54 protein-coding genes (1 of these 54 cut by a window edge) are annotated in these 57,671 nt (G+C 46.4%); 5 read left to right on the top strand and 49 right to left on the bottom strand.

Going from position 1 to position 57,671, the window contains the following annotated elements; all coding sequences use genetic code 11:
• Nucleotides 1–4 precede the first annotated feature (4 nt).
• The 19 genes from dxs to spoIIIAA all read right to left on the bottom strand — a co-directional run bounded on the left by dxs (nucleotide 5) and on the right by spoIIIAA (nucleotide 15,724).
• Nucleotides 5–1,912 carry a 1-deoxy-D-xylulose-5-phosphate synthase gene (gene dxs / locus AC1DE7_RS21080; RefSeq protein ID WP_036614362.1) on the bottom strand — a complete coding sequence of 636 codons (1,908 nt, stop codon included), beginning with the start codon at nucleotides 1,910–1,912 and terminating at the stop codon, nucleotides 5–7.
• A gap of 283 nt (nucleotides 1,913–2,195) precedes the next feature.
• Entirely contained in the window at nucleotides 2,196–3,119 is a 924-nt protein-coding gene (locus tag AC1DE7_RS21075) for a polyprenyl synthetase family protein (RefSeq protein ID WP_477535099.1), read from the bottom strand.
• Entirely contained in the window at nucleotides 3,094–3,351 is a 258-nt protein-coding gene (gene xseB, locus AC1DE7_RS21070; RefSeq protein ID WP_017687599.1) for an exodeoxyribonuclease VII small subunit, read from the bottom strand. Before xseB ends, AC1DE7_RS21075 begins: the two co-directional genes overlap by 26 nt.
• The gene (xseA, locus tag AC1DE7_RS21065; protein WP_074095694.1) at nucleotides 3,341–4,705 is read right to left on the bottom strand and encodes an exodeoxyribonuclease VII large subunit; all 1,365 of its coding nucleotides are present in this window, start codon (nucleotides 4,703–4,705) and stop codon (nucleotides 3,341–3,343) included. Before xseA ends, xseB begins: the two co-directional genes overlap by 11 nt.
• 10 nt (nucleotides 4,706–4,715) lie before the next feature.
• Nucleotides 4,716–5,573, bottom strand: a complete 858-nt coding sequence (folD, locus tag AC1DE7_RS21060; RefSeq protein WP_017687597.1) for a bifunctional methylenetetrahydrofolate dehydrogenase/methenyltetrahydrofolate cyclohydrolase FolD — start codon at nucleotides 5,571–5,573, stop codon at nucleotides 4,716–4,718.
• Nucleotides 5,574–5,690: 117 nt separating this feature from the next.
• Nucleotides 5,691–6,143: a transcription antitermination factor NusB gene (gene nusB / locus AC1DE7_RS21055; RefSeq protein ID WP_017687596.1), complete on the bottom strand. Its 453-nt coding sequence runs from the start codon at nucleotides 6,141–6,143 to the stop codon at nucleotides 5,691–5,693.
• Nucleotides 6,144–6,365: 222 nt separating this feature from the next.
• A complete protein-coding gene (locus tag AC1DE7_RS21050) occupies nucleotides 6,366–6,599 on the bottom strand; it encodes a DUF2273 domain-containing protein (protein ID WP_017687595.1) in 234 nt (77 codons plus the stop codon).
• A 14-nt stretch (nucleotides 6,600–6,613) separates the two neighbouring features.
• A complete protein-coding gene (gene amaP / locus AC1DE7_RS21045) occupies nucleotides 6,614–7,153 on the bottom strand; it encodes an alkaline shock response membrane anchor protein AmaP (protein WP_017687594.1) in 540 nt (179 codons plus the stop codon).
• Nucleotides 7,154–7,299: 146 nt separating this feature from the next.
• The gene (locus AC1DE7_RS21040) at nucleotides 7,300–7,710 is read right to left on the bottom strand and encodes an Asp23/Gls24 family envelope stress response protein (RefSeq protein WP_017687593.1); all 411 of its coding nucleotides are present in this window, start codon (nucleotides 7,708–7,710) and stop codon (nucleotides 7,300–7,302) included.
• Nucleotides 7,711–7,927: 217 nt separating this feature from the next.
• The gene (accC, locus tag AC1DE7_RS21035; RefSeq protein ID WP_036614375.1) at nucleotides 7,928–9,271 is read right to left on the bottom strand and encodes an acetyl-CoA carboxylase biotin carboxylase subunit; all 1,344 of its coding nucleotides are present in this window, start codon (nucleotides 9,269–9,271) and stop codon (nucleotides 7,928–7,930) included.
• 55 nt (nucleotides 9,272–9,326) lie between these two features.
• Nucleotides 9,327–9,791 (bottom strand): acetyl-CoA carboxylase biotin carboxyl carrier protein, encoded by a 465-nt coding sequence (gene accB, locus AC1DE7_RS21030; RefSeq protein ID WP_076251231.1) that lies wholly within the window; start codon nucleotides 9,789–9,791, stop codon nucleotides 9,327–9,329.
• Between the two features lie 139 nt (nucleotides 9,792–9,930).
• Nucleotides 9,931–10,761: a SpoIIIAH-like family protein gene (locus AC1DE7_RS21025; protein WP_477535098.1), complete on the bottom strand. Its 831-nt coding sequence runs from the start codon at nucleotides 10,759–10,761 to the stop codon at nucleotides 9,931–9,933.
• Between the two features lie 66 nt (nucleotides 10,762–10,827).
• On the bottom strand, nucleotides 10,828–11,466 hold the full coding sequence (gene spoIIIAG / locus AC1DE7_RS21020) for a stage III sporulation protein AG (protein ID WP_036614381.1): 639 nt from the start codon (nucleotides 11,464–11,466) through the stop codon (nucleotides 10,828–10,830).
• Between the two features lie 15 nt (nucleotides 11,467–11,481).
• Nucleotides 11,482–12,312, bottom strand: a complete 831-nt coding sequence (gene spoIIIAF, locus AC1DE7_RS21015) for a stage III sporulation protein AF (protein WP_036674995.1) — start codon at nucleotides 12,310–12,312, stop codon at nucleotides 11,482–11,484.
• A 31-nt stretch (nucleotides 12,313–12,343) separates the two neighbouring features.
• The gene (spoIIIAE, locus tag AC1DE7_RS21010; protein WP_370511423.1) at nucleotides 12,344–13,486 is read right to left on the bottom strand and encodes a stage III sporulation protein AE; all 1,143 of its coding nucleotides are present in this window, start codon (nucleotides 13,484–13,486) and stop codon (nucleotides 12,344–12,346) included.
• A gap of 68 nt (nucleotides 13,487–13,554) precedes the next feature.
• Entirely contained in the window at nucleotides 13,555–13,944 is a 390-nt protein-coding gene (spoIIIAD, locus tag AC1DE7_RS21005; protein WP_017687586.1) for a stage III sporulation protein AD, read from the bottom strand.
• Nucleotides 13,945–13,975: 31 nt separating this feature from the next.
• Nucleotides 13,976–14,179, bottom strand: coding sequence for a stage III sporulation protein AC (gene spoIIIAC, locus AC1DE7_RS21000; protein WP_017687585.1), 204 nt, complete (start codon nucleotides 14,177–14,179; stop codon nucleotides 13,976–13,978).
• A gap of 29 nt (nucleotides 14,180–14,208) precedes the next feature.
• Entirely contained in the window at nucleotides 14,209–14,727 is a 519-nt protein-coding gene (gene spoIIIAB / locus AC1DE7_RS20995; protein ID WP_036614389.1) for a stage III sporulation protein SpoIIIAB, read from the bottom strand.
• Complete coding sequence (spoIIIAA, locus tag AC1DE7_RS20990; RefSeq protein ID WP_477535097.1) at nucleotides 14,720–15,724, bottom strand: stage III sporulation protein AA; 1,005 nt, start codon at nucleotides 15,722–15,724, stop codon at nucleotides 14,720–14,722. Before spoIIIAA ends, spoIIIAB begins: the two co-directional genes overlap by 8 nt.
• A 264-nt stretch (nucleotides 15,725–15,988) precedes the next feature.
• On the opposite strand from spoIIIAA, the gene AC1DE7_RS20985 reads away from it, so the two are divergent.
• Nucleotides 15,989–16,738 (top strand): 2-phosphosulfolactate phosphatase, encoded by a 750-nt coding sequence (locus AC1DE7_RS20985; protein ID WP_076251020.1) that lies wholly within the window; start codon nucleotides 15,989–15,991, stop codon nucleotides 16,736–16,738.
• Between the two features lie 86 nt (nucleotides 16,739–16,824).
• Here the strand turns inward: AC1DE7_RS20985 and AC1DE7_RS20980 are convergent, their stop codons facing one another.
• The 5 genes from AC1DE7_RS20980 to AC1DE7_RS20960 form a co-directional block, all read right to left on the bottom strand.
• Complete coding sequence (locus AC1DE7_RS20980) at nucleotides 16,825–18,078, bottom strand: aspartate kinase (protein ID WP_047843625.1); 1,254 nt, start codon at nucleotides 18,076–18,078, stop codon at nucleotides 16,825–16,827.
• Nucleotides 18,079–18,268: 190 nt separating this feature from the next.
• Nucleotides 18,269–18,826 (bottom strand): elongation factor P, encoded by a 558-nt coding sequence (efp, locus tag AC1DE7_RS20975; protein WP_036614394.1) that lies wholly within the window; start codon nucleotides 18,824–18,826, stop codon nucleotides 18,269–18,271.
• Between the two features lie 293 nt (nucleotides 18,827–19,119).
• Nucleotides 19,120–20,193, bottom strand: a complete 1,074-nt coding sequence (locus AC1DE7_RS20970) for a M24 family metallopeptidase (protein WP_076327965.1) — start codon at nucleotides 20,191–20,193, stop codon at nucleotides 19,120–19,122.
• 39 nt (nucleotides 20,194–20,232) lie between these two features.
• Nucleotides 20,233–20,676 carry a type II 3-dehydroquinate dehydratase gene (gene aroQ / locus AC1DE7_RS20965; protein WP_036614400.1) on the bottom strand — a complete coding sequence of 148 codons (444 nt, stop codon included), beginning with the start codon at nucleotides 20,674–20,676 and terminating at the stop codon, nucleotides 20,233–20,235.
• A gap of 76 nt (nucleotides 20,677–20,752) precedes the next feature.
• The gene (locus tag AC1DE7_RS20960) at nucleotides 20,753–21,331 is read right to left on the bottom strand and encodes a YqhR family membrane protein (RefSeq protein WP_036674985.1); all 579 of its coding nucleotides are present in this window, start codon (nucleotides 21,329–21,331) and stop codon (nucleotides 20,753–20,755) included.
• Between the two features lie 213 nt (nucleotides 21,332–21,544).
• Between AC1DE7_RS20960 and AC1DE7_RS20955 the strand changes: the two genes are divergently transcribed.
• Nucleotides 21,545–22,537, top strand: a complete 993-nt coding sequence (locus AC1DE7_RS20955; RefSeq protein ID WP_036674982.1) for a DUF1385 domain-containing protein — start codon at nucleotides 21,545–21,547, stop codon at nucleotides 22,535–22,537.
• A 5-nt stretch (nucleotides 22,538–22,542) separates the two neighbouring features.
• Nucleotides 22,543–22,875: a hypothetical protein gene (locus tag AC1DE7_RS20950; RefSeq protein WP_036614407.1), complete on the top strand. Its 333-nt coding sequence runs from the start codon at nucleotides 22,543–22,545 to the stop codon at nucleotides 22,873–22,875.
• 61 nt (nucleotides 22,876–22,936) lie between these two features.
• On the opposite strand, the gene AC1DE7_RS20945 is transcribed toward AC1DE7_RS20950, so the two are convergent.
• The 3 genes from AC1DE7_RS20945 to mntR form a co-directional block, all read right to left on the bottom strand.
• A complete protein-coding gene (locus AC1DE7_RS20945) occupies nucleotides 22,937–23,938 on the bottom strand; it encodes a patatin-like phospholipase family protein (protein ID WP_036614410.1) in 1,002 nt (333 codons plus the stop codon).
• Nucleotides 23,939–24,029: 91 nt separating this feature from the next.
• Nucleotides 24,030–25,640, bottom strand: coding sequence for a family 10 glycosylhydrolase (locus tag AC1DE7_RS20940; protein ID WP_127551281.1), 1,611 nt, complete (start codon nucleotides 25,638–25,640; stop codon nucleotides 24,030–24,032).
• Nucleotides 25,641–25,849: 209 nt separating this feature from the next.
• Nucleotides 25,850–26,278, bottom strand: a complete 429-nt coding sequence (gene mntR, locus AC1DE7_RS20935) for a transcriptional regulator MntR (protein WP_101313616.1) — start codon at nucleotides 26,276–26,278, stop codon at nucleotides 25,850–25,852.
• Nucleotides 26,279–26,470: 192 nt separating this feature from the next.
• Here mntR and splB point away from each other — a divergent pair, with 192 nt between their 5' ends.
• On the top strand, nucleotides 26,471–27,541 hold the full coding sequence (gene splB, locus AC1DE7_RS20930; RefSeq protein WP_047843632.1) for a spore photoproduct lyase: 1,071 nt from the start codon (nucleotides 26,471–26,473) through the stop codon (nucleotides 27,539–27,541).
• A 145-nt stretch (nucleotides 27,542–27,686) separates the two neighbouring features.
• On the opposite strand, the gene AC1DE7_RS20925 is transcribed toward splB, so the two are convergent.
• From AC1DE7_RS20925 to adhE, 17 genes are all read right to left on the bottom strand, one after another.
• A complete protein-coding gene (locus tag AC1DE7_RS20925) occupies nucleotides 27,687–28,400 on the bottom strand; it encodes a cytochrome c biogenesis CcdA family protein (protein WP_036614418.1) in 714 nt (237 codons plus the stop codon).
• A gap of 49 nt (nucleotides 28,401–28,449) precedes the next feature.
• Nucleotides 28,450–29,253 carry a metal ABC transporter permease gene (locus AC1DE7_RS20920; RefSeq protein ID WP_017687569.1) on the bottom strand — a complete coding sequence of 268 codons (804 nt, stop codon included), beginning with the start codon at nucleotides 29,251–29,253 and terminating at the stop codon, nucleotides 28,450–28,452.
• Between the two features lie 52 nt (nucleotides 29,254–29,305).
• On the bottom strand, nucleotides 29,306–30,082 hold the full coding sequence (locus AC1DE7_RS20915) for a metal ABC transporter ATP-binding protein (protein ID WP_235193988.1): 777 nt from the start codon (nucleotides 30,080–30,082) through the stop codon (nucleotides 29,306–29,308).
• Nucleotides 30,083–30,163: 81 nt separating this feature from the next.
• On the bottom strand, nucleotides 30,164–31,222 hold the full coding sequence (locus AC1DE7_RS20910; RefSeq protein WP_477535096.1) for a metal ABC transporter solute-binding protein, Zn/Mn family: 1,059 nt from the start codon (nucleotides 31,220–31,222) through the stop codon (nucleotides 30,164–30,166).
• Between the two features lie 244 nt (nucleotides 31,223–31,466).
• On the bottom strand, nucleotides 31,467–33,491 hold the full coding sequence (metG, locus tag AC1DE7_RS20905; RefSeq protein ID WP_445255444.1) for a methionine--tRNA ligase: 2,025 nt from the start codon (nucleotides 33,489–33,491) through the stop codon (nucleotides 31,467–31,469).
• Nucleotides 33,492–33,993: 502 nt separating this feature from the next.
• Nucleotides 33,994–34,245, bottom strand: a complete 252-nt coding sequence (gene yidD, locus AC1DE7_RS20900) for a membrane protein insertion efficiency factor YidD (RefSeq protein WP_017687565.1) — start codon at nucleotides 34,243–34,245, stop codon at nucleotides 33,994–33,996.
• Between the two features lie 2 nt (nucleotides 34,246–34,247).
• Nucleotides 34,248–34,712 carry a Fur family transcriptional regulator gene (locus tag AC1DE7_RS20895; RefSeq protein WP_017687564.1) on the bottom strand — a complete coding sequence of 155 codons (465 nt, stop codon included), beginning with the start codon at nucleotides 34,710–34,712 and terminating at the stop codon, nucleotides 34,248–34,250.
• Between the two features lie 338 nt (nucleotides 34,713–35,050).
• Nucleotides 35,051–37,306 (bottom strand): stalk domain-containing protein, encoded by a 2,256-nt coding sequence (locus AC1DE7_RS20890; protein ID WP_036614422.1) that lies wholly within the window; start codon nucleotides 37,304–37,306, stop codon nucleotides 35,051–35,053.
• A 275-nt stretch (nucleotides 37,307–37,581) separates the two neighbouring features.
• Nucleotides 37,582–39,210 (bottom strand): beta-N-acetylhexosaminidase, encoded by a 1,629-nt coding sequence (gene nagZ / locus AC1DE7_RS20885; RefSeq protein ID WP_477535095.1) that lies wholly within the window; start codon nucleotides 39,208–39,210, stop codon nucleotides 37,582–37,584.
• Between the two features lie 28 nt (nucleotides 39,211–39,238).
• The gene (locus tag AC1DE7_RS20880; protein WP_253501626.1) at nucleotides 39,239–40,870 is read right to left on the bottom strand and encodes a response regulator transcription factor; all 1,632 of its coding nucleotides are present in this window, start codon (nucleotides 40,868–40,870) and stop codon (nucleotides 39,239–39,241) included.
• Entirely contained in the window at nucleotides 40,867–42,702 is a 1,836-nt protein-coding gene (locus tag AC1DE7_RS20875) for a cache domain-containing sensor histidine kinase (RefSeq protein WP_253501628.1), read from the bottom strand. The genes AC1DE7_RS20880 and AC1DE7_RS20875 overlap by 4 nt, the downstream gene beginning before the upstream one ends.
• 32 nt (nucleotides 42,703–42,734) lie before the next feature.
• Nucleotides 42,735–43,565 carry a carbohydrate ABC transporter permease gene (locus AC1DE7_RS20870; protein ID WP_222215675.1) on the bottom strand — a complete coding sequence of 277 codons (831 nt, stop codon included), beginning with the start codon at nucleotides 43,563–43,565 and terminating at the stop codon, nucleotides 42,735–42,737.
• Nucleotides 43,565–44,449 (bottom strand): carbohydrate ABC transporter permease, encoded by an 885-nt coding sequence (locus AC1DE7_RS20865; RefSeq protein WP_036614432.1) that lies wholly within the window; start codon nucleotides 44,447–44,449, stop codon nucleotides 43,565–43,567. Before AC1DE7_RS20865 ends, AC1DE7_RS20870 begins: the two co-directional genes overlap by 1 nt.
• Nucleotides 44,450–44,500: 51 nt before the next feature.
• The gene (locus tag AC1DE7_RS20860; protein ID WP_477535094.1) at nucleotides 44,501–45,868 is read right to left on the bottom strand and encodes an extracellular solute-binding protein; all 1,368 of its coding nucleotides are present in this window, start codon (nucleotides 45,866–45,868) and stop codon (nucleotides 44,501–44,503) included.
• A gap of 221 nt (nucleotides 45,869–46,089) precedes the next feature.
• Nucleotides 46,090–46,842 carry a pyruvate formate-lyase-activating protein gene (gene pflA / locus AC1DE7_RS20855; RefSeq protein ID WP_076215706.1) on the bottom strand — a complete coding sequence of 251 codons (753 nt, stop codon included), beginning with the start codon at nucleotides 46,840–46,842 and terminating at the stop codon, nucleotides 46,090–46,092.
• A gap of 89 nt (nucleotides 46,843–46,931) precedes the next feature.
• Nucleotides 46,932–49,190: a formate C-acetyltransferase gene (gene pflB / locus AC1DE7_RS20850; RefSeq protein ID WP_076327975.1), complete on the bottom strand. Its 2,259-nt coding sequence runs from the start codon at nucleotides 49,188–49,190 to the stop codon at nucleotides 46,932–46,934.
• Nucleotides 49,191–49,978: 788 nt separating this feature from the next.
• Nucleotides 49,979–52,591, bottom strand: coding sequence for a bifunctional acetaldehyde-CoA/alcohol dehydrogenase (adhE, locus tag AC1DE7_RS20845; protein ID WP_307416850.1), 2,613 nt, complete (start codon nucleotides 52,589–52,591; stop codon nucleotides 49,979–49,981).
• A gap of 430 nt (nucleotides 52,592–53,021) precedes the next feature.
• On the opposite strand from adhE, the gene AC1DE7_RS20840 reads away from it, so the two are divergent.
• Nucleotides 53,022–53,738, top strand: a complete 717-nt coding sequence (locus tag AC1DE7_RS20840; protein WP_036614443.1) for a Crp/Fnr family transcriptional regulator — start codon at nucleotides 53,022–53,024, stop codon at nucleotides 53,736–53,738.
• A gap of 87 nt (nucleotides 53,739–53,825) precedes the next feature.
• Here the strand turns inward: AC1DE7_RS20840 and AC1DE7_RS20835 are convergent, their stop codons facing one another.
• From AC1DE7_RS20835 to AC1DE7_RS20815, 5 genes are all read right to left on the bottom strand, one after another.
• Nucleotides 53,826–54,539: a hypothetical protein gene (locus AC1DE7_RS20835; protein WP_017687552.1), complete on the bottom strand. Its 714-nt coding sequence runs from the start codon at nucleotides 54,537–54,539 to the stop codon at nucleotides 53,826–53,828.
• 197 nt (nucleotides 54,540–54,736) lie between these two features.
• A complete protein-coding gene (locus AC1DE7_RS20830; RefSeq protein WP_315371372.1) occupies nucleotides 54,737–55,468 on the bottom strand; it encodes a hypothetical protein in 732 nt (243 codons plus the stop codon).
• Between the two features lie 194 nt (nucleotides 55,469–55,662).
• Entirely contained in the window at nucleotides 55,663–55,959 is a 297-nt protein-coding gene (locus tag AC1DE7_RS20825; protein WP_074096966.1) for a winged helix-turn-helix transcriptional regulator, read from the bottom strand.
• 331 nt (nucleotides 55,960–56,290) lie between these two features.
• A complete protein-coding gene (locus AC1DE7_RS20820) occupies nucleotides 56,291–57,019 on the bottom strand; it encodes a ThuA domain-containing protein (protein ID WP_017687549.1) in 729 nt (242 codons plus the stop codon).
• Between the two features lie 24 nt (nucleotides 57,020–57,043).
• Nucleotides 57,044–57,671: the 3' portion of a sugar phosphate isomerase/epimerase family protein gene (locus AC1DE7_RS20815; protein WP_017687548.1), read on the bottom strand. The gene runs 341 nt beyond the window's last position; 628 of the gene's 969 nt are visible here — the last part of the coding sequence; the start codon falls outside the window, past its right edge; it ends in the stop codon at nucleotides 57,044–57,046.

Raw genomic sequence — 57,671 nt, 5'->3', positions numbered from 1 at the left:
AAATTTACGAAGGAAAACGTGTTTTTGGTATGCCGTAAGATGATTGAACAGCCATCTTGCGCAGTTCAGCACATACATTTTCAACGGTAAGACCCACTTCCTCACGTTGTTCCTTAATACTGCCATGCTCGATGAAGCGATCCGGAATCCCCATCAATTGTACATGAACATCATGTAGTCCCTGTTCTGCATAAAACTCCAGAACTGCACTACCCATGCTGCCTGCCTGGGATGTTTCTTCAAGTACAATCAATTTGGTGCCTCGAACAGCTAAATCACGCAACATTTGCTCGTCAAGAGGTTTCAGGAAGCGAGCGTTGATTACGCCTGCTGTGATCCCTTCCCGCTTCACCATCTCTGCTGCTTCTTCTGCAAGCTGCACCATCGAACCTGAAGCGATGACAGCATATCCCTCGGATGGACGCAGTTGCTCCCATGATCCGATTGGAATCGGAACAAGTACATCATCCAAAGGTACACCGACCACATTGTTTCGTGGATAACGGTAAGCAATTGGACCTTCATTATAATCAAGCGCCGTTTTCATCATATGACGCAATTCATTTTCGTCTTTTGGCATCATCAGAACGATATTTGGAATATGGCGCATAAATGCCACATCGTATACCCCTTGATGTGTTTCCCCATCCGGACCAACAAACCCGGCACGGTCAATGGCAAACATCACGTTGGCGTTATGACGGCAAATATCATGTACAATCTGATCATAAGCACGTTGCATAAACGTAGAATACACGGCAAAGACCGGTTTCAAACCTTCCATAGCCAGTGCAGCACACATGGTCGCCGCGTGCTGTTCTGCAATACCTACGTCAATCATGCGATCGGGAAATTCCTTACTGAACGGAATAAGACCTGATCCTGTAGGCATTGCTGGCGTTACAGCTACGACCCGCTTATCCTGCTTCGCAAGATCAATTAACGTTTGACCAAACACTTCCGTGTACATCGGTTTTCCGACTGCCTTCAGCACTTGACCGGATTCAATTTTGTACGGAGAAATCCCGTGCCACTTGTGCGAATCGGCTTCTGCTGGCTGATAACCTTTGCCTTTGGTCGTGAGCACGTGAACGAGCACAGGGCCATCAACGTTATCTGCCTGTTTGAAGGTTTCGATCAATTTGGGAATATCATGCCCATCAATCGGTCCCAAATACGTGAAGCCCAGTTCTTCAAAAAGAACACCTGGTACCATCATATATTTGACACTATCTTTGATCCAGCTTGCCGATTTGGCCAAACGGTCTCCAATAGCAGGAATTTTTTTAAGCATCCCCTCAACATCATCTTTTGCTTTCAGATAATGACGATCCGAACGAATCTTGCTCAAATATTTATGCATGGCTCCAACGTTTGGAGCAATGGACATTTCATTATCATTCAAAATAACCATCAGTTTTCTCTGCTCATGACCGATATGATTGAGGGCTTCAAAAGCCATACCACCTGTAAGCGCTCCATCACCAATCATCGCGATAACTTGGTTGTCCTCACCCTTCAGATCACGTGCAAGGGCCATCCCCATCGCAGCGGACAATGAAGTACTGCTGTGTCCAGCTTCCCATACGTCATGTTCACTTTCGTTGCGTTTGACAAACCCGCACAGACCGTTATGTTGACGCAATGTATCAAAGCGATCCATACGCCCTGTCAGGACTTTATGCACATAAGCCTGATGCCCTACATCAAAAATCATTTTGTCTGCTGGACTGTTATAACAGTAATGCAGGGCTACCGTGAGCTCAACCACGCCTAAGTTGGGTGCGAGATGCCCACCTGTAACAGACAGTTTCTCAATCAGAAACTGCCGGATCTCTGCCGACAAAAGGGCAAGATCATCCTGAGACATCGACTTTAGATCACTGGGTTGTTTAATTTGTGGAAGCAGCACGAGAATCTCCCCGCTTTCCTAGATTGTTTAGTTATTGTTGTAAATCGATATATACATTATGAATCAAATGACATTAAATCATTATAACATAAAAGAACAAGAATCATAATTTACTGCACTATACTCCCGATAACGAGCATTCTCGCCAGCAAGTTATTTAAAATTCTTCTCCATATGTATTCACGCATCCACTCGGGACAGACTTTTTCCATCCACTCGGAAAAAGAACATTACATTCATTACACGGTTACATAGATTTTGAAACAGACCGCTCCGTCAGAATCTAATGGTCACGACTCATCAGGTAATCTGCAATTTCCAACAATCTGGATGCATCAGGTAACTCGGCTCTTTCAAGTGCGTCTTTTGCAGATTGGGTAAGGGATTTCACTTCATCTACAGAAGCCTCCATGCCAATAAAATAAGGATATGTTACCTTCTGTTGATTCACATCGCTCTGTGTTTTCTTGCCCATCTTCTGCTCGTCACCCGTCAGGTCGAGAATATCATCCTGAATCTGGAACGCCAGCCCCAGATCACGCCCAAACACACGTAAGGCTTCCAATTGTCCTTCCGTTGCTCCACCAATTCGTGCTCCAGCAATGAGTGAGAAAACAATCAGGTCACCTGTTTTGTGCAAATGGATATATTGGAGCTGTGAAAGATCGGTCATGCCTTGCTCGCCTTCCATATCCGCAACTTGGCCGCCGACCATACCTCTTGCTCCAGCAAGTTCGGACATGTCCTCTAAGATGGACAGCAACGCATCTGCCGCTACACCGCTACGGCGTCCAGCTTGAACAATGCTATAAAAAGCATGGGTTAACAGCGCATCACCTGCCAATATGGCTGTTGCCTCACCATATACCTTATGATTCGTTAATTTTCCCCTGCGGTAATCATCATTATCCATAGCAGGCAGGTCGTCGTGGATCAGTGAATACGTATGAACCATCTCCACGGCGCAGGCTACCGGCATTGCAGCTGTACGCTGTGCACCGAAGGCTTCCGCCGCAGCAACGACCAGAAGAGGACGAAGGCGTTTGCCTCCGGCCATGAGTGAGTACTGCATCGCATCCGTCAACGATTGGGGTACATCCCAGTGATCGGGAAGCGTGTGTTTCAACGCTTCTGTCACCGCAGCTGTGACCTCTTCGAGGTACACTTGAAACGAAGGACGATTACTCATGGACTTCACCGCTCTCATCGTCAGCAGTTCCGAAAGGCTTCTTGCGAAGCTCTCCATCTTCTTCTACGATCATCTCGATCTTGCGTTCCACTTGTTCCAGCTTAAGACCGCAAAGTTGCGAAAGTTTCATCCCGCGTTGAAACAGATCGATGGCCTGTTCCAACGGAACATCACCATGTTCCAGCTGACCTACAATGTCTTCCAATGCCGCCATTGCCTCTTCAAAATTCAATTCCGGTTCATTCGCCATGGGTATTGTCGTCCTCCTTCATTCCCCAAACCTGACAGTCCAGCTGTCCGTCTGTTAATTTAATCTTAATTGAATCTCCAGGCTGTACATCTTTCGTTGACTTGATCAATCGCTGTTCCTGCTCGTCATAGACAAGGCTGTATCCCCGTGACATGACTTTGAGCGGGCTAAGCGCATCCAGATGCCGCACAGATGATTTCCACTGTTGCTGCTTCGATCTGGCTATAGACCTGATCGCAAGTTCCAGTTGTCTGCGTGCTGCCGCATTCTCACGGCGTGCTACATTGACCTGCTCACGAGGATTGAATCGTTGCAGTGCTGCCCGCAGACGCTCCTGCTTCTCTCCTGTCCATTTCATACGTGTATCGACTGTTCTCAAAAGACGTTGGTGCATCATATCCAGTCGTTCCGTGTGCTGCATCAAGGTACGTCTTGGATGCACCAGCACTGGCGAACGCTGTAATCTTGCGAGCCGTTCACGATTATGTACAGCACGCTGACGTAAGCTGTGCTGTAACTGGCGCTGACGTTGTCCGATCTGATCAAGCAACTCAGCTCGATTAGGTACAGCTAATTCAGCAGCTGCTGTAGGTGTAGCCGCACGCAAATCGGCTGCAAAATCAGCAATAGTGAAGTCCGTTTCGTGCCCAACCGCAGAAATGACAGGAATATCCGAAGCAACTATTGCTCTTGCCACAATCTCCTCATTAAAGGCCCACAACTCCTCCAGTGAACCGCCTCCGCGTCCAACGATAAGTACATCGGCTTCTCCCATCCGGTTCAGGTTGCCAATCGCTTTGACAATGGAAGGTGCTGCACCCTTCCCTTGAACCAGAACAGGATATAAAACAACTTTGGCAGAAGGGTATCTGCGCTGGAGTGTGATCATAATGTCTCGCACCGCCGCTCCCGTCGGTGAAGTTACAACCCCGATGGTCTGTGGATAACGAGGGATCTGTCTTTTTCGAGAAGGTGAAAATAACCCTTCATCCTCAAGCTTTTTCTTCAGCTGTTCGTAAGCCAGATACAGACTTCCAATTCCGTCCGGTTGCATATGGGTAGCATAGAATTGATACTGCCCATCCCGTTCATACACCGAGACATTACCACGGGCAATAACCCTTGCACCCTCCTTCGGTACAAAGGGTAATCGCTGGTTATGGGACGCAAACATAATTGACTTGATCCGGCTGTCCTTGTCCTTCAATGTAAAATACATATGGCCGCTGGAGTGATGTGTGAAATTCGAAATCTCCCCGCGCAGCCAGACGTCCGACAGGACCTGATCCGATTCCAGTTTCATCCGGATGTATCGGTTCAGGTCTTTGATGGAGTAGATCTTTTGATCTGCCACAGACAAAACCCTAGGCCAATCCGTGAGCGCGCTTGGCAGCGATCAATGTATTTTGCATCAGCATTGTGATTGTCATCGGACCAACACCGCCAGGAACGGGTGTAATTGGACCAGAAACTTCTTTCACACTCTCGAAATCAACGTCTCCTGCCAGTTTGCCATTCTCCAAACGGTTCATGCCGACATCAATAACAACAGCACCTGGTTTCACAAAATCAGCATCCACAAAATTAGCACGGCCGATGGCTACAACTAAAATGTCCGCCTGACGTGTAATTTCTTTCATGTTGGCTGTACGGGAATGACACATGGTTACCGTCGCATTCTCACGTTGGAGCAACAGCGATACCGGTTTGCCAACGATGTTGCTTCTTCCGATAACCACTGCATGTTTACCGGACATTTCCAGTCCAGTACGTTTGATCAGTTCAATTACACCCGCTGGGGTACATGGAAGCAGACTATCGTCTCCAATTACGAGATTACCAACATTGACTGGATGGAATCCGTCTACGTCTTTATCCACGGCAATCGCATCAATAACCGCTTTCTCTTCGATGTGTTTAGGTAGTGGAAGTTGAACCAAAATTCCGTTAATGGATTGTTGATTGTTCAGCTTGTCCACCAGCGCAAGCAGATCTTCTTGGGACGTATCTGCATCCAAGCGATGCACTTCGGAGTAGAAACCGAGGTCGTGACATGCTTTTTCTTTATTACGCACATATACTTGGGATGCCGGATCTTCCCCGACGAGCACAACAGCCAGACCAGGTACTACCCCCTGTTCGCTAAGCTGTTTTACTTCTGTTGTCATGCTTGCGCGGATCTCTTGGGATACTTCTTTACCGTTAATAATAGATGCTGTCATTGTACTCTCTCTCCCTTATGTGAATATAAATTTAGAGGTTGTTCAAAAAGCCCGCTTTTGATTACGAAGGATACTGAAAACCGGTCTTTTTGAACACACACTATAATTAATCATAACTTAAGATAATTTTGCTTTAATCGCGTCAACTTCCTGAATCATGCGTCCAAGTACACCATTGACGAACTTGCCGGATTCTTCTGTACCAAAATATTTGGACAGTTCAATCGCTTCATTGACCGATACCTTTGCCGGAATGTCATCACGAAACACCATTTCATACGTTGACAGTCGTAGAATCTGGCGATCTACACGTGATAGACGGCTGATCTGCCAACCTTTCAAATAATCCACAAGCAGCCCGTCAATGGCTTCCTTATTGTTCCAGGCTCCTTGTACAATCTCAGTAACATAAGTACGCATTACATCTGCATCGCGAATAACTACTTCGGTTTCATTATCTTCAGCAGCTTCATTGATTAACATGTTCACAGCTTCTGCTGCACCTACCTCATTCATTTCCATCTGATACAGACTTTGTACTGCAATTTCCCTTGCCAAACGTCTTTTCATGTCCTGCCTCCTGCAGCGCTCCGTCTGGAGCGTCATCATGCTTATTTTATAATCCATGCAACCATCTCATCAAATCCTGTATTGGATTGATCGATGACTTCCACGGTATTGTTATTGTTATCCCTTTTCACAAAAAAACCTGCAATACGTATCCTCCAAAAAACGGGCAACCTAAACTACAGCTCTATTTTCGGAAGAAACATATTGCAGGGTTCAGGTAGGTCACTTAAACGGACGCCAGCGATCGCCCAGCCATTGCCCCCACTCCCTCCAGGGAATGGACGAACCCAGCTTCGAATCGCTTCGTCTGCCTAACGTATAACCGATGAACACCAAGAGTGCAAAGAACAACATATCCCAAAAACCGATCCATACATAAAGAAATCCAAAAAAGATGCCGCCGATAATTCCGGTAATTCGGCCTCTGTGACTATCCCAAATCTCTTTCCACAGCATCAGTGAAACTCACCTCATTCCACTCGACTCTTGTAGTTAGGCGACTGGGTTACATTAGCGATATACACCGTGACAAAAGAAACCGGGATGCCCGTAATCTCTTGTACATGATCATGTATCGCCTTTTGCAGATCAGAAGTCAGCGCAGGAATAGGTGTCTCACCATCCACTACTGCACGGATCATAATCTCCAGTCCTGACTCAACCACACGTATGCGTGCCTTGACATCACGTACTCCCCGGAAACGGGAAGTTGCCTTCAAACAGAGATTCTCAATCGTCTCCATCGAAATCTGTACATCACCAAACTCAGTACGTTGATCTACAGACGGCAACGATGCACGCTCACGCCGAACCGAGATGTAGAAAAATCGCAAACTCAGGATAAACAAAATCGCTGCTGCAATAACCGACGCAACAATAACGTTTTGTTCCTGCTGGTAATTCAATTCGTAAGGCAGCACACCGCTAATCAGAAGAATGACGGCTGCCGATATTGCTCCAACGCTTATGCTGTATATAAACAACAGAAGCCGATCCAGTATTTTAGCCACGAACTGCACAGCCTCCCTTGCTCACTAACATGACTTAACCTGTTCACTAGCAAAAAATCAGATCCTCATCTAGCTTTCGCTATAATGAAGACCTGTCCAAGACGGGATAACCCCCGGCAGATGATGCCGGGGGAATCTGTCTTCTTTTATTTTACGCGCTGACTGTTCAGGTCGATCTCTTCCACTTTCTCGGTGCTCTTGAACTGAACGTCATGAATGTGCACATTCACTTCATTCACATTCAATCCTGTCATGTTCTCGATGGAACGTTTCACGTTCTGTTGAATCTCCGTAGCTACTTGTGGCAGACGGTATCCGTACTCGATAATTACGGAAACATCAACTGCAGCTTCACGTTGGCCCACTTCAACTTTAACGCCTTTGGAAAGGTTTTTTCGACCAAGCAATTCAGCAAATCCGCCAGCGAATCCGCCACTCATGCCTGCAACACCTTTCACTTCAAGGGTCGCCAATCCAGCAATCACTTCAATAACTTCAGGTGCGATCTGGATTTCACCGATATCCGTTCGTTCAAATTCAGTCGGTAGTGTACTCATAACTGTTCAACACACCTTTCGCGAGATAAGTTTGCGGCCATCCGTCAGGGCGCTGGACTCAGGTTAATCAACCTTCAGAACCCTTCCGGTCCGGCTTTACCGGAACTCCTGCAAACATCCGCAAGGTGCGGGCTTATCCTTTGCAGGAGACATGCGCTCTTATTATTCATACTATATCATTTGGGCTACATTATGACAAACAAGCCCAATATACCTTTTAAATCTCGTTTTCCTCAAGAAATTTGATATCAAAGTCACCGCGAATGAACGTTGGGTGCTCCAGCAATTTCTGATGGAAAGGAATAGTTGTAGATATGCCTTCAATCGCAAATTCCCCAAGCGCACGTTTCATCTTGGCAATCGCCTCTTCACGATTCGCTCCCCACACGATCAATTTTGCGATCATGGAGTCATAGAAAGGTGAAATGGTATAACCCGGATAAGCAGCACTATCTACACGAACGCCAGGTCCTCCCGGTGCAAGGTAGAATCCGATTTTGCCTGGTGATGGCATAAAGTTACGGTCCGGATCTTCTGCATTGATACGACATTCAATGGACCAGCCATTGATAACCACGTCTTCCTGACGGAATGAGAGTGGGTTGCCTTCAGCTACCGAGATCATCTCACGGATCAGATCCACGCCAGTAACCATCTCAGTCACCGGGTGCTCTACCTGAATACGCGTATTCATCTCCATGAAATAGAACTCGCCATTCGGGCTGAGCAGGAACTCCAATGTACCCGCTCCCGAGTAATCCACAGCAAGGGCAGCCCGTACCGCAGCTTCACCCATCAGTGTGCGCACATCTTCGGAGAGAATCGGACACGGAGCTTCTTCTACCAATTTCTGGCGACGACGCTGAACCGAGCAATCACGCTCTCCCAAATGTGCTGCATTTCCGTGTTTATCAGCAATGATCTGAATTTCCACGTGTTTCATACCTGTCAGGAATTTCTCCAGATATACACCTGCATTGCCAAATGCCTTCTGTGCTTCCTGCTGAGCAGCGGTAATCTGCTTAATCAGCGTTTCTTCATCTTCGGCAATACGAATTCCCTTACCTCCGCCACCAGCAGTAGCTTTGATAATGATAGGATATCCGATATCTCTAGCAATCATGATGGCTTCATCCATATTTTCAACAAGGCCGTCTGATCCAGGAATAACAGGTACTCCTGCATCTTTCATCGTCTGTTTGGCAACAGCCTTGTCTCCCATTTTGGTAATGGCTTCGGGTGAAGGCCCGATGAATGTAATATTGCAAGACTCACAAATTTCCGCAAAATCAGCATTCTCCGCCAAAAAACCGTATCCAGGGTGGATTGCATCACATTCCGTCAGCGTAGCTACACTCATCAGGTTTGTGAAGTTGAGGTAACTGTCCTTAGACAGTGTCGGTCCGATACAATAAGCCTCATCTGCAAGACGAACATGCAGAGAATCCTTGTCCGCTTCCGAGTAGACGGCTACCGTTGAGATACCGATTTCACGGCAGGCACGAATAATACGTACCGCAATCTCTCCACGGTTCGCAATCAGTATTTTTTGAAATTTCATTTCGTTTTGTCCTCCTTCGAAGCTCATGCGGTTAGCTGTTAACCAGCTATAACGGTTATTCCGGTTTCACCAGGAAAAGGGGCTGCCCATACTCGACCAGCTGTCCGTTCTCAACCAGCACTTCAACGATTTCTCCCTTGATGTCCGCATCAAGCTCGTTCATCAGCTTCATAGCTTCGATGATACATACCGTTGTTTTCTCAACAACTTTATCACCAGCGCTCACAAAAGGACCCGCTTCCGGCGAGGAAGCTCTGTAAAAAGTACCTACCATCGGAGATACAATTTTATGTAAATGACTTGTAGTATCGACCTGCGGTGCAGCTTCACTTACCACTGCTGCCGGCTGTACTTGCGGAGCAGCAATCATTTGCGGTTGCACAGCAGTTGCTTGAACATACTCCGTTTTGCCCGGTTTGCGGATTGATAACCGTGATCCTTCATTTTCAATTTCCAACTCTTGAACGGAACTTTCATCTACCAGTTTAATCAGTTCTTTGATTTCACTCAATTTAAACATTTCCATTATTCACTCCTTCGGCATCATGCCAGTCTCACTAGGACGGTCATATGGCTTTATGTATTATATCATAATCATTAAAAATGGAAAGAGCCCGAGAGTGCAACCAGCTCCCGGGACTGCATTTCCATGATTTGGATTACTGTTCTGTGACGTATTGCACGCTGATTTTGTTCTGTGAAACCGCCAATTCTTTCATGACCAGATCCACAATGGATACCGCCTGTTTTACATCTAGTTTGTCACTGAGGACCACAACTTTATATTTGTCGGCATCTTCTTCAACGATCGCATTAGCGAACTGTTGAGAGAGCGTCTCCTCAATACCAGTGATTTTAGCTTCTTTTTCTTCCAGTGTACGGAGTTGCTCCGTTGCTTTGGCATTCTCCTCTGGTGTTTTGCTCAGATCACCTGCCACGGTCATCAGTTCCTCATACTTACGATTGTTGCTTTCCTCACGTTGCCACTGGTAGTTCTGGAACTGGCTGCTCGCAGATGCTGTCGTATTCTGCTCTTCCATTTCCTTGAGGACTTCCTCATCTGTCTTGGTTGCAGTGCCGCCTGCCTGACCGTCTGTCTCCGGTGTAGTTGTTGCGCCTTTGTCGGTCTCTTTGTTGGTTTCTTTACCTGTCTCACCCTTATTTTCGCCTTTTTCGACAGCAGGTGTTTTCTCTGTATTTCCAGCTTCTTTACCTTCCGTAGCCGATGGTTCCTCCACAGCGCCAGCCGCACTTGGATCACTTTCAACTTCGCCGCTATTCACCACTTCATTTACAACCAAACCTTCTGTAGGATCAAGAATGCCTGCCGTCTCCTTTGCTTCCCCCTGCTTGATTCCATCCACTTGCTGACTGTCAGCCACCGGCGCGTTGACTGGACCGGAATCCTCAGTGAACAGATAATACGCGGACAAAATGACCATCAGACTCAGCATGGAAACGAGCCATACCGTTTGACGTTTGTTATTCATTAGAACTTCCTCCTCAAATTGGCTTCAATCTTATGAGAATTGAATCTTGTGATTCAACACATCAGATTAGTCTTGTTTGCGCGGTACAACTGAGATCCGGTAGGCTGCCACATTCAGTCCTTTTTCCACAGCATCGGTTATCAGGTCCTTCACAACCTTGTTCTCTGCACCCCTCGCAACCACAAGCACCCCACGGATCTGCGGTTTGAGCTTTTTGGTCACTATAGGTGTCTGATCCCCTGCTATTTCGTAAGTAATAATCTCGCCATCACGGGTATATTGCGTCATATGCCGTTTGCCCCCGCTAGCATCGGTTTCTTCGGTAAGTTGCTGAGAATCCTTCACGTTCCGCTGAACGACCAATTCTTCTGTGGAATCCACGGTAACCATCACATCAACCGTTCCCACACCAACAATGTTTTCCAGCACACCTTTGATTTTGTCTTCAAATGCAATTTCGATCGCCTGAAAAGGATTCTGTTCCGACGGATCACTCTGTATGGATGCCATGGATGTTGCCGGGTCCGGTGGTTCCCGACCGATATTTTCGGAATCAATTTTTTTGACATTGACGAAGGAATTGAACAGCATGATTCCCACCCCGATCAAACCCAGGATAATCAGCCAGCGGAAGGTTTGACTTCGCCTTGCCCCACCCTCTCCGCCACCCATCCAGGTTTCCATCTTTTTGAACCATTGTTTCATCGGACACCCTCCTTCTCAGAGCACTTCAGCACTTTTTGGTTCTGTCACTTGAACGTTGTTTGCATCAACATCCCACTTTTCAGTCAACAATGTAATAATCTGCACCGCATGTTCGGACCTTGTGGATGTCTCACCTTGCTGCTTCGTCTCATCTGCTTGATCACGTATAACAGGCTCCGAAGACGCTTCATTTCCATCACGTTGCCCTCTACTCACATCAATCTGAACATCAGGCACTTCAATCTGACCGATCTGGATGGGCTGCTGTATTTGATGTGATTTATCCTTCTCGACTTCTGTGTCTGTTCCAAATATGGGTTGTGTGTTAGCAGCGACTTCTTGCTGCCCTGCCTTCACTTCTCCTTCTACACCCTCTCCGGCCATCTCGACCAATACACGCTGGATCACAGGCAGTTCGACTGATGAGGCAGCTTCCATCTCCGTTTCATATTTACTCATGGTCAGCTGTACCTCTACGGACCGCACCTTGGCTCCTGTTGTTTCTTCAATCTGACCTTTCATGACATTAGCCAGTTCTTTGGCTGTCCATTGTAAGGATTGTTCCTGTTCATTGGATTGTAGCCGTTTGCCCTGAGCTAATATCTGTTCGAGTGTCGCATTCCCATTCGATGGAGCATCCATTGCAGACATTGCCCGTTTCAGTTCGCCAACCGGATCACTTTTGAGCAGCTTGGTTATGGGTGATAAAAGGGTCAGCAGGATGAGAAGGCTCAGCACAAGCTTGACATAACGTTCCATGGATCGATTGGGCAACAACATATCCACAAAAGTCGCCAGCAGAACGATCATAATCAATTCCTGGAGCCAGTTGCTCAGCCACCCCATCCTTTCCACCCCCTTTCTTGCCAACATACATTCAGCGCATCATGACAGTCAGATTGCCCGCGGTCAGCAAGATGGTAATGGCCAGGAAAAACATCAGCCCGACGGCTGCCAGCGCCGCAAATACGTAGATCATGCTCTTGCCGATGGCCTGGAGGCATCCTACAATCGGGGTGTCTCCTAGCGGTTGCATAATGGCACCAGTTACGTTGTATATCAAGGCAAGAGCCAGAATCTTGAGTGCCGGAAAGGCACATAGAAACAAAATGATGATCACTCCGGTGAGTCCAATTGCATTTTTGACAAGTAAAGAAGCTGTAATTACAGTATCCGTCGCATCCGCAAATGTTCTGCCCACGACAGGGACAAAGTTGCCTGCGATGTATTTGGCGGCCTTCAGGCTAACTCCATCCGCTACGGAGCCCGATGCTCCCTGAACCGAGATTACACCCAAAAACATCGTCAGCAGGATACCCAGCAGTGCCACACTAATATTGCGCAGGAGGTCTGCCAGCTGTGTCAGCTTGTACTTGTCAGACAATGAACTGACGAGATGCAGAACAGCTGAGAAGAAGAGTAACGGGAATACCAGCAAGTGAATCAACGTACTCACCAGATGAATCATGAAAATGATGAGTGGATGTGTCACCGAGACGGTGATGACATTACCCATGGACGCAAGCAGTGTGAATAACAAGGGAACCATGGCCATCATGAAGTTGATCATGCCGGTTATGGCATCCTTAGCATATCCAATCGCCACACTGAAGCTGTTAATCGCAATAATGATGATGACCATATAACAGATGGAATAGGCGATTTTGCTAATATTATTTTTCTCAAATGCGGTCTGAAGTGTCTCCAGAATCATGCTGAGTACACTTAACATCACAATCGTGACCAGAAGTTTGCCATTATATAAAATTTCATGCAGCATGAAGGTTCCTATCGCTACAAACACCGATTTCAGGCTGAACCCTTCATTGCCGGGGATTAACATATCCATGAAGGAAGGGGTCTTCCCATCCGGGAAGAAACCACCGTATTGTTGCATCAGTTGATCCCAGTATTTCTCCACCTGATCCTTGGGAAGGTGATCGGCCTGCTGCTCCATCCACTCACCGGAAGGCGAGGTTGCAGTAACCTGTCCCAGGATACCAAACAGAAAACAGAGCATCAGCACAACCGTAAGGCGCCACTGCGGCTTAAGATGCATTGATTTCATATGAAGTCCGCACGCCCTTTCTACACCGGCATCAGCTTCATGACGGTTTCGATAATAATGCTGATGATCGGTATAGCAAGTACAAGGATCAGTACCTTACCAGCCAATTCGATCTTGGACGCAATGCTTTCTTGACCTGCATCCCTGACAATCTGTGCGCCAAATTCAGCGATGTACGCTATTCCAATAATTTTCAGCACCGTTTTCAGATAAATACTTTCCATGCCTGAATTCTCGGCAAGCCGCTTCAACACTTCGATGACTGCTCCGATTTTGCCAATCAACAACATGAAGATGACAATGCCGGTTGCGGCAGCAATCAGAAAGGCAAACATCGGTTTCTGTTCCTTAATGACCAGAATAAGCACTGTTGCGATGAGCGCCAAACCTACAACTTGGATAATTTCCACAGGTCACCACCATCCGGCTTCATGACCGATTTCATTGAAAAAGAAATATCGATTTGATCTCTTGTAGCAGGCTGTCCAGCATACGGACCACCATGAACAATACAACGACAAATCCGATTACGGTCACCCAGTGAGCCATATCTTCCTTTCCCATTTGTTTCAGTACCGTGTGAATCATGGCGATGATGATTCCGATACCCGCAATTTGAAAGATTGCGTTCACTTCTAGATTCATGACCTTGGCACCTCACTATCCCGGCTATTTCAGAAGATCAGAATGACGATTAACGCTCCGACAAGCATCCCGAGGCTTCGGCTCATTCGTTCATATTTCATTTGATCGGCCTGGGCGCGGGATTCCTCATGCATTAGTTGTTGAATGGCTAACGATATATGTTTGGTCTGATCCTGACGGTCACTTGTGCCAAGGCTGAAGCTTAATTGCAGCATCACTTCCTTCTCGTCAGCCTTCATGGCCGATCTTCCCCACGCCAGATCCACGCCTGACTGCAGACTTTCCCGGGCAGTGAGTCCATGAGGAGGTTCCATCTGTGTAGCTGCATGAAGAAACAACGTCTTTACAGGTTCTTTGGTCTGTGCTCCCATCTTGCCCATGGCATCGGGAAGTGGAGTGAGCCCATAGTTAATCTCCGTCATTAGTCGCTGGAGGGCTGCAATGAGTTCTCGCAACTGTCTCGGTCTTAATGCATACTGTCTGGCCTTGTAAAATCCGGCGAGGGTGCTGGCTAACAGAATAATTACCGCACCAAACATGTTAACCAAAGGCTTCACCTCCTGCCCCGGTCTGCTGCAACCCACGCATTTTGCCATCAGCCAGCCGAAAGGTCATGCCCCGGCTCGTCCGTTGCAGCTGGACATAACGTTGAAACATCTGCTCCGTAATTAAGGTTCTGAGGGCGGGTCTGGCCGACAGCTCCGATAGGTCACGGCCATGCGCAGTCGCAATCACTGAGACTCCTGCATGCAGGGCTTCCATCACAGCCTCGGCATCCTCCGGACGACCGATCTCGTCCACAATCAGGACATCGGGCGACATGGAGCGAAGCATCATCATCATGCCCTCAGCCTTCGGACAACCGTCCATCACATCTGTTCGGGGACCTACGTTGAAGCCAGGTACTCCTTTGTAGCTACCAGCGATTTCGGACCTTTCATCCACAATGCCCACTTTCAGACGTGGACGTATTCCCTGAACCAGTTCAGTTCCCCCTGTAAGCTTTGTACCACTACTAATTTGTCTCGCCAGATCTCGCAGCAACGTCGTTTTCCCTTGTTGTGGTGGTGATAGGATCAACGTGTGCAGGACCTGTCCGCTCTTCATATCGAGAAGATAAGGAAGGATACGATCAGCCACTCCATGTACCTCACGGGCTACGCGAACGTTAAACCCGTTGATGTCACGCAAGTATTCGACACGCCCACCGCTTAGTACCGTTCGTCCAGCAAGCCCGATTCGATGTCCCCCAGGTATGGTGATGAACCCTTTACGCAGTTCCTCTTCCAATGTATAAAGTGAATGGTTACTGATCAGGTCCAGCAACCTGTGCGTCACTTCTTTCTGAGGAACATACGCTTCTTCAGGATTCCCGGTCGGACAACCTTGAGGTGTCAGGAAGTGGTATGTGTTGCCTGCATTAATCTCCAGGGGTCTGCCTTCACGAATACGTACTTCCTCCACTTGTTCCAATAGAGCGGGTGGCATTCTTCCAAGAATGGTTCGGATCGGTTCCGGAAAAAGTTCCCTCCAGTTCACCTTCATGAGTAGGCTCCTCCAACCTTGAGATCATTTGGTTCACACTTCTGGCGCTTGTTCATATCTCAAGTTTATGCCTGTACATTTAATTTATGACGCTGAAATCTATCAATTCTTCAGAATACGGTTGAGAGTTGAAACCATAGATGCACCTTCTGTTCTAGGCACCCGTCTAGATGTGCATGCATATAGTAATTGCAGATAGGTAAGTTCCATTCCGGTTCAAAACAGAACTACCGATCCCCAGATACCAGAAAGGAGTTGTGGGGAGTGCGAGTTGATGTCGTTGGCAATGTGAATGAAGTACGTACCATTGATATTGCAGGGCGAAGTGCAGTTGTCATTGATGTATTGTGTACGACCAGTACGATTGTTACGGCTCTGGCGTATGACGCTTCGGCTGTGATTGCCGTAGAGACCGTTCCACAAGCCAAACAAATGGAAGTGAAAGATTGCATTCGAGGCGGGGAGCGTTTTGACAAAAAAATCACCGGATTCGAAGTGGGGAATTCCCCCTATGAATATATGACTGCAGGCATTGCAGATAAAACAATCATTCTAACCACAACCGATGGAACACGAGCTTTGATCAAGGCTTCCAAGGGGAAACATGTATTCGCTGGTTCATTTCTCAATGTGCAGGCTGTTGCAGCAGCTCTATGTGAACTTCAACGAGATGTATTGCTGTTATGTGCGGGGAACCAGGATGAATTTGCTCTGGAGGACGGCTTGTGTGCTGGATGTATCATCGATGAACTGCACCGTCAATCCTGTTCTCCCCTCCAACTTAACGATCTCGGCATAGTGCTTCATCAGGCGGTATCCCAACGTAGTGAGAGCATCCCGGAGTTGGTCCAGGGGTCTGTTAGCGGGCGGAGGCTTGAAAAGTTAGGCAGAGTTCATGATATTTCGTATTGTTCTCAATTAAACCTGCTGGATTGTGTTCCCGAGATGGGGGAGGGGAACCGCATGCAGCCTTATAGAGGCATACGCGGGGGAAAGATGTTCAAGTTGATGTGAGAATTGCCATGAGAAAAACAAAAAAAGGTGTACTGCTGCCCGTTGGCAACAGTACACCTTTGCTAATTTACATACATTGAAGATACTTATCTGCGATCTTGAGGTCCACCGATAACGGCTTGCTCGGCAGTGTCGAGATCATATGCTGTATGCAATGCCTTAATGACGTCATGCAGCTTATCTCCGTCAATAACACAAGATACTTTGATCTCGGAAGTGCTCACCATCTTGATACTCACGCCTTCAGCCGAAATGACTTTGAACATCTTCGCAGCTACACCAGGATGACTGACCATGCCTGCGCCAACAATGGAGATTTTAACGAGGTTCTCCTCAGATGTAACTTCACGGTAAGGCAAGCGGCTGTGAAGGCCTTCAATGACACGTAATGCGTTCTCACGATCAGACAGCGCCACAGAGAACGAGAAGTCCGCTTTGCCATCCATCACTCCGCTCTGAACGATAATGTCCACATCCAGCTGATTGGATGCAAGCGCACCAAATACTTCGGCCAGAACTCCTGGTACATCCGGCACACCCAGAATACTGATGCGAGCCACGTTTTTGTCATAGGCAATACCACTAACCACTACGCCTTGTTCCATTGCTGCTTCCTCCTTCACAACCGTTCCTTCATTATGGTTAAAGCTGGATCTTACGATTAAAGGTACACCGGAATGCTTCGCGTACTCTACTGCACGCGGATGCAACACCGCTGCTCCCAAATTAGCGAGCTCCAGCATTTCGTCATACGATATTTCCTTCAGCTTGCGCGCAACCTTAACGATCCGCGGGTCCGTAGAATATATTCCGTCTACATCCGTATAGATCTCACACGCATCAGCCTTAATTGCTGCCGCCAGCGCTACAGCTGTTGTATCCGAACCACCACGACCCAGCGTTGTGATCTCGCCGTCTTCCGTCATGCCCTGGAAACCTGCAACAATAACAATGTTGCCCTCGGCAAGTGCTGCATTCACACGGTCAGGTTGAATATCATGAATACGTGCTTTTCCGTGGACCGGCTCTGTGCGGAATCCCGCTTGCCAGCCCGTAAACGATACTGCCTTACGTCCAAGCGCTTGAATAGCCATCGATAACAAAGAGATCGAAATCTGTTCTCCTGTCGTTAAGAGCATATCCATCTCACGAGCAGGCAGATCACTATTCAGTTGTTTTGCCTGATCAATCAAATCATCTGTTGTATCCCCCATGGCCGAAACCACAACTACACACCGATGTCCTTCATCAGCTTTTTCTACAACACGTCCGGCCACACGCTTCATGCGTTCTGTATCTCCGACCGAGCTGCCCCCAAATTTCATGACGTACAATGACAACGCAAATCCACTCCCTACCTTGTGCAGTATGCATAATTAATGTCCATCGTCATTATTCTCTACGAGAAATGACTTTAACCCAGTATATTACGAAAGCGCCTGATAGGCTAATCTTTTTTCGAAAAAACCCTCTGCCAAAGGAATGGCAAAGGGTTGTTAATAACCTTTTTTAGCTTACAAGCCGTGAAAGTTACGCACGGGAAGAGTATTTACCTTCACGTGTGTCAATCAGGAGAACGTCACCTTCGTTAATGAACAAAGGAACCTGTACGTTCAAGCCTGTTTCCACTTTTGCATTTTTGGTAGCGCCTTGTGCAGTGTTACCTTTAACACTTGGCTCAGTCTCGATGACTTTCAACTCAACGCTTGTTGGCAAGTCAATTCCGAGAATTTCACCTTGGTAGCTAACAATCTTAACGACCATGTTTTCTTTCAGGAAGTTCAATTCCCATTCCAGTTGTTCACTAGTCAATGTGAACTGATCATATGTTTCGTTATCCATGAACGTGTGCTCTGTACCGCTTGCATACAGGTAGGATACGCCACGGTTTTCGATGATGGCACGACCAATCGTTTCGCCTGCACGAAATGTTTTTTCAACGGTGTTACCGTTACGCAGGTTTTTCAATTTGGAACGTACAAAGGCAGCGCCTTTACCTGGTTTAACGTGTTGGAAATCAAGCACGGTATAGATATCGTTATCTACTTGCACGGTCAAGCCTGTTTTAAAATCGTTTACTGAAATCACAAAAAATCCCTCCTGATATGGTTAAAAAGTAGGTGATATAAGACGATGGGTTAATGTTATATGTAAAATGAGCCCAAGAATGGCCACCTCGTTCACTTCGATTGCAGTACCATCCTCCGATCGCTGTTATCCCCAGATTTTTTTGATCCCATTATCAATGGGAAAATCCGGTGATAAAGGCGAACGCTTCGCTTCTTCAGATTGGTTCTGCACTCTTCGCTATGGTGAAATTTCTTATTTTCAATTTAAATAATAACACATTAAAAATCGTCTTATATCCCTGTGGCTGTAATTTAGCCGATTACGGTGAACTTCTTGTCCGACTTCGTGAGAATATGAATACCCGTCTCGGTAATCACTACGTCATCCTCGATACGCACGCCGCCAAGCCCGTCAATATATATACCCGGTTCAACGGTAACGACCATACCCGGTTTCAATACATCGTCGCTAAGCTTGGACAAGCGAGGAGCTTCGTGAACTTCCATACCCAGACCGTGGCCTGTGCTGTGTCCGAATTGATCTCCATATCCGTGACCTGCAATGATATCACGAGCCAATGCATCTGCTTCCCGTCCGGTCATGCCCGGTTTCAGGTTCTCCAGCGTATGTAACTGAGCTTCCAGTACAATGTCATAAATTTTGCGCAGTTCAGGCACAGGTGTACCCGTTGCAATGGTACGTGTCAGATCTGAACAGTATCCGTCCAAAAGTGCACCAAAGTCAAATGTAATTAACTCATTTTGTCCGATGACCTTGTTGCTCGCTACACCGTGAGGCATAGCAGAACGTTCACCCGATGCTACAATGGTGTCAAACGAAGAGGACGTTGCTCCATGCTTGCGCATGAAAAACTCCATCTCCAGATCCACTTCACGCTCCGTCATACCTGGTTTTGCAAACTGCAAAACGTGGCTGAACGTGGCATCCGCCAGATCTGCTGCTCTCTGCATAACCGCGATCTCATCTTCATCCTTGAACATACGAAGTTGTTCCACGATCCCGGATACAGCTTTCAGTTCGATAGATTGAAGTGCTTCAGCATAAGCGGAATGCGTGCCAAATGTGACACTATCCTGCTCGAAGCCCACTTCTTTGATATTTGCGGATGCCAGTAGTTCACGCACTGTATCCATCGGCTTGGCTCCATGCTCCACAACGGTGAATCCTTTGGCTTGTTGAGGAGCTTGTGACATATAACGGAAATCAGTCAGCAGATATGCATCCTGTTCCGTAATCAGCACATATCCCGCCGAGCCTGTAAAACCCGTCATATAACGACGGTTAATCGGGTTTGTAATCAGCATTGCAGTGAGTTCATGCTCACGCATGGCTTCACGCAACTTATTTACTCGTTTGTTTTCCATCGGTAACCCTTCTTTCTCTCACATTCCCGGGTTCCCGGCTCAGGTTTGTTTGTCCAGATGACGCACAAGAGCCAGCAATCCCAGTTCATAGCTTACTTCGCCAAATCCGGCAATCTGCCCGATTGTTTCCGCTGCAATCACTGAATGATGTCTGAACGCTTCGCGTGCATGAATGTTGGATAGATGTACTTCCACTGTAGGGACTTTTACAGCATTGATTGCATCACGTATAGCATAGCTATAATGGGTAAATGCTCCGGCATTCAGTATTATTCCGTCTGCCTCACCCATCGCTGCATGAATGCGGTCAATGATGTCCCCTTCATGGTTCGATTGATAAAAAGCGATGGAGACGCCAATTTCATCAGCCTGTCTGCGAATTTTGTCCTCAATATCCTTCAGACTAAGCGTTCCATAGATGCCCGGTTCGCGTACACCAAGCATGTTCAGGTTCGGACCATTGATCACAATAATTCGTTTCATCGCTGCTCCACCCTCTCTGCAAATAACCATCTGCTATTTTAACACAGGCATTGCCGGATTGAGAAGCTTTTTTGCGCTATGCCCCCGCTTGCTCCGGCTCGCGTTTGCGTTCGTCCGTGTACTCCATGGCTACCGTGTAACCAATGAACAGCCCCCACAGCAAAAAGAAACAGAGTTCCGTGATGATTGAATCCCACGTTAAACCGTTCAAAGGTTTCATCATCCCCAGTTTTGGTCCGACCAGTATAAAGAGAATCAGCCACCAGACGATTCCATATACCATGCCGGGTAACGGTCCTTTTAGTTTTCTAATCGTGAACGTGTAGAGTAAGGATGCCAAGATGGAAAAGACGATAAAAAACAGCCAGCCTGTCAAATGTCCTGCTGCGGTATATATATATTCATGTTTGAAAAAAGGCTCGGCCAGAAATCCGACAGGTACAATCGTAAAATGCAACAGATAGAATAGCCAATGTAGCCCACCCCAGATAAAACCGGCAAAGAAGCCAAGCTCTAATGCAAAGGAAAATGGCTTCGTATAGTAGTGTGCTTGACCTTGCCTCTGGGTAGGGCGCCTGCCCTTGTCTTTTGGCTGCCGTTCTTTCGGACGTTGACCTTCATCTTGTGATGTATCTTCATGCTTACGTTCTGTCATCGATATTCTCCTTCATTCAGTTGATAATCCCGCATTATGCCTCGAATTTCCGCTCCGATTCTACGAGGTAGTATGTTCAAAACAGGACAATCTTAACAACATCCTTCAAGGTTTGACTCACAAACTAGAAATTGGTCTCAAAATTCGATACAATAGGGTTATTAAACTGCCTTTGATCGCGAAGGCCTAGAACAGAATAGGAAGGTGAATAATTTGCCTCAACAATCCAAGCCTGTCAGCTATGGGGGGCAAGCTGTCATTGAAGGCGTAATGTTCGGTGGGAAACATGTCAACGTTACAGCTGTTCGTAGAAAAGACGGCGAAATTACGTATCTGGAAGTTCCCAAGCAAGACAAGTCCTGGGTCATGAAATTGCGGCGGATTCCTTTATTACGCGGAATTGTCAGCATTATAGATTCAAGTGTCAAAGGTAGCAGACATCTCAATTATTCTGCTGACGCCTATGCTGATGATGAACTGGAACCGGAAGAGAAAGCCAAGCAAAAAGAGAAAGAAAGTTCGGGCTGGAGCCTTAGCATGATCATTGGTGTGACCGCCGTTGCCATCCTTTCATTCCTTTTTGGTAAAGTTGTGCTCACATTGCTTCCTGTTGTTATCGAGAATTTTCTATTCAAAAATGCATTCGACAATCAGTTTTTGCATAATTTACTGGAAGGCGGCATTAAGCTGATCCTGTTACTCGCTTATCTGTGGTTAATCTCACAGACGCCGATGATTAAACGTCTCTTCCAGTATCATGGAGCGGAACACAAAGTAATCAGCGCACATGAAGCTGGTGAAGAACTGACACCGGAGAACGTGCAAAAGTACAGCCGACTGCACTACCGCTGCGGAAGCAGTTTCATTATGTTGACTGTCATTATTGGAGTGTTTCTATACTCCCTCTTCACGTACGATAACCTCTGGGAACGGATGGGTCAGCGTCTGTTGTTATTGCCAGTTGTGCTAGGCATTTCTTTTGAACTGTTAAAGCTCACGAATTCAGTACGTGATATTCCTGTACTGCGTTATCTCGGATACCCGGGATTGTGGCTGCAATTGCTGACAACAAAAGAGCCGACCAACGAACAGGTAGAAGTATCCATTGCTTCGTTTAACCGCATGCGTGAGTTGGATGCCAAGCTTGCCAATGTCTCTGCTACGTCAGAAGTACCTGTTGCAACACTCGATCCTGTGAAAGGGTGAATGATATGAACAAGCAGGCAATCTTATTTTGGACGTTCATCGCACTAGCTGCTGTTGGAGTCTTGACTTGGCTGGGAAACGCTAGTCCATCCAGGATCATTATTCCTCTGGTCGTGTTCGGAGCCGTATTCCTGCTGTACAAATATCCGCCTCGTCGCTGGGCAAGCAAAACCAAATCACCTAAGATTAAGCCATCGGCACGAACCATGGCAAAAGTCAATGCACAGTCCAGTGCCAGAAAGAGCAGCGGCTCTTCAAAGAAACGCAAGGATTATCCTTTCCAAGTGATTCAGGGACAAAAAGGGAAAAGCGATGAAGATATACCGAAATTTCACTAAAAGGTACTGAACAACCAAAAAAGCAATTCTTCCAACATGCGGAGAATTGCTTTTTTCACGTTTATACAGGAATCAGAGGTGGAGCTTCTGCCTGTTTCTTGCGCAATTCTTTTCTTTGTTTGTCCAGCTGTTCATCATACATTTTCATATTCCATCCGTTGAAAAACTCGTTCCCTGCGGTTGCGCCTGATCGATATAAGGCTGTGCTATCCTGTAACGATAAATGAAATTGCGTCGGTTTAATGCCAAGCGTTGGTATCTTCACTGTACGAAACCGGTTAATCTGTTCGATGTAGCGTTCATCATGTGCTGTGAGCATCGTCTCTACAAGGGCCTGAAGCATGCTTAGCGGTCCTTTAATCCGGGCAGGTTCCACTTCCGTCTTCCCCACCATTTTGAATCCGACAACGGGAATGACGTCTCCTCCTCGTTCGGAACGATCACCATCGAAGAGCCACAACGGAAAATTGCTAAGCAATCCACCATCCACGACATACACAAACTGATCTTGAAAAGGAAGTCCTTTGGAGAATACTGGTGATTTGCGTATGACTACCGGATCGAAAAAATACGGGATACTGCAACTCATACGAACCGCCTTTGCAACATCCAGCTTCGCAGGGTCAATGCCGAACCGCCGAATATCGTCTGGCAGCACCAGAATGGTCCCATTGGATATATCGGATGCGGTAATAAGCAACTTACCTTGTGGCAAGTCAGCGAATGTGCGAATCCCTTTCTGCTCCAGCATCTTGCGAATCCATGATTCCAGCGCTTCTCCCGAATACAGTCCTTTCTTCAAGAACAGCCTTGCTGCCGGTCCGATCCATCGGGTATTAAATATGGGGGAACGACGCAGCAATGAAACAAAGGGGGTATTCTCAATAATGACTTTCATCTCCTCGGCCCTGTAACCAGCCGCTAGCAGAGCAGCTACAATGGAACCGGATGATGTGCCTGCCACTCGATTAAACTGAATGCCGCAGTCTTGAGCACCCTGCACAGCACCTGCAAGCGAGATCCCTTTGACGCCTCCACCTTCAAACACCGCGTTAATTAACATAACAAAAAACCCCCGTTCTCCAGGCAGCCACGTTTCTACTGCCACTCTATGAGAACAAGGGTTTGTCTTATCACTATATTGTTAAAATGTTTTATAGACCATAGTAGGCTTTTAATTTGGCAATCAAGCCGAGAGGGTTCTTCGTCAAGTACTGTGAACTAAAGAAAATATCCCCCTTGACCGAACCATACTTCTTGTTGTAATTCAGCTGATCGATGATCTCCTGTGAAGTCTGCCAGCCAATCTCTGGCGTACCTAACTTATAAGGAGAGTGACCGATATACAATTTTACATTTGTGTTAGCCACTTCATTCGCCCACCAGTCCACGACTTTGTCATATCGGGCTACACTCAGTGTCATACTCCAATACACCTGCGGAGCGACATAGTCGATCCACTCTTGGTTAATCCATGTCCGCACATCTGCATTCATGCTGTCATACGCGGTTACTCCTGCTTTGGTATCAGAACCTGTCAGATCAACAGATTTGTTACGCCATACACCAAATGGACTAATTCCATATTCAACGTTAGCTTTCACGCTATGAATGCTCTGCCCGAGCTGCTTAACGAACTGATTGATATTGTCCCGACGCCATTCAGCACGGTCTTTAGTATTTAATGTGTTATAGGTTTTGAAGGCTGCATCATCATTAAAAGTCACATTGGACGGATAGAAATAATCATCCAGATGTACACCATCAATATCATACTGATTGACCACTTCCATGATCGTATCGATAATATGCTGTCTGGCTTCCGGGATACCCGGGTTAATGTACATTTTGCCCGATGCATTCACAATCCAGTCGGGATGAAGCTTCGAGATATGGTTTGCAGCCAAGTTTGATGTACTTGCTGAGTTCGTTGCTCTAAACGGATTAAACCAGGCGTGGAACTCCAGACCCCGTTTGTGTGCTTCCTCAACCATAAACGCGAGGGGATCATAACCTGGATCTTTACCTTGTGTTCCTGTCAATACGCTGTTCCAAGGTACCAGACCTGAAGGATAGATGGCATCCCCATTGGCTCTCACTTGGACAAATACGGCATTAATGCCCATACCTTGCAACGTATCTAGCTGTTTCGTATACTCCTGTTTTTGCTTCTCTACATTTCCCTTGGCACCGGATGTAGGCCAGTCTCCATTCACAGTGGAAATCCAGGCTCCCCGCATCTCTTCAGAAGCTGGTACAGTGCCCGTGCCTCCAGGCTCCGCTGGGGTTACCGGGGTTGGTTCAGGAGTTGGGACTGATTCGTCTCCTGTGTAAAGATCAATGGTCTGGGCAGCCTGATTCCAGTTCACTCGAATGCCCAGGTTCTCACTGACGAATCGAATGGGTACCATGACTCGACCTTGTTTCAATTCGACCGATGCATCCAGACCAACTACAGCGTTATCCACCGTCGCCTGCTGGCGTCCGCTCGTCATAGAGATGACCGAATCGGATTTCTGAATGGTCACGGTACGAGTAGCTTGAGACCATAGAACAGACGCACCCAGTCCTTCGCTAATAACACGCAGAGGCACCATCGTTACATTTACTTTGGGCAAGATGTAGGGTGATACATCCGATTCCAAACGGTTGCCGTCTAGAAAAATAGCGATTTCCTTCTGCCCGGCCGCTTGTGCCGTCATGCCTGCTGTCTGTAATCCAAGTACAAAAATGAGCAGCAACATCAATCCTTTACGAACGTTCATTAGTGCAGTCCTCCAAAATCATTATAAATTTGCGGTAAATTCTACTAGTTTAATAGACGCTCTTACCGTTCGTTTAGTTGCGAAAATCACCAAATTTTGGTGTGATTGCAGACAAAAAAATGCTTCCTGCCATTGAAACGGCAAGAAGCATCCTTTGATCACGGGATACGATTCATTGTATAGCACCATGTGTATTCCACTGCTGAAACTTAAGACTCCGTATTACTCATGATGTCCTGAAGGTTTTTGAGGTCACGCAAACGGCTCTCATCCTGACGGAAGTATTCAACCAAGGACTCGATGCATGTAATGGAGTCCCAGCTCAGATGATGTTCAATGCCTTCAACATCATTGTAGATATTTTGTTCCTGAACACCAATCGTTGTCAAAAATTGTTCAAGCAGATGATGGCGCTCCATCAAACGTTTGCCCATCTTTTTGCCTTTTGGCGTAAGCACCAGTCCGCGGTACTTTTCATAGATCAGGTACTCGTCTTTGTCCAGCTTTTGGATCATCTTCGTCACCGATGAAGGATGTACTTCCAGTCCTTCAGCTATATCAGACACACGAGCATAGCCCTTTTCATCAATTAATTTGTATATACGCTCCAAATAATCTTCCATACTGGGCGTTGGCATCTGCTTCCCTCTTTTCTCTCTGACCGGCCCCTATTCGTGCCTGGTCCCTATCTTATAATGATACATGTTATCAATACGCATTGGCAAGTCCTGTACAGTTCGGAGCGCGCTGTTACACAAGTAATTGGCAGGCGTGACTTCTCCCCAAACGAGGCAAACTAAACAAAGTTCCGCATCGAAAGGAGTGATTTCGTGAGTACAAGTGTAGCCTCACCGCCAGTTCGTAAAGCAAAAGGTACTAAACCCTTTATTCCCGATTTGGTGTATTTTGAACCCGGTGCGTTGGAATATGATAAAGGCAAAAGGATTATGGAATGGGTGACATCCAAAAACATACCTTATCAGATGACCACATCCCATAACCGAATCACAAACTTGCCGGGTGAAACCGAACAAGAAAAATATCGGATGGCAAAGCGTACTCTGGTCGTTGGTGTGCGCAAAACACTCAAGTTTGACCAGTCGAAACCTTCAGCGGAATATGCCATTCCCATCTCTACAGGCTGTATGGGGCACTGCCATTATTGTTATCTTCAAACTACACTTGGTGCGAAACCTTATGTCCGTGTCTATGTCAATACCGAGGAGATCATTCAGGCTGCCAAAGGATACATTGAAGAACGCGCGCCTGAAATTACACGATTTGAAGCTGCCTGTACATCTGATCCCGTAGGACTCGAGCATATCACGGAGAATTTAAGTGACCTGATTCGTTTTATGGCGGAAGAAGAATATGGACGCCTGCGATTTGTAACCAAATATCATCACGTTGATCCGTTGCTGAACATTAAGCATAACGGCCACACCCGTATCCGGTTTAGTGTCAATTCGGATTATGTTATCAAAAACTTTGAACCGGCTACCTCCAGATTTGAGGAACGCATTGAAGCTGCTGGCAAAATTGCACATGCCGGTTATCCCCTGGGATTCATTATCGCTCCGATCATGTGGTATGAAGGCTGGGAAGAAGGATACTCGGATCTGTTGCAGAAGCTGGCAGATACGCTTCCAGAGGAAGCAACCAAGGATCTTACCTTTGAGATGATCCAGCACCGTTTTACCAAAACGGCCAAAGCAACCATTGAGAAACGTTATCCTAAAACCAAGTTGGAGATGGATATCGAGAAACGTAAAATGAAATGGGGCCGCTGGGGTCAGTACAAGTATGTGTATAAGGATGACCAGCAAGATGCGCTGCGCGAATTCATTACGGAACGGATCTTCGAACATTTCCCACTAGCCAGTATTGATTACTTCACCTAAACGAACAACAGGATTCCCCAAAATCATATACAGTTAAAAGCATTCCTAACAAACGATTAAAAAGCAGGTTACATGACCCAGATTGACTCTGGTAACATGTAGCCTGCTTTGTCATGCATTTTAAATTCAAATTCAGTTCATCCGTTTAAATGATCATCCAGTCTGGTGTAATCTGTTGCAACCAGATCGTAATCTTCGTCATCTGATCTGTAAAAAGCAATACCCCAAGGAACAACATTAATGCTCCCCCGACTTTCATCATGACATTGGAATACCGTAAGATCCAGCGTGTTGAACCGATGAAAAAGGCCAAAATGAAAAACGGGATTGCAAACCCTGCCGTATAACCTGTAATCAGCGCCAGCCAGGTTGTGGGCTCACTTGCAGCCATAGCAATGATTGCTGTTAGAATAGGGCCAATACACGGCGACCAGCCTGCTGAGAAACCGATACCAAATATAAAAGAGCCCAGATAGCCTGCAGGTTTCCATTTCATATCCAGCTTGCGTTCCTTCATCAGAAACTGTGGCTTGAACACACCAAGTAAAAACAACCCCATAAGCATAATCAAAATAGCAGACAATTGCCGAATCAGTTCTCGGTTATCATTGAAAAATTGGCCAAACAGTCCAGCACCCAGGCCAAGCGAATAAAATACAGCCGAGAAGCCTAAAATAAACGCCAGCGTATGCGTCATTGTCTTAAAGCGGACTTCGCGCTGATTGCGGTCATCCTTCAATTGTTGCACCGTCATACCTGTAATGTAGGAGAGGTATGATGGATACAACGGAAGACAACATGGTGATATAAATGAGACCAAACCTGCTACAAAAGCCATCCATACATTAACATCAGGCATGAAGCGGATGTCTCCCTTCCCCGGGCTCTCGTGCTTGTTCGTTTAGCCGTCAGGCTCGGAACCCTTTTTTTCCAATCATCGTCAGAATCAGCATCATGATCAGCAATAATACAATCGTTGCTCCAGGTGCGAGGTTCCAGATACCTGCTACAACCAGTCCAAGGACTACGGCAATTTCGCCAATCACCACGGACAAAATAATGGCGGATTTGAAACTTCGGGCCATCAACAGGCTGACCGCTACCGGGATGGTCAATAGCGCTGACACCAGGAGCGCACCGACAATCTTGATCGCCGTGCTTATGACAAGTGCTGTCATCACAGTGATTAACATGTTCAGAATTCTCACAGGCAACCCTGTAACCGCTGCCGCATCTTCCTCAAAGCTAAGCAGGAAAAATTCCTTATGTAACAATGCCACTACAATCACCACGATCAGCGTAACCACACCTACGAGCTTCAGATCCGTAGCGTCTAATGTATATATACTGCCGAACAAATAACTCATGACATCTGCATTATATCCTTTGCCCAGCGTAAAGAACAAGGAAGCAAGAGCCACGCCACCGGACATGATAATGGCAATCGATAATTCGGCGTAACTCTTGTACGCTTTGCGCAATTTCTCTATCGCAAATGAAGCAAGCACGGCAAATATCAAGCCCACCGCAATGGGATACACTTCAATCAGGAATCCAAGTGCAACACCGGCAATGGTCACATGAGACAAGGTGTCTCCGATCATGGATAACCGCCGCAAGACCAGGAACAGTCCGATTAACGGAGCGGTAATGCCAATTAACAATCCACCCGCCAGGGCACGCTGAAAAAAATCACTCATTAATATTTCCAAAACAAACACGACTCCTTCGGCCTTACTCTAATCTAATGGACCATAAATACGGCTAGCGTACCTGTGCAGTGGTATGTTGCAGATTGGTCTCAGCACAATCCTGTACCTCATGCGAATGACGGACATGAAAATTAATTTTGCCATTCGTTACCACAGCTTCAGAACCCAGATAACTCTCCATCCGATCCATATCATGAGACACCATTAGAAAAGTCATTCGGTGATGTTCATGCATATGCGTAATCAGTTCAAAGAAACTGGCCTGTGATTCAGCATCAATACCTACGGTAGGTTCATCCAGAATCAACAGATCAGGGTGATTGATAAGCGCTCGTGCCAAAAATACACGCTGCTGCTGTCCGCCGGACAATTGACCAATACGTTTGTTCGCCAGATCCTCGATCCGCATGACCTGCATCGCATCCGTGCACTGTTGCTGACATTTGCGAGACATACGACGGAACATGTTTTTGTTATTATACAAGCCTGACATGACCACTTCACGAACGGTCGCAGGAAACAACGGGTTAAATGCATTCTTTTGAGGCACATACCCGATTCGGTCCCAGTCCTTGAACCTGCGGATCGACTGTCCGAATAGTTTGATATCTCCCTGCGCAGGAGGAAGAAGTCCTACCAGCATGCGCAGCAATGTCGTTTTACCCGCCCCATTGGAACCGATAATCCCGACAAAGTCCCGTTCCTGGGCCATAAAATCGAGATTCTCAATCACTCGCTGGTCCCCGTAGGAAAATGATAGTTTCTCGATCTCTATAATTGGATCATGACATAGTGGCATGATTTGCTGCATGGCAAAGCCGCCCTTCATTATATATAAGAATCCCATAGCGTCCTAAGAGCCTTCACCGTGAACGGTAAAGACTCTTCGATCTGAATTCTTCATTATATCTTATTTTAATGCGATCAGGAGATTTTGCAAATTTTTCTCCATGAGGGTGAAATAATCATCCCCGTTTGTTGCCTGCTCCTTGGTCAATCCCTCAACCGGATTAAGGACCATGGTCTCCACTCCTGCTTCACTTGCCAGTGTTTTCGCCAATTTGTCAGATACCAGCTCTTCGAAGAAAATGTATTTAATGCCTTCATCTTTAACGAGTTTCGCAAGCTTCACAATATCCTGTCCTGTCGGTTCAGCATCCGGGGAAAGTCCCATAATGGCATGCTGGGTTAATCCATAATCACGTGCAAGGTAGCCAAACGCTTGGTGCGAGACAACAATCTCGTTGTTTGGTACGTTAGCCAATTCATCTGTAAAACGCTGATCCAGCGTCTCAAGCTTCGTACGAAGCTCTTCATAACGTTGTTCGTAACCTGCTTTGTGATCAGGGTCTGCCTCGACCAGACTATTTTTGATGTTTTCAGCCATGATCATGGCTGATTTCGGACTAACCCACGTATGTGGATCAATATGATGATCAGCGACATCTTCACTGGTAGCCTCATCTGTATGTTCATCTGCATGCTCGTCTTCGTGCTCTTCACCGTGACCGTGCCCATCATCACCCTCAGCAGTTAACAGTTTAACCCCTTCGCTAACGGCAACAGACTTCACCTGTGTATCGCTATTCAGCGACTTCAGGAAATTTGGCACCCATCCTTCCAGTCCAGCTCCATTATAGAGAAACAGCTGTGCCTTGGACGTATTAACAATATCCTGACTCTTCGGAGTCCAGTCATGTGGCTCTACTCCCGTTGGCAGCAGGTTAATAACATTGGCATCCTCACCACCGATTGCAGTCGTAAAAGCATACACAGGATAAAATGTCGTCACAACGTTTACCTTGCCTTCCACAATCTTCGCACTATTGGAACTATCCTGCCCACAAGCTGACAATACCAGCAAAGTGAGAATAAGCAAACCCGTCCACAGCAACTTCATGTTGCCTCTTTTGCTCGTATTCCCTATCCGGTTATCCTGAGCTTGATGTTGCACTTTATAAAATGTCATTATGATTCACTCCGCATCTCTTAATCGTAAACATTACTGAAAGAATTATAGGTAACCTGAACCTACTTGTCAAGCTATCCCGTCCTATTTATTCTTTCCTGAAGTACGGAGTTCATAACAGTATATGCTTGTTCTCTTCCCGTCAGATACGAATTATATCAACAAAAAAAAGGGACCCGAATTATATCGGGCCACCTTGAGTCATTTTTATGACAGACTTTGAATCAATTTCATAACTCAATTCTTATTTCACTTGTGCGCCATTAGGCATATTGTCCGGCACTGTTGCCAGTGTAAGTTGGTCGCCATGGGATGCTGCAAGGATCATACCCTGAGACAGTTCACCACGAAGTTTCACCGGTTTGAGGTTCGTGACACAGATGACTTTGCGTCCAACCATCTCTTCTGGCGAATAGAACTTCGCAATTCCAGATACGACCTGACGCTGCTCATAACCCAGATCGAGCTGCAATTTCAGCAACTTATCCGCTTTTTTGACCGGTTCGCAGGCAATGACTTGCGCGACACGCAGTTCAACTTTGGCAAAATCGTCAATACCGATCTCTTCCGTACCTTCAGGTGCGGTTACCGGTTCAACAGGTGCTGAAGCTCCAGCATCTGCTTGACTTGCTTCAGGCTGTGCTGCTTTTTGGCCACCAGTCATTGCTTCGGAGATATAAGCAATTTCCTGTTCGGAATCCAAACGCGGGAAGATTGGATCACCTTTTTGCAATGCGTTTCCAGTTGGAACCAGACCCCATTGCTTGGCTGTATCCCAAGCCGTAAGTTCACCTTCCTGAATGCCGAGCTGTGCCCAGATTTTATGAGGAGCACGTGTCAGGAACGGTTGCAACAGAATCGAAGCAATTCGCAAGCTTTCGATCAGATGAGCCATAACGGATGCCAATTCATCACGTTTTGCTTCATCACGAGCCAGCGCCCATGGCTGCGTCTCATCAATATATTTGTTGGTGCGGCTGACAAACTGGCTGATCGCTGTCAGTGCTACGGAAAACTGCAGGTTTTCCATCGCCTGTTCCACTTTTTCCACTGTAGCATGGCCTGCTTCTTCCAGCGAAGCATCAAATTCCGTTACATTTGAAGCAAACGCAGGGGCTTTGCCTTCAAAATATTTGTCTACCATGGCAACGGTACGGTTCAACAGGTTACCCAGATCGTTTGCGAGGTCGGAGTTAACACGCTCTACGAAGCTCTCCGGTGTAAACGTACCATCGGAACCAAACGGTACTTCACGTAGCAGGTAATAACGCAGTGCATCGAGACCGTAACGGTCAATCAGAGTCACTGGATCAACGACATTACCTTTGGATTTGGACATTTTGCCGTCCTTCATCAACAACCAGCCGTGTGCAAACACTTTCTTCGGCAAAGGCAAGTCCAGCGCCATCAACATAATTGGCCAGTAGATCGTATGGAAACGAACAATTTCTTTACCTACCAAATGTACATCCGCAGGCCAGAACTTGTTATACAGGGATGCATCGGATGAACCGTAGCCCAGTGCTGTAATATAGTTGGACAACGCATCAATCCACACATAAACCACGTGTTTTGGATCGCCTTTAACTTTGACGCCCCATTCAAATGTAGTCCGCGATACGGCCAAATCTTCAAGACCTGGCTTGATGAAGTTGTTGATCATCTCGTTCTTACGGGATTCCGGCTGAATAAAGCCCGGGTTCTCTTCATAATATTTCAACAAACGATCTGCATATTTGCTCATACGGAAGAAGTAAGATTCTTCTTTGACCAATTCAACCGGGTGTCCGCTATCCGGGCTCTTGGCCGAGATAATCTCACCCTTCTCATTTTTCTCTACATCCACCAGTTGAGTCTCTGTGTAATACGTCTCATCCGGAATGCTGTACCAGCCTTCGTACTCCCCTTTGTAGATATCTCCCTGTTTCAGCAAACGGTCAAAGATATCCTGAACAATGGTTTTGTGACGTTCTTCGGTTGTACGGATAAAGTCGTCATTGGAAATGTCCAACTTGTTCCACAGTTCCTTGATCCCCACAACGATATCGTCGATAAAAGCTTGCGGTGTCTGTCCTTTCTCTTGTGCCTTGCGCTCAATCTTCTGGCCATGTTCATCGGTTCCTGTCAGATAATGAGCATCGTAACCGCGTAGACGCTTGTAACGAACCATCGCATCTCCCGCCACAGTTGTATACGCATGCCCAATATGCAATTTGTCACTCGGATAATAGATCGGGGTTGTCAGATAAAATGTTTTTTGGTCAGCCATGAATGACTTCTCCTCCTTCAAATGTTCCTGCTTCATGTGATCCCTTCGTCCAAAACAACTAAAAAAGAACACAAAAAACTCCCGCCCCTATGGGACGAGAGTTGCTCTCACGTGTTACCACCCAAATTCCCCATGTTTTTCGCAAAACACAGGCTCTGTCGGTCCTTCGACCGCCCATTAACGCTGGATCACGCCTCAGCCTTACGACAACAGCTCTGAAATCACTGTCTGCACGCTCGAAAGAGGTTCCTCCGGGACCATATTCCATCCTCCTCCCAGACCGGTTCTCAGCTCATCCGGCTCTCTGCACTGGGGGTGTGTCTGTACTTATCCCTTCACTGGAAATCATATAGAAGTTGTTCAAAAAGTTAAAACTAGACTTATTGAACTCGCATATATAGGAAAAATATACTGAAATGCGGACCCCTTTGTCAAGTGGACAGCATACTCAAGTTCAATCCTGGCCTGCTTCCATACCACCCGAATACTTCAGGCAACATCGTTACTCTGATACCATCATAGACTTTTCCGCCTTTGGTGGCACCAGATCTACACCGCCTGGATGAAACGGGTGACATTTGGCAATACGTTTCGCTGTTAACAACGAACCTTTGAGCGCACCGTGCACTTCAATCGCCTCCATGGCGTAAGCCGAACAGCTCGGATAGAACCGACATGTTGGCGGTGTTAATGGAGAGATATAGTTGCGGTACACCCGAATGGGTGCCTGAGCAATTCTGCGCGATAACTTCATGGTCAGTGCTTCCCATGAGCGTGCGTGTGTCCCGATGCCGCTTTGGCCGGAGCATGCTCTGCACAGTCCTTACAATATCCAAATACCTCGAACTTGTGGTCTACAACCTGAAATTGCTCAGGCGCATCCGCAAGCTGCATCGGGCAAAAAATTATAGGATATGTCTTCTGACACTTCAGACAGATCATATGATGGTGATGATGATCTTCACTACAGTGCGCTTTGAATTTAACGCCATCTTCGAAGATGACCTGTTCCAGTACACCCAGTTCCTGCATCACCCGCAAATTACGATATACTGTGTCAAAACTCAGTCCGCTGTAAGTCTTACCCATATATTCATAGACGTCCTTGGGTGTAAGATACCCCGGAGACTCGGCAAATAACCGGGCCAGTGTTTTCCGCTGATCGGTAATGCGAAGCCCCTGTGAGGACATGGTCGAAATAATCTGTTCTGTCGACAGCATGATCTAAAGCACCTCCTGTCATACGAGCATTTTGCATCATTCATAGAGCGACAGTTTATTCGGCAAAAGCGAAACCTTTTGCTTTCTTGTATACCTCTAATAATGCATCAAATTACGATTAGAGTCAACGAAGACACCGGGTTAGGTCATTTTAACATCACATAAAAAGGACTCCATGCACATGCATTGCCATTAGTCTAGCTTGAGCTAATGACATTGCATTTTGATGGAGTCCCTTCCTGACGGTTCAGATGATCAATCGTTCGGGCGACTTTTGGGGTGAACGGGTATATATGATATAAGCTTTCACTCCAAACCGTCCGTGCAGGTTCATATTATTACTTTTCAGCCGGAAGCGGCGTGAACAGCAGGTTAACAGGCAAGTTACTTCCTGGTGCCGCCGAGAAGAGAATGGTTACACTCTCGCCGTACGAACCTGTGCGATACATAACGCTTTGCTCATTAGGTGCAGTTACAGATTTACCTGTGGAAATCTGAACGACCTGTCCATTCACGAGTGCCACACCTGAATATCTGCCTCCACGAGGGTTGAATGAAATTAAAGTGCGCGGAGCAACATTATTCAATGTGATTTTGTACAATACACCGAAGTTACCTGCGTTGGACGCTTCAGTGAAAGCCATAGGGTCCGTTCCCACAAGGTTTGGATCACTTGCATTGTCTCCAAGTGGAAGACGTGCAGGTTTCGACCCTACTTCTTGGTCATACGTAATGATCCGTGTTGCATTTGGATAGGTACCACGGTTGTGAACTCCATCACGATCCAGAACCGGCAGGCTCGATAACACTTCCATCGGGTCCTTGTTTTCTTCGATCATGATAATGTTGTAATCCAGTTCATAGTCACTGAATACATCCGAATACAAGGAAATGACTTGTCCCTGTTTCATCGGAAGAACGCTCAGATCATTAAGAATCAGCTTGCTTTCTCCTGGCTGGATGTACACTTTCTTTTGTCCGGTACCATTCTGCATCGACTGGAACCAACGGTCAATGGACAGCTTTCCAGCTACCGTTGCAAAAGGAGACGGTCCTGCAAAACCCATGTTTTGCTGGTCAATGGATGCCGTGTATGCATTGTTGTTTGTCGCTACAACATACATTTTTACGCTTTTGCCCGTGTTGTTCACATGGTGAATCATGAAGCGTGTCTGTCCAAAGGAAGATTCCTTGTACACAATGCCTTCCGTATTCACGGTTTCAGGGCTGTTACTGCGGATCAGCAGACTTGGTTCATCATAATAAGTGAAAGGTACTTTCTCCAATGCCGGTACTCCACCACCGTCAAAAGTGAACTTCTCACCGACTGGTGTGAACAATTGATTAAAGTCAGTCACACTATAAAGTGTTTCTCCCGTAATATTGATCATCTTGGTATAGCTATCGCTAGCACCATGTTTATCGGTAACTGTAATCGTTACGGTCTTCGGTCCTGGAACAAAGAATGCAAGTGCATTGTTATCCCATTCGGTCTTAACAATTGCATTCTCATCATCTGTGCTTTGATCAATATAAGTGATTTTCTCACCCATTTTGTATTCTTCTTTATCTGTCGTAAACATTGCGACAGGTGGCAGATTCGGTCTTTCAACCTTAATCGTAACCGAATACGGATCGCTCCATTGACCACTTGAATCCTGGACCGCATAGGTTACTGTGTATACACCTGGTTGGTCGAATGAATCCTGACGGCCTGTCCAACGCTCATCTACAATGCTGAGTCCCTTGGGAGAGCTGGATCTGGTTGTGTAGGTTACCTGGTCTCCGGCAAAAACCTCTTTTTGTACCGTGAAGCTTGCCACCGGTTTGGTACTCAGATTCAATACAACCGTTTTGGCAGATTGATTTACTTTATACGTAATGTCCAGAGCCTGTGTAATTGAAGTCAACGGCACCATGAACGTATTTTTTTGTTGATAAGCCGCGCCCTTCATCGTTCTGGACACACCATTAACGGTATAGATCTTGCTGTTTGTTTTGAAACGCAGCTCATCTTCACCACTAATAATGATCGTTTCTTTAGTTGTGTTATCATATTTGACATCATAGCCAACCCGATCAACGAGAGCACGGATCGCTACATAGGATACACCATTTTTTACAGCCATCGGCTGTCCAGCAAGATATGTTTTGCCATCTTGCATCATTTTATTACTGTTCATATAAAGAGTGAGGTCTCCACCCCGGCCTCCAGCAACAGATGAACCGCCTGTAGATGGTTGCTCCACTTCTACTGGTGCAGGTGCTGGTGTTTCCTCAGCTGTACCTTCTTCGTCCATAGGTTCAATTACCGGCTCAACAGGAGTCGCGTCTGTTCCTGTAGGAACATCTGTCTCAGGAGGGTTCACTTCTTCAGTTGTTTCATTATTTGATGTTGGAGTGTTTGTTCCGGATTTCACTTCGGATTCCGCGATGGTCTGTTCTTTCTTCACAACCTCCACGGATTTAACTTTGGCTGTATTCACTGATGTAGTATCGCTCTGATCTGCTGATTGTGCATTGGCAGGAATCACTGCAAACGCCTGAAACACAGCAAAAGCGGTAAGTATGGACAATTTCTTCTTCAAATTCATTCTTTGTCTTTGGCTCCTTCTGCTCCCATTTTATAAATATCCCCCTCAAAAAGTCATATTATTAGACGCTTGGAACCGGGAAAAGTTGCTAAAAAGTTAAGAGGAGAATTGTAAACTTTTAATAGAAGGAAAATACTATGAAAATAGTTATCTATCAATTATCTTTTTGGCATTCATATCCCAAAATTAACCAATAGAAAATTCCAACAAAAAAATCTCTCCAGGAGATGGTCAATTAGCACCATATCGCAGAGAGATGTAAGGATTAAATAGGTCTAGCGCAAACGGACAGGTAGACTTCCTGTTGGCTGCAGTCCACCGGTTAACACATGGGACAGTACCCGAACAACTGCAGGTGTATTCTCATACGTACACACATAACTTCCCGGCCTCGAAATCTCCAGCAGATCATATGGATTGCGCAGAGCAATTACAATCAGCGAATGATTCTTACTAAGCTTTTCAACCAAATACTGTTGCCCTTTCGGAAGATGACCTGCCGATGTGTACGTACATACGATAACTTGTTCACTATCTGACACATCAGCCAATATCCGATCTGCTTCATCATAAGTGGGCTGCGTTGTAATTTTATGCTCACGAACTCTGCCTCGCAGCTGCGATAACGCAATACCCAGCGATTCAGTATGGGACCATGGTTCATCCACCTCTGTCCGCTGCACAACCTCAGGCCAGATGACATATACGCCCTTCTCTGGGTCCAACGGCAACAGCCCATCATTATGAACGATGGTAATACTGCTTGAAGCAATCTTGAACAACGTCAATTCGTTGGGCTCAGTGGGTTTAGTGCAATCAACAGGTTCGACATCGGTTGCTTCGACCGTTTCACTCGCTTTCGGCGAAACCAGATGATCATTCTGCTGCCCACAGCGCTTTTTTTTCCATGTCATAATGCGTTCAACCGCCTGATGAATAACCTCTTCCGAGATCCGGCCCGTTCGAACTGCTTCCACAATGGCTTCCAGCGCAGCAACCTGATCTTGCAAGGTATGACTCACCAGAATCAGATCTGCTCCTGCTTCCACAGCACGAACGGCAGCTTCAGCTACCCCATATGGCTTGGATATCGCATGCATTTCAAGACAGTCTGTAATAATAATGCCTTCAAAACCCATTTCCTCACGTAGCAGACCCGTTAACACCTTATATGACAACGTAGCCGGAATGGGCTCGGGTTCAATCGAAGGGAACATCACATGAGCTGTCATGATAGCATCAACTCCGGCCTCAATCGCCTTGCGGAACGGTAACAACTCCATCTGTTCCAGCCTGTTTCGATCATGAGGTACCGTAACCATACCAAGATGAGAATCTACAGCGGTATCTCCATGTCCAGGAAAATGTTTGGCAGTAGTAGCTATGCCCTGTGATTGATATCCGGTGATGGCTGCTACGCCATGAGCGGCCACACTTTCAGCATGTTCACCATACGAACGCACACCGATAACCGGGTTAAGCGGGTTGTTATTCACGTCGACCACTGGCGCAAGGTTCATATCAATACCGATGTTTTTTAACTCACAACCCAGAATTCGAGCACACTCCAGTGTATATTCCGGATTGCCTGTCGCACCAAGTGCCATATTACCCGGCACTTGGGTCATTCCCTCTTGGTCAATCCGTGCAACCATGCCACCTTCCTGGTCCACCGAAATCATGAGTGGTAGGGCCCCCGCTTCAGCAGCCATATCTTGCAGTTCGGCGGACAGCCGTGTCAATTGATCTACACTTTCGACATTACGCCGGAAATAAATGACGCCGCCGACGTGATAGTCACGGATTAAGCGAGTAACCTGTTCATCTGCGTGCTGACCGTGAAATCCACACATCAACAATTGTCCTACCTTTTGCTCCAATGTCAGATCATTCAAGGGTTTCATTCGACCTCTCCTCCCGTTTCCCTTGCTACTACAAACCCAATTGGTTACTCTGCCTGTACTCGGAGGGTTTCATGTGGAAGTGTTTATGAAACACCTTGGAGAAGTACCGGCGCTCCTTGAAACCTGTGGCTTCCCCAATCGCTGTAATGCTCCATTCGGTTGTACTCAACAATAAAGCGGCACTTTCCATCCGTTTCTGCGTCATATATTCCACAAAAGTAACACCCATTTGGGTTTTAAATAGCTGGCAAAAGTATCCCGGGCTGATTCCAAGCCAATCTGAGACTTCATCTATTCCCAAGTCCTGTTGCAGCCGTGCGTCCATATACTCACATGCAGAGAGGATCAGTTCCGATACAGAAGGACGTGGTTGCGTTTGTTTGCCCTGACAGGCATGGGTAACGACCTCTGCAAGTTCAAGGAGTTCCCTCATGGATACAGCTCCTTGCAGTGCATTCCAAAAGTTCACTTCGTGCTCTTCAGCGAGGGCCTGTATTTCACGCAGTTCCCGAAGCATGTGTACAAGCATAAACCGAAGATTGGTTTCATCTATCCTGTTGAAGGATTGTCCTGAATTCCCCATTTGCTGTTTAAGCCGCTCCAATACATCACGTAACCCCTGCTTGTTCCCTTGACGAATCCACCGAGTAACAAGCTCCAGATCTTCTCTTGTAATCCATGAGTTAGCCCCTTTGGAGGCCGTATGATCATACGATAAGGTGGTTTCGGGACAACTCGCCTTCAGCACCTTGTCTTCACTCTCCGAATGGGACATCAGTATTTTTTGACAATGCCGGTATCGCTCCAGAATTTGACTTTCCAGGTTCACGGGCACAGCATCCTGAACAATCCTAACCTTCACATTTGAATCCAGAGACAATATCACATTTAATTCGAAACACAGTTGATGGGCCAGTTCCTCTGAGCGACGTTTCCACTCACCTGATGCCTCCAGCAAGATGCACCACTCCCCTTTGCGGGTCGAAAGAATCTGACAGTCCCCCTCAATTCTCTCTGCTACTTCCCTAAGTCTGGAACTTAAGGTCTCATGCCATCGTTGATGCTGAAGCTCGGACCAGCCGATAGAATGGCGAAAATAACCGACCGCATCCACCAGCAGCAACGTATACGGTGCAGCAGTTGTTATGAATTCAGGAACAGAGGCAGGATAGGCAACCTTCAACGGTGCTTCTCCTCGCAACAGGTCAATCAACTGTTTGTGTCTGATCCAGCTTTCCATCTCTTGGCTGCGATAACGTTCCGATTCGTTTGCCAGACGTCTCTTCTGGATCTGCCCGGCAAGTTCACGCAGTTTATGTTCCAGATTCAAATAATCAATCGGCTTACATATGTATTCATGTACATTATACTTGATAGCGGTTCGAGCATATTCAAACTGCTGATACCCGGTCAGCAAAATAATTTCACACGTTTCACCCTGCTCTCGCAGCAAACGAATAAGTTCCAATCCATCCATAGACGGCATCCGAATATCGCACAAGAGAATGTCCGGATGACTTTCTGTTACTTTCCCAAGCGCTTCTAAACCACTTCTCGCTGTACCTGTGATTTCAATCCCCATCTCTTCCCAGGGTAAAATGTAGTTCAGATTTTCCAGAATCGGCAGCTCATCGTCAACCAGCATTGCAGTCAGACTCATCCGGCTTCCTCCTGCTCATATAATGGAATGATGCATCGAATAACTGTGCCATACCCCGGTGCTGAACATATAAATATGCCATACCCGGCCCCGTATTGAATACGAATTCGATCTGCCACACTTCGTAATCCCAATCCCCTGCGTTCCGTTATGGACGATAATGATTCCGCCCCTTCCGCGAGCATATCTTCCGGTGGATCTTCTGCCATATACTCAAATCGTGCGAGCATTTCCTGGGGAATACCGATCCCATTATCCTCAACACATAACACCAGATGACCCCGTTCTGCATATGCGCTTATCCGCAGTACACCTGGATAGGTGATCCCCTCAAACCCATGTTGAATGCTATTTTCCACCAGAGGCTGAAGGGTAAGCTTAAGCAGAATTGAGCTGTATAGATGGGGTGGAATGTCAATCTCATAGGTGAACAAATCACTGAATCTGTACTGTTGAATCTCCAGATAACTCTGCAAATGTCTTATTTCCTCACCCAGCGGAATCTCCTCCTGATCCTGAATGCTGATACGAAGCATATTGCCAAGTCTGGTCACCATCTCGCTTACTTTGCGGCCCTCCCCACGCAGCGCTAATCCATTAATGGATTCCAATGTGTTAAACAGAAAATGAGGTTTGATCTGGGCCTGTAGTACACGCAGTTCCGCTTGGGCCTTCTGCTCTTGCTCTGCCCGAACACGACGGAATAATCCCCCGATCCGATCCAATAGTTCATTGAACCCTTGCGCAAGCAGCTGCATTTCATCGAATCCTTTTCCTTCCACCCTCGCATTAAAATCACCATCATCCACACGACGCATAAACCGTACAAGTACAGCAATGTTACCCGTGATGCGATTCATGAAAAAAAGATTAAAGATCATCGCTGCAAGCAGGCATAACAGAATAATAATGACAGACCAACCGGCAAAGGCATTGGTTTCCGCAGATAAGGCTTCCCATGAAGTCACACTTACGAGACTCCAGTTATAGTTCTTCAGATGATATTGCGAAATGATGCTCTCCTTGCCGTCAAAGACCGTTCTGACACTGCTAAAACCGGGACCGTACCTGCCCGATTCAGCACCAAAGTTTTGCATGTTCTCACCGTTATATATACCTGCAGGATCATAGACGATCAGTCCTTCTTCATTAATTAACAGGAACGACGTATCCTGTGCTGAATCGCTGATTTGCAGGTGACGGAAGATCCGGTCGATCTCTCCTTTTTTGATCTGAACAACAAGCACGCCAATATTTTGAAAATAACTGAGTTCTTTGACCAGTCTGATCTGGGTGAAGACAGGTTCTATCCCGGTTAATTCGGGATATTCCAGAGGTGCGAGCCATTTAGGCACACCATTAAGTTGCTGAATTTCGTTAAATAAGGGATGCACTTTGAATTGCTGAAAAGGAAGGGCTTGAAAGTTCTCTTTGGTGAAAATGGAGACAATCTGGTTATTCTCGGACGAACGCAAATCATATAAAAAGGCATAACTAATGAACGGATAATTATATAGAAGGGAACGGAAATTGCGCTGGCTGGCATTCAGGGATAACTGATTACCGGTTCCCAGATCCTGCTTGGTCGGATCTTTGGCGTTCAACGCCATTTGAAAAACCGATGTCGCTATCCCGTTGTCGGTCACATTGTTAATCTGCTGAAATACATTCTCGATATTGTAGCTGATGGCCTGAAGCGCATACTCGGCCTGTTGATTGTATTTTTTCTCAATCGTATGTGATGTGACCAGAAACATGCCAATGCCTAGCGCACACATCGGTACAATAATCAGCAGCAGAAATGCCAAGGCCAGCTTCATTCGCAAGTTCATATCCCGTTCTCCCTATTAACTGGTTCATGGTATTAACCTTTGACACCACCTGCAGTTACTCCTTCTATAATTTTCTCTTGGAGTATAGCGTAGATCACAAGTACAGGTACAACGCTGTATACAATACCTGCCGACATCTGGGCATAGTTCATCTGATATTGATCCCGAAACTGGACCATGCCCACTGGCAGCGTACGCAATTTATCGGTGGATAAGAAATAGTTGGCGAGTAAAAATTCGTTCCAGTTGCCGAGGAAATTAACGATAAAAACGGTAACAATAGCCGGAACCGTAAGAGGTATCACTATTTTAGCAAAGATACCCGGGGCCCTCAAGCCGTCCATGACCGCCGCTTCCTCAATCTCCCCAGGCAGAGAACGCATAAAAGCCGCCAGGATAATAATTGTAAAGGGGATCGCATTGGCCACATAGGGCACAATCAATGCCAGATGTGTATCCAATATGCCCATTTTGCGAACAAGCAGATAAATCGGCAGCATAAGTGCATTGTTGGGAATAAGCATACCCGCCAGAATCAGACTGTACAGAAACAGACTCCATTTCCGGTGTCTCATCCGGGTTACGGCAAAAGCAAACATGGCACCGAGCACAATCGTACACGCCGACGATAAAACCGAAATGTACAGGCTGTTCCAGAAATACGTGCCAATCTTGGCATTCACCCAAGCCTCCACGTAATTGTTAAACTCCCATGTTGTAGGTAAACCGAATGGATTCAGGGCGATTTCATTGTTATCCTGCTTAAATGAAGAAAAAATTACAAATAAAAAAGGAAACAAAATCGCTATCAAGTACAACATTAACAACACATGAGGTATACTACTTTTTATGCTTTTCGGCATCAATATTCCACCTTCTCGCTCCGCCTCGCCACCAGCAGTTGATACACCGCAGTGAGCACAAGCGTCAGAGCAAAGATCAGCACTGCAATGGTATTGCCATAGCCATATTTGAAGTTGGTAATCGCGTATTTGATCATGTATGTGGCCAGAACCTCGGTGGACCCGGCGGGCCCACCTTTGGTCATGACAATCACGATGTCTGCTGCTTTCATGGCACCTGCAATGGACAACATGATCACCACCGAAATGATCGGCCGGATCAGCGGCAACGTAATTCGCATTGCACGTTGTACCGCCGTTGCCCCATCAATTGCAGCCGCTTCATCCAGATCACGGGGAATCGCCAGTATGGCCGCCAGCACCATGACAATGTAAAATCCCGTCCACTGCCAGGCATTGGTCACCAAGATGGACAACATGGCAAATCGGTTATCCGATAACCAGTAGATTGGATCGATACCAAGCACATGAAGTATTTTGTTTAATAGTCCGATATTGGGTTCATAGATAAACCCCCATAAGATACCGATAACGGCAGTCGACATAATGGATGGTAAAAAAACAGCGGTTTTATACAGACCTTTCAGTCTTTTCACATTGGCAATAAGAAGCGAAAACAGGACGATCAGGGGTACCTGAATCAGTACCGAAAATCCGATGAAAAAGCCGTTATTCCGTGTGGAAATCCAAAACCGTTCATCGGTCAGTGCTTTCACATAATTGGATAAACCCACAAAACGTGGCTCAGCCGATACCCCATTCCAACTCGTCAGACTGTAATACAGGGAGCTACCAATAGGGTATAAGAAGAACATTACAAACAGAATTAGGGCTGGCATTACAAACAACGTATAGATTAACGGGCTACGGAGTGAAGTATTCATGGTCAGCCTCCTTCAGTCACTTCAACGATCGCAGTTTCAACTTGGATTGATTTATTCCACGGAAGCGTTTGCTTCCTCCTGCACCTTTTGCAGCTCTTCTGCCATTTTCTCTGGCGTGGTCTGTCCACCAATCAACTTCTGGATTTGCAGATTGCTGATCTCTGTCGTCACATCGGCCTGAACGAGTGCATCAAATGCCGGGAACGACGTCTTGGACGCATTAAGCACAGCCACAATTTCTTTCATCAGATCATCGGTAATGCTATCGGTCAGCACTTTCTCGTCCAGCTTCATGGCCGGCAACACACCGTCTTCCACAAGGCCGCGAATCTGCATATCTTCATTGTAGAAATTTTTGATAAAAGCTTTCACTGCGTCCAGCTTCTGCGGGTCATCCGCCACTGCTGCCGAGAATCCGTATCCATTGTTCACATCACGCATCAAAGACGTCTGATCTCCTGCTCCGTTCTCTACCGGAGGCATATTGAAGAATCCAACCTTGCCAATGAGCGATTCACCGCTCTGACCTTCTTTGAATACAGATGATTTCCATGTTCCGTCATACATTAATACCGCTTCGCCACTTGTAAATTGCGTGGTATATTCGGCATACTCGAAGCCTAGCTCACCTTTTTTGAAATAACCCTTATCAACCCATTCCTTATGTTTGGCAAAACCTTGCACAACACCCGGATCGGTCCACTTCGCTTCACCTGTTGCAAACTTTGCGGTAATCTCCGGCCCGGCATACCGGGACCACAGATGGTTGGTTAACATAAGCGGCACCCATCCCGCCTTGGATGCGGAAGCAAGCGGCACTTTGCCATCAGCCTTGATCTCAGCCAGTATATTGTCCAGTTCAGCCATGGTCGTTGGGGCTTTCCATCCTTTTTGTTCAAAGTACTCTTTATTATAGAAAAAACCTTCGCCCGAACCGCCAATCGGCAGTCCATATACTTTGCCTTCATACGTAAACGGTTCAAGGGATGTAAACTGGTCCTGAATGCCCAGCTCTTGCAGGATTGAGGTCAGATCCAGCAGCATACCTTCCTTGGCATAAACTTTGGAATCCGGGCTACCGAACAGTTCAAATATATCCGGCGGGTTACCTGCCGCCATCTCTCCGCGAAGCTTTTCCTTACAATTCACATCGGATTCGACACCATCCAGCGTGAAGGTCAGATTGGGTATCTCACCCTCAACTTTGTCCACAACATCCTGCAGAATGGCCAGTCTTTTCTGTTTGTCGGCTCCCACCTGTGTGTGGCGGAGAAGCATTTCAACCGGTTCCTTACTTGTCTCCTCCACAGGTGTATTGCCTGCGCCTTGCTGTGGCTCGTTACTTGAGCTTGCACATCCCGCCAAAGTCCATGAAGTGATAAGCAATAATGAAAGCAGTAATGTCATTCTTTTTTTCATCTGGTTGACCCTCCTCAAGATATTGAGCATTTGGCTTTACACTCTGATTATAAAAAGCCGGAGCTTACATCGTAAGGATGACAATTCATCAATGGAGGGATAAAATCCTTCACTGGACCCATAATCTTGCATTTACAATGGATAACAGCAAAAAAACAGCCCCTGCGAAACATGTTCGCAAGGACTGCTTGGTTGATTGTTTTTATTATATAAAGGTCAGATTACTTACCTGAACAAGCCACGCCAGCCGTTTCCTGGCGACCTTGTTCGATCAGGCGATACGCCCGCTCCACTTCTTCTTCACTTGGTGAAGGAACTCCATCCAGTGGATATACTTTACCGAGCGCCTCCCATTTGTAGATCCCCATCTGATGGTATGGAAGAATTTCGAACTTCTCGACGCCATTTAATGTTCCAATAAACCGTCCGAGGTTAAGCAGATCCTCTTCCTCGTTATGAATACCAGGCACATACACGTGGCGTATCCACATTTTCCGACCTTGCTCCGATAACCACTTGGCTGTTTTCAACGTTCTCTCGTTGGATTTGCCTGTCAACTTGATATGTTTCTCATCATCAATATGTTTGAGGTCCAGCAGAACCAGGTCTGTGTGATCCAACAGATCGTGAATCCGTTCCGGTTCGTTAAATCCGTTGCTGTCCAGTGTCGTATGCAATCCCCAGCGCCGCTTCACTTCCTTGAAGATTTCGGCTACAAAGTGAGCCTGTAACGTTGGTTCTCCACCAGATATCGTGAGCCCGCCTCCGGAGCTGCGGTAGTAAGACAGGTAAGGCTCAATTTCAGCCAGTACCTCCTCAAGCGTCATTTCTTTTCCACCATCCAGCGCCCAAGTATCAGGGTTGTGGCAATATTGACATTTGAGTAGACATCCTTGCATAAAAAGCACAAAGCGGATGCCTGGGCCGTCAACCGTCCCGAAAGTTTCGAGTGAATGAATATGTCCGTTAACCATGCTGCCTCTTCCTTTCTGTATCCGCATCCGCTGTGCGTTTAATATGATTTGGAATACCTTGCTCTAGCGGTCTTCTACTAGCAAATTACTTACATCGAGCCATGGAACGTACGGTTGATGACATCCAACTGTTGTTCACGAGTCAGTTTAATGAAGTTAACGGCATATCCGGATACCCGTATAGTCAGTTGTGGATAGCTTTCCGGGTGATCCATCGCATCAATCAATTGCTGACGATCAAATACGTTAACGTTCAGGTGATGAGCGTTTTGACCGAAGTAACCATCCATCATCGCAGTCAGGTTGGATTTACGTGTAGTCTCCTCTTTACCCAATGCTTTTGGCACGATGGAGAAGGTATTGGAAATCCCGTCAAGACTGTGTTCATAAGGCAATTTGGCTACCGAGCCAAGGGATGCCAGTGCACCTTTTTTGTCACGACCATGCATTGGGTTTGCACCTGGAGCAAATGGTTCACCTGCTTTACGACCATCCGGTGTAGTCCCTGTTTTCTTACCATATACCACGTTGGAAGTGATCGTCAGAACGGATTGTGTTGGAACTGCGTTACGGTAAGCTTTGTGCTTGCGAATCATGCCCATAAAGTTCTCGACCAGTTCAACAGCAATGCTGTCTACGCTGTCTTCATTGTTACCGTAACAAGGGAAGTCTCCTTCGATTTCGAAATCAACAGCGATGCCTTGTTCGTTACGAATTGGTTTTACTTTGGCATATTTGATCGCACTCAGTGAATCTGCTGTAACCGACAGACCAGCGATACCGCAAGCCATCGTACGTACAATGTCACGGTCATGTAATGCCATTTCGATACGCTCATAACTGTATTTATCGTGCATGTAGTGAATGACGTTGAGGGTATTCATATACAGCTTAGCCAGCCACTCCATCATTGGTTTGAAGCGTTTCATAACCTCATTGTAATCCAGTACTTCGCTAGTGATGGCAGGATACTCAGGTCCAACTTGTGCTCCGGATTTCTCGTCACGACCACCGTTGATCGCATACAGGAGAGCTTTTGCCAGGTTGGCACGAGCGCCGAAGAATTGCATTTGTTTCCCGATCTTCATCGCCGACACACAGCAAGCAATACCGTAATCGTCACCGTAGATCGGACGCATCAGATCATCATTTTCATACTGGATTGAGCTGGTTTCGATGGATACTTTACTGCAATAATCTTTGAAAGCTTCTGGAAGTTTCGTTGACCAGAGAACAGTCAAGTTTGGTTCTGGTGCAGGACCCAGGTTGTGCAGTGTATGCAGGAAACGGAAGCTGTTTTTGGTTACGCGTGTTTCACCATTCACGGACATACCACCGATGGACTCAGTCACCCATGTTGGATCTCCACTGAACAGTTCGTTGTAATCCGGTGTACGCAGGAATTTGACAATCCGCAGTTTCATTACAAAATGGTCAACCAATTCCTGAGCCTGTTCTTCGGACAAAATCCCTTCTTGCAGGTCACGTTCAATGTAGATATCCAGGAAAGAAGATACACGTCCGAGTGACATCGCAGCACCGTTCTGTTCTTTGATCGCAGCCAGATAACCGAAGTACAACCATTGGAATGCTTCTTTTGCTGTTGTCGCTGGCAAGGAAATATCGAACCCGTGCATATCGCCCAATTGTTTCAATTCTTGCAATGCACGAATCTGTTCAGACAATTCTTCCCGCAGACGAATGACATCTTCATCAATAACATCAACTTCGAGTGCATTCAGTTCGCCTTTTTTGTTACGAATCAGGAAGTCTACCCCGTACAAAGCTACACGACGATAGTCACCGATGATCCGGCCACGGCCGTAAGCATCTGGCAGACCTGTAATAATTCCTGCTTTACGCGCTGCACGCATGTCGGAAGTATAAGCATCGAATACACCCTGGTTGTGTGTTTTGCGAATGTTTGTAAATATATCAATGACGCCCTGTGGCATTTCAAAGCCATATGCCTCACATGCGTCAATCATCATGCGAATTCCGCCTGTTGGTTGAATGGAACGTTTGAACGGAGCATCGGTCTGAACGCCGACAATCTGCTCTTTGGATTGATCCAGATAACCGGGTTGGTGAGAAATAATAGTACCTGGTGTGTTCACGTCAACGTCAAGGACACCGCCGTTATCCCGTTCTTTTTTGGTCAGATCAGATACGATCTCCCACAATTCTTTGGTATTCTGGGTTGCACCTGCGAGAAATGCTTCGTCACCGTAATACGGAGACAAGTTGTGTGCCAGAAAATCATTCACATCTACGGATTTGGTCCATGTTCCTTTGGTAAAGTTTCTCCAGCCTGTTTGTTGTTTGACATCTTTTTCAATCACCGACATCGTAATCCCTCCACTAATTTGGATTTCTGGACACATAACATCTTGCTTCATTCGTAGCATTGTGTGCCCAGAGCCGCGATTAATGTGAATTGTTTCACATAAACCGGAACATGTTCTCTCTACTTGGGAACCGGAACCGCGGGATGAATGTTTTTCTTACATTTTCAGTATACGACTTGGGGCTTTCATCATCTGTGATTTTTGTCACAAAGCCAGTGAACTAACTCACTCCACCTGCGCTATGTCCCATTGACCCCTGTAAATTCACACTTAGCCACTGCGCGGGCAGAACAACTTCCGATCGCTGTTATCCCCGGATTTTTTCAATTTTATATTTCAAAGGGGAAAATCCGGGGATAAAGGCGAACGCTCCGCTTCTTCAGTTTTTTCTGCCCACTCCGTTATTGTGTGAACATCTGGCTCAAACAGCCACGTCACGGATTCCGTGTAACCTCTCTAGAACCCTTTTGCTCCTCTATGCTCGGAGCAAACCAAATCTTAGAATACTCCTGAAAAACAGATGCTCGCTCTTCTGTTTTTCTGCCCACTCCGTTATTGTGTGAACATCTGGCTCAAACAGCCACGTCACGGATTCCGTGTAACCTCTATAGAACCCTTTTGCTCCTCTATGCTCGGAGCAAACCAAATCTTAAAATACTCCTGAAAAACAGAGGCTTCACTCTTCTGTTTTTCTGCCCACTCGTTATTGTGTGAAAGACGGCAATCGGGGCTCCCCTCTCGGGGAACCCTGATCTTCTTGCCGTAAGGCACGCTTCGTTCTAGATTTATTATTCAAACTTTCCGTAGAAAGCGTTGCGGTATACATCAGCCAGTTCAGTTACCAGCGGCAACTTCGGATTGGCAGTTGTACATTGGTCTTCGAAGGCACGGTCTGCCAGATAATCGACATGTGCTTCAAAGTCTTTGGCATCAAATCCGATTTCCTGGAACGATTCTTCAATACCCAAGATTTTGTTCAGGTTACGGATGGCATTGATGAGACTTGTTACGCCTTCTTCTGTTGTACGAGCAGGCAATCCCAAGATGCGGGCGATTTCGGCATACCGCTCATCCGCTACAAAGTGCGAATATTTCGGGAACGATGCAAATTTGGTCGGTTTTTTCGCGTTGTAACGAATGACGTGTGGCATCAGGATTGCATTGGTGCGTCCGTGTGCGGTGTGATACTGACCGCCCCATTTGTGCGCCAAGCTGTGGTTAATGCCCAGGAATGCGTTGGCAAATGCCATACCAGCAATCGTTGAAGCATTATGCATTTTCTCACGTGCCAGTTTATCGCCTTGCAGCGCAGATTGCTCCAGGTATTGGAACACCAGTTGAATGGCTTTGATCGCAAGTCCATCCGTGTAATCATTTGCCATAACAGATACATAAGCTTCAATCGCATGCGTCAGTACGTCCATACCTGTATCGGCAACGGCTGTTCTCGGCAGGGAGTATACAAACTCCGGATCGACAATCGCTACGTCTGGTGTCAGCTCATAGTCGGCCAATGGATATTTGGTGTTACCTTGATTTTTATCTGTGATAACCGCGAACGATGTCACTTCAGAACCTGTACCCGATGTGGTTGGGATCGCTACAAATTTCGCTTTTACGCCGAGACGTGGATATTTGTAGATCCGTTTGCGGATATCCATGAATTTTTGTTTCAGATCGTTGAAGTCCGTGTCCGGATATTCATAGAACAACCACATGGCTTTGGCAGCATCCATCGGTGATCCACCGCCGAGTGCGATAATGCAGTCTGGTTGGAAGCGGCGCATCATTTCGGTTCCGCGATCTACCGTTGTTGTGGATGGATCTGGCTCAACATCGGAGAACACTTCGATCGCTACTGGCATTTGGCGTTGACGCAGATAGTGTTCTACCTTTTCAACATATCCAAGCTTCACCATCATGGCATCCGTAATAATGGCCACACGTGTGATGTCAGGCATTTTGGCAAGATACTGTGTTGCTCCTTTTTCGAAGTAGACTTTGTTCGGCACTTTGAACCATTGCATATTCACGGTACGGCGAGCCACCCTTTTCACATTGATTAAGTTCACAGCGGTTACGTTGGAAGAAGTCGAGTTACGTCCGTATGATCCGCATCCCAGTGTCAATGACGGCATGTTTGTGTTGTAGATATCTCCGATGGCACCGTGTGTGGATGGTGAGTTCACAATAATCCGTCCAGTTTGCAGACGATCTGCGAATTTGCCAATCACTTCTTCATTTGTTGAATGGATAACCGAGGAGTGACCCATGCCGCCAAAAGCAACCACTTCTGCTGCACGTTCAATGCCCTCTGCTGCCGTTTTAACTTTGTAACAAGCCAGTACCGGGCTTAATTTCTCAGCCGACAATGGGAATTTAGTACCTACCCCTTCAATCTCGGCCACAAGAATTTTGGTGCCTGCTGGAACTTCAATACCGCACAATTTCGCAATGCTCACCGCAGATTGACCAACAATCGCCGGATTCACCGCACATTTCTCGGCATTAATCGCACCTGCTGTCAATTTTGCTGCTTCATCTTTGTTAACAAAGTAACAGCCATTTGCGATCATTTTTTTCTTCACTTGATCAAAGATCGGTTCTTCAATGATGACCGCTTGTTCAGAAGCACAGATCATGCCGTTATCGAAAGACTTGGACAGGATCAAATCCGTTACTGCCTGATTGATATCCGCGCTTTTCTCGATAAAGCAAGGTACGTTACCCGGTCCTACGCCCAGTGCAGGTTTACCACAGCTGTACGCTGCACGTACCATGCCTGATCCGCCTGTTGCCAGAATGAGAGCCACATCATTGTGATTCATCAGTTCGTTTGTACGATCCATGGAAGGATCATCAATCCACTGGATACAATCTGCTGGTGCACCATGTTTCACAGCCGCTTCCAGCAGGATTTTGGCAGCTTCCCGGCTACAATTCTGTGCAGATGGGTGAAAACCAAAGATGATCGGGTTACGCGTCTTGATGGAAATCAATGCTTTAAACATCGTCGTTGATGTTGGGTTGGTAACTGGTGTAATACCCATGATGATGCCGACCGGCTCCGCAATTTTCTGGAAGCTTTCATACTCGTTATCTTCAATCACACCTACGGTTTTATCGTACTTGATGCTGTGGTACACATATTCTGTTGCAAATATATTTTTGGTGATTTTATCCTCATACACTCCGCGGCCTGTTTCTTCTACGGCCATCTTGGCGAGCATCATGTGTTTATCCAGACCCGCAAGTGCCATCGCTTGCACAATCCGGTCAATCTGCTTCTGGTCCATCTTCATGAATGCGGCGTGTGCTTTATTCGCTTTGTCGATTAACGTTTGAATATACTGACCTGCTGTCGGTTCTTTTGCTGGGGCGACTTCGTTCTTTACAGCCATCTCCCTCATCCTCCTAAAGGTTCGTATTAGTTTGTCTCTCTCGTTTACATTCACATCGTAACATGACAATAAACTTAATTATGTGATTTTTTTCACAAAGTATAACAAATTTAATTTAAGTTTTGTAGTGTCCTTCATACGACCATTTTCACTTCCTATTTAAAATATAGAGCTGTAAAATTCATCCTCTCCATTAAAAGTGAATTTTATCACAATGTTTGAAATTTCGTCATTTTTGCCCCCTTTCCTTCCCCCTCAAACGGTAAGATTAGGTATATACTGAACTTAAAAATTGAACCACCGCAATTTGTACCGTCCTTCCTCCCGGCCGAGATGACCCTGATCAGGACGGCAACGGTTTGCGGCGAACCTCGGAGGCTACTGCTTACTACAGAAGGTCGTCCGATGGACATAAAGGGGAGATAGACTTATGAGAGAACTAACAACTGTACTGGAAAAGCGCGGTAATACTAACTGTTTCTCGGAAGCAAATTTCAACCATCTGCTGGTTACCATGAAAGATAGAACCTATCCGGAAGGTACACATCTGTACTGGGAAGGCGACATCTCTGACAAACTTTATTATATGAAACGGGGCCGTGCCCAGATCACCAAATCCACGGATGAAGGCAAGGAACTGATCATGTACATGTATCAATCCGGTGATATGATTGGGCAGGCTGATCCCTTCTTTGGCTCTAAACACAGCTTCTCAGCGGAAGTATTGGAGGACAGTGAGATCGGTGTACTGGAACATAAAGACCTGGAAATGTTAATCTGCCAGCATTGTGACTTCGCGATCGATTTTATGAAATGGATGGGCATCCACCACCGGTTGACACAGACCAAATTCCGGGATCTCATGTTATATGGCAAACCGGGTGCACTTTGCTCCACCCTCATTCGGTTGTCGAATTCGTATGGTGAGCCTCATGGAGAGCATGTCATTATTCACAAAAAAATTACCCACACGGACCTGTCCAATATGATTGGAGCCACTCGTGAAAGTGTAAACCGCATGTTAAGCGACCTGCGTAAGAAAGATGGGATTGAATATGACAATGGCATGATTGTCATCAAAGATCTGAAGATGCTGCAAGGCATCTGTCACTGTGAACTTTGCCCGAACGAGATCTGTCGTATTTAATATTTGACTATGCTGATCGGACCTTGTTTATATATTTAATGAAAAAAAGCCCAGTTCTCTAAAAAGAGATTGGGCTTCTTGGTATACTTAGGATGCATTGGTTAATTCAAGCTTTACCGCATCACGTGGATTCAATTTCATGTCCAGACCATTTTCCATTAATTCTTTGTCATTCACCATAATGACCCACCGCTCATTCATACGAGGCGTGACATTCTCGACCGAAACGACAAATTTGTTATTCTCCGACATTCTTACAATGCCGCTGGACTTCAACACATCACGAACTGTGCACTCTTGAACGTAGACGCCGGCATATTGACGATTAAGGGTTGGCATAATGTTTCCACCGCTAACCTTGAGTAACGTTGTCTGATATGCAACGCCATCCCCCCCACTGTCAGCGGCTTTCACGTAAATGATCACTTCATCTTTGGCATGAAGCTCCATGTCCCAATCTTCCTGTTCAATATCCTTGCCGTTTAATTTGACAGCCCAGCTAAGCGAAGAATCCAGAGAAACTTCACCGACGGATTGAATCCGCTTGCCATCTGCCGTAAAATCAACCAGTCCGCTATTGAGTAATGCTTTTTTGAGTGTCAAACCCTCACTAAAATCTCGCTTAATGGACTTTGTTGCATCAGGCAAAAACGTACTGCCATCTACAGCCACTGTGATTGTATTCGCTGTTTCTGTCTCTTTGACAATTGGCTGCTCAGAAGGCTGTGTCTCACTACAACCAGCCAAGATCGCCAGTAGGAGCAAACATACACCTATGTAACCGGGGATTTTCTTCATCATGTAGGTAACACCACCCTGCGTAAAATCATTCACCCTGTTGTCCATAACCTCTATTATGGCACAACCTTCGGCAAAAAAAAGTGTCAAAGCCGTTACTTTTATAGGCTACCGCCTGCAAATAAGGCTTGTACAAGAAAGAGAGCCTGCACACAGGCTCTCCAATCTATATCATTTTTATGTTCTAATTGGTTACGTTATCATTGGACACTAGCCTGCATGTATGTCCGTCCTCCATCTCCATCTTTCAGATATGGATTAAGCCCGAAGAACTGCTCCTCAGACACATAGACCCCTGTCAGCAATCGCCCTTCAAGTAATCCACCATCCACCTGTACGCAGCATGAAGGTGCGTCTACATACTCCTGATACAACGGAATCTGCCCATATTGTTGATGGACCTTAAATACCTTCCCTTGCTCATGCAAAGGGCGTTCCGAGAAATAGGTAGGCACAATGTAACGGGCAATGACATCCAGCTCCTGCACGCTATAAAAGGGTTCATCACCAAGCCATGGTGCAAACATTCGAATCTTCTCATATTGAGACCAGACAACCGCCTGAATCAGCATTTCTGCCTGAACCAACCGACCTTCTCCCACATCTAAAGCCAATTGCTTACCACGGATAGTTTCTTCCATCTGAGACATCGTTGAATCAGGTTGTCCCAGCTCACATCCGATACACTTCCAGCCCCTGGACGTTTGAATCCATTTTTGCAGCACCGCCGGAGCTAATTTCGGACCATCGCTGTTCACAGAATGCGTATTCACTTCGGCAAGATCATCCTTAACCAAACGGGAATATGCTGTGCGCTTAAACAACTCTGCAGCTTTTTTGTAAATTAGATGGACCTGAATGGATGCGCTCTCAAGTTCTGCAATATCTTTTTTGCCGTAGCGTACTTCACGGGATAAGCTTTCTTCTCTCATGACAAGTGGGCCTCCTTCGCTCCGGCCGTCTGTGGCCATTTTCTATAGATTATACTACAACTCATGACAACATGTGCATAGCCCAAGAGAAAAACGCCGATCAACATAGTACTTAAGACAAAAACCCCTGATTTCCACAGAAATCAGGAGTCTATGTCATTCATGCAACAAAAGTGGGTGATATTGCTTATGCGTTAGTCAACCCACTGCTCAGCCCAGTCTTGAATTTGATTCATAACAGGCTGGAGCGCTCTACCTTTATCCGTCAGTTCATATTCAATACGAACTGGCGTCTCGGGATAGACGTGACGAACCAGAATACCTTCACTCTCCAGATCTTTCATCCGTTCGGATAACATCTTATCACTCATGGATGGAATCAGATTGGAGATATCCTTGAATCGCTTCGAACCACTCATCAATGTTTGAATAATTAAACCATTCCAGCGCTTGCCCAAAAAAGAAAACGCCGTCTCAAAACGCGGACACATCCGCAAGTCTTGACCTTCCACATTAATCACCTCTTTAGAGATCACTCAAATCAACTTACATTTTGTTAGTATATTTCATAATAACATATTTAAGCTTCAAAGAAAACGCCTGCAACTAAAAAGTTTAAATTTTAGAAGCATATCATCCAAAATGGATCATACATCCCAGTATACATTACACGCTACGTCGTCACCATGGGAAATATCGTATAACTTCCCCATAGTACTATCTTACCCAAAAAGAACCCAGCTGCCACAGTCATCAATGACTCGGAGAAGGGTTCTTTTTGAATAAAACTTATAATTTCCATTACACGATTGAGTTAGTGAATTAGACCAGCACGCCACCAAATGGTCTTACAGGTTCGCTCTTGCCAAATTCCGGCTTAAAGCTGCGGGCAGGATATGCCCATTTCACAGCATTGCTGATCACTCTTAATATTTCAGGTTTGTAATAGGTCGGATACGTCTCATGACCTGGTCGGAAATAAAAGATTTTACCTTCACCACGCCGGAACGTACATCCGCTCCGGAATACTTCCCCACCCTGGAAGTTGCTCACAAACACCAGTTCATCCGGTACTGGAATATCGAAGAATTCACCGTACATCTCTTCTTTTTCCAATACAATCTTGCCTTCGATGCCATCCGCAATCGGATGAGATGGGTTAACACACCATACAATTTCCTGCTCGTCAGCTACACGCCACTTCAGATCGCAGCTTGTTCCCATCAGCGCTTTGAATGGTTTGGAGAAATGACCTGAATGGAGCACAATCATTCCCATCCCGTTCAGCACTCGCTGCGCAACCTTCTGTGAGATCTCATCGCTTACGCGATCATGTGCCATATGTCCCCACCATATGAGCACATCTGTGGAATTCAGCACTTCATCACTTAATCCATGTTCAGGCTGATCAAGTGTAGCTGTACGAATAGCAAAGCCTTCGCCGCCAAGTCCGTCAGCCAGTGCTCGATGCAGACCATCCGGGTAGACTTCCCTTACTTCATCGTGAATTTTCTCATGGACAAATTCATTCCAAATGGTGACGTTGATCATATTCAATTTCCCCCTAGTGTAGCTCTAAACCCACCACATGTCGCCCAGCGGTTCTTCGATCAATACTTGCTGGAGATTTTGCACGGCTTTAGAGAATCCTTCTTCAACCGACATCAGACCGTCTTCGTGCTCAATACTTACTACATAATCATATCCGACTAGACGCAAGGCACTCATAATATCTGCCCAAGTCTTGTTATCATGTCCATAACCGACCGAGCGGAACTGCCAAGCCCGATCCAGCATATTGGTATAGTCCTGCATATCCGTTACACCGTGTTTGTTCACGTTTACCGGATCAATCGTTGTATCTTTTGCATGGAAGTGATGGATAGCTCCTTCACGTCCCAAGATGTGAATTGCCTGAACCGGATCAATACCTTGCCACCACATGTGACTTGGGTCCAGATTGGCTCCGATCACTTCACCTGCTGCTTCACGCAGTCTCAGCAAGGTTGCTGGTGTATGAACGGAGAATCCACCGTGCAGCTCCAATCCAACTTTTACGTTACGATCTGCTGCAAATTTACCCCACTCTGTCCAGTAAGGGATCACTTTGTTCTCCCACTGCCACTTCAGGATCTCCTGGAAGTCATTTGGCCATGGTGCAACAGGCCAGTTCGGATATTTGGCATCCTCATGGTCTCCCGGA

It is taken from the genome of Paenibacillus sp. 10L310 (assembly GCF_056395745.1).
The sequence above is the reverse complement of the archived record's forward strand: the minus strand, read 5'-3'. Positions and strand labels throughout refer to the sequence as shown.

Coding starts and splice junctions, on each gene's coding strand:
- AC1DE7_RS21075 (WP_477535099.1), bottom strand. CDS start 3,119: ATGAGAGCGGTGAAGTCCATGAGTAATCGTCCTTCGTTTCAAGTGTAC.
- xseB (WP_017687599.1), bottom strand. CDS start 3,351: ATGGCGAATGAACCGGAATTGAATTTTGAAGAGGCAATGGCGGCATTG.
- folD (WP_017687597.1), bottom strand. CDS start 5,573: ATGACAGCATCTATTATTAACGGTAAAGAAGTATCCCAAGAGATCCGC.
- nusB (WP_017687596.1), bottom strand. CDS start 6,143: ATGAAAAGACGTTTGGCAAGGGAAATTGCAGTACAAAGTCTGTATCAG.
- AC1DE7_RS21050 (WP_017687595.1), bottom strand. CDS start 6,599: ATGCTGTGGAAAGAGATTTGGGATAGTCACAGAGGCCGAATTACCGGA.
- AC1DE7_RS21040 (WP_017687593.1), bottom strand. CDS start 7,710: ATGAGTACACTACCGACTGAATTTGAACGAACGGATATCGGTGAAATC.
- accC (WP_036614375.1), bottom strand. CDS start 9,271: ATGAAATTTCAAAAAATACTGATTGCGAACCGTGGAGAGATTGCGGTA.
- accB (WP_076251231.1), bottom strand. CDS start 9,791: ATGTTTAAATTGAGTGAAATCAAAGAACTGATTAAACTGGTAGATGAA.
- AC1DE7_RS21025 (WP_477535098.1), bottom strand. CDS start 10,761: ATGAATAACAAACGTCAAACGGTATGGCTCGTTTCCATGCTGAGTCTG.
- spoIIIAG (WP_036614381.1), bottom strand. CDS start 11,466: ATGAAACAATGGTTCAAAAAGATGGAAACCTGGATGGGTGGCGGAGAG.
- spoIIIAF (WP_036674995.1), bottom strand. CDS start 12,312: ATGGGGTGGCTGAGCAACTGGCTCCAGGAATTGATTATGATCGTTCTG.
- spoIIIAE (WP_370511423.1), bottom strand. CDS start 13,486: ATGCTCTGTTTTCTGTTTGGTATCCTGGGACAGGTTACTGCAACCTCG.
- spoIIIAC (WP_017687585.1), bottom strand. CDS start 14,179: ATGAATCTAGAAGTGAACGCAATCTTTCAAATTGCGGGTATCGGAATC.
- spoIIIAA (WP_477535097.1), bottom strand. CDS start 15,724: ATGAAGGTGAACTGGAGGGAACTTTTTCCGGAACCGATCCGAACCATT.
- AC1DE7_RS20970 (WP_076327965.1), bottom strand. CDS start 20,193: ATGGAAAACAAACGAGTAAATAAGTTGCGTGAAGCCATGCGTGAGCAT.
- aroQ (WP_036614400.1), bottom strand. CDS start 20,676: ATGAAACGAATTATTGTGATCAATGGTCCGAACCTGAACATGCTTGGT.
- AC1DE7_RS20960 (WP_036674985.1), bottom strand. CDS start 21,331: ATGACAGAACGTAAGCATGAAGATACATCACAAGATGAAGGTCAACGT.
- AC1DE7_RS20950 (WP_036614407.1), top strand. CDS start 22,543: ATGAACAAGCAGGCAATCTTATTTTGGACGTTCATCGCACTAGCTGCT.
- AC1DE7_RS20945 (WP_036614410.1), bottom strand. CDS start 23,938: ATGTTAATTAACGCGGTGTTTGAAGGTGGAGGCGTCAAAGGGATCTCG.
- AC1DE7_RS20940 (WP_127551281.1), bottom strand. CDS start 25,640: ATGAACGTTCGTAAAGGATTGATGTTGCTGCTCATTTTTGTACTTGGA.
- mntR (WP_101313616.1), bottom strand. CDS start 26,278: ATGCCAACGCCCAGTATGGAAGATTATTTGGAGCGTATATACAAATTA.
- AC1DE7_RS20925 (WP_036614418.1), bottom strand. CDS start 28,400: ATGCCTGATGTTAATGTATGGATGGCTTTTGTAGCAGGTTTGGTCTCA.
- AC1DE7_RS20915 (WP_235193988.1), bottom strand. CDS start 30,082: ATGAAGGGCGGCTTTGCCATGCAGCAAATCATGCCACTATGTCATGAT.
- AC1DE7_RS20910 (WP_477535096.1), bottom strand. CDS start 31,222: ATGACATTTTATAAAGTGCAACATCAAGCTCAGGATAACCGGATAGGG.
- metG (WP_445255444.1), bottom strand. CDS start 33,491: ATGGCTGACCAAAAAACATTTTATCTGACAACCCCGATCTATTATCCG.
- yidD (WP_017687565.1), bottom strand. CDS start 34,245: ATGAAGTTATCGCGCAGAATTGCTCAGGCACCCATTCGGGTGTACCGC.
- AC1DE7_RS20895 (WP_017687564.1), bottom strand. CDS start 34,712: ATGCTGTCGACAGAACAGATTATTTCGACCATGTCCTCACAGGGGCTT.
- AC1DE7_RS20890 (WP_036614422.1), bottom strand. CDS start 37,306: ATGAATTTGAAGAAGAAATTGTCCATACTTACCGCTTTTGCTGTGTTT.
- nagZ (WP_477535095.1), bottom strand. CDS start 39,210: ATGAAACCCTTGAATGATCTGACATTGGAGCAAAAGGTAGGACAATTG.
- AC1DE7_RS20880 (WP_253501626.1), bottom strand. CDS start 40,870: ATGAGTCTGACTGCAATGCTGGTTGACGATGAGCTGCCGATTCTGGAA.
- AC1DE7_RS20875 (WP_253501628.1), bottom strand. CDS start 42,702: ATGAACTTGCGAATGAAGCTGGCCTTGGCATTTCTGCTGCTGATTATT.
- AC1DE7_RS20870 (WP_222215675.1), bottom strand. CDS start 43,565: ATGCCGAAAAGCATAAAAAGTAGTATACCTCATGTGTTGTTAATGTTG.
- AC1DE7_RS20865 (WP_036614432.1), bottom strand. CDS start 44,449: ATGAATACTTCACTCCGTAGCCCGTTAATCTATACGTTGTTTGTAATG.
- AC1DE7_RS20860 (WP_477535094.1), bottom strand. CDS start 45,868: ATGAAAAAAAGAATGACATTACTGCTTTCATTATTGCTTATCACTTCA.
- pflA (WP_076215706.1), bottom strand. CDS start 46,842: ATGGTTAACGGACATATTCATTCACTCGAAACTTTCGGGACGGTTGAC.
- pflB (WP_076327975.1), bottom strand. CDS start 49,190: ATGTCGGTGATTGAAAAAGATGTCAAACAACAAACAGGCTGGAGAAAC.
- adhE (WP_307416850.1), bottom strand. CDS start 52,591: ATGGCTGTAAAGAACGAAGTCGCCCCAGCAAAAGAACCGACAGCAGGT.
- AC1DE7_RS20840 (WP_036614443.1), top strand. CDS start 53,022: ATGAGAGAACTAACAACTGTACTGGAAAAGCGCGGTAATACTAACTGT.
- AC1DE7_RS20835 (WP_017687552.1), bottom strand. CDS start 54,539: ATGATGAAGAAAATCCCCGGTTACATAGGTGTATGTTTGCTCCTACTG.
- AC1DE7_RS20830 (WP_315371372.1), bottom strand. CDS start 55,468: ATGAGAGAAGAAAGCTTATCCCGTGAAGTACGCTACGGCAAAAAAGAT.
- AC1DE7_RS20825 (WP_074096966.1), bottom strand. CDS start 55,959: ATGTGTCCGCGTTTTGAGACGGCGTTTTCTTTTTTGGGCAAGCGCTGG.
- AC1DE7_RS20820 (WP_017687549.1), bottom strand. CDS start 57,019: ATGATCAACGTCACCATTTGGAATGAATTTGTCCATGAGAAAATTCAC.